We start from the raw sequence: 57671 nt of genomic DNA on the forward strand, positions 1-57671 counted from the left end.
CGGACGGTGGGCCATGTTGCCCCACTCGTATGTCTCGTTGGTGGACCATGCCGCTTCTTCAGCAGTGATCTTATGGCTCACGCCCGACATCTCAACCGACCATTTGACATCATCAAATACAAAAAACTCTGGCTCAGGGCCGAAATAAGCAGTGTCACCGATGCCCGTTGATTTGAGATACTCTTCTGCGCGGCGAGCGATAGAGCGCGGGTCGCGATCGTAGCCTTGCAGAGTTGATGGCTCGATGATATCGCAGGTCACGACGACTGTAACGGCATCAAAAAACGGGTCAATAAAAGCCGTCTCAGGGTCAGGACGTAGGATCATATCTGAGGCTTCAATGCCCTTCCAGCCAGCGATAGATGAACCATCAAACATTTTGCCGTCTTCTAGCACTTCTTCGTCGATGGTAGAGGCAGGAAAGCTGATGTGTTGCTCTTTACCGCGAGTATCGGTAAAGCGAAAGTCAACCCATTTAGCATTAGATGATTTGATAAGATCCAATAATTTATCCGACATAAATAGTCTCCGTTGTGTTGATTAGATATTTGCAATATAAATTGTTTTAACGCTATTTTAACAACATATGACTGACAATGTTGCTTTGTTCAAATGCTGGCTGATTATTATTAATAAACAGTGATAGACAGCAGTAGCTGATAAAGAAGCAGCTCATCACCAAATATCATATTGTCCGCTGACGATAATGATGCAACTGCCGTGCCAAGCTGCGTGGCGCATGATAGTGCAGCAAATCCATCATCAGCCAAATAGTAAATAAATACAGATATTTAGCGTGTTTTTACCAATACATGATAAAGATATCTTCTTGGGCGATCACCACCATATAATGATTTGGTGTATCCGTTAATACCTTTAATGCACCAAATCGGCTCATACGATGGTGCAACCTGTCTCTTCAATGCTCTTTTTTGGGGCAAATTACCTGTTTGGTCAGCACTGTGCCCTGTTTTAGCTCAATCGACTATATCAGAGTGAGTCGATTTTTGATACATTGCCTCATGTCACGTTTGCCTCACTTGCTCGGCACACATGGCATCTATTTATAAGCGGCGGTACGGCGCTGCATATGTTTATATGTAAGTACATCAGATACTTTGCTATCAAGCCGCTCAATAAAAAGTCGTTTTTATATAAAATTAACTATAAGCGGTAATACAGAAAATCTGTGATAAACCTGCTGACTATCGTGCTGCGTTTGATAGCACGCAAAATAGTGGTAAGATAACGACGGACGATAAAGACTGTGACAATCCTATAAGCTGACGCAGGCTCAACCATGCAGCAAACAGGCATGTAGCAAAAAAAGGAAAAAACGACCACAGCTGTTGCCCCATATCTACGAAAACAAGACTTATAAAGCTAAGATTTATAAAAAAGCCAAACCAACTAAGTTGATACCCACATGATTTTGATGATCGATAATTACGACAGCTTTACGTACAATATTGTACAGTACTTCGGTGAACTACAGCAGGATATCACCGTCTGGCGTAACGATGAGATCAGTCTCCAACAGATCCAAGCTCTCGCACCAGATGCGATCGTGATTGGCCCTGGTCCGTGTACCCCTGACCAAGCGGGTATTTCTTTACAAGTTATCGATGCCTTTAAGGGCCTTATACCTATCTTGGGCATCTGTCTTGGCCATCAGGCCATTGGGCAGGCTTTTGGGGCGCAGATCATCAAGGCAGGCGCAGTCATGCATGGCCGCCTATCTGCGGTATATCATAACGACCAAGGCGTGTTTTTTGGCCTGCCAGCGCCCGTGCAAGTCACCCGCTATCACTCACTGGTGATTGACCAAGCCAGCTTGCCTGAGTGTCTAGAGGTGACTGCTTGGACACAACATAGTAATGACAGCATCGAGGAGATCATGGGCGTTCGTCACACCGCCTACGCCATTGAAGGTGTGCAGTTTCATCCAGAGTCCATCCTAAGCCAAGCAGGCTATCAGCTGCTCAATAATTTTTTGCACACTCACGGTTTGGCAGTATTGCCTACAGATGCCTTACCGCAAGTCGGTTAGAGTCCGTTCGGTTCAAGACTGTTTGGCGGCAGTTTATTTACCAATTTACTGACAATGCTGATGATAAATGACCTATAACGCCTGCGCCTTTTAATACTGATTCATAAAAATACTAAGCGAGAGAATAATGAGCACAATAAAAACAGAGGATACCACCACCCCAGATCATATCGCTCAGCTGTCTGATGAGCAGACGCACAAACTCCTGACCACCGCATTGGCGAGAATTTTTCAGCACATTGACCTAACCTTTGATGAGATGTATCAAGTCATGCTGATTATCATGCAGGGTCGATGTAGTGATGCCATGATGGGTGCGATTTTGACGGGTCTGCGCATGAAAGGCGAGTCTATCGACGAGATTACCGCATCGGCCAGCGCCATGCGTGACTTAGCAGCCAACATCACACCGGCAGACTGCCACTATCTGGTCGATATCGTCGGTACGGGCGGTGATGGTGCCAATTTGTTTAACGTCTCTACCGCTTCAGCCTTGGTCGCAGCAGCGGCAGGGGCACAAGTGGCCAAACATGGTAACCGCGGCGTGTCGACCAAATCTGGCAGCTCCGATTTGCTTGAACAGGCAGGAATCAGCTTGACACTCAGCCCAGAGCAGGCCAAGCAATGCATAGAAAATCAAGGTATTGGCTTTTTATTTGCGCCCAATCACCACAGCGCCATGCGCTATGCCAACCCCGTACGCCGTGAGCTAAAAGCGCGAACGATATTTAATATTTTGGGGCCATTGACCAACCCAGCTGGCGTGCCCAATCTGGTCATTGGCGTCTTTACCGCAGCGCTGTGTGAGCCTATCGCTAAGGTGATGAAAAACCTAGGGGCGCGTCACGTCATGGTGGTCGGTGCCAAAGACGGCCTAGATGAAATCAGCTTGGCCACTTCTACGACGGTCGCTGAGCTAAAAGACGGTACGGTCACAGTCTTTGAGATGATGCCAGAAGATGCGGGGGTCGAATCGCAAACCCTCATCGGTCTGGATGTTGACTCCCCTAAAGAGAGTCTGGAGCTGATACGCGCCGCCCTGTCGGGTACAGACACTCATGATCGCGCGGTGCTCAAGGCTCGTGATATGATTGCACTCAATGCAGGCGCGGCCATTTATACGGCAGGGCTGGCCAGCAACTATCCAAATGGTGTTAGCCGCGCTCAAAAGGTCATTCAAAACGGTGATGCCTTGACCAAGCTTGAGTCTTTGGCACAATATACTCAGCAGCTGGCGCAAAACACTTAAGTTTTTCATACAGCTATCGCCCACTGGCTTTTGCCCTTTTACCTTTAGACACATTCGGACACTAGCATGACCCATACAGACATACCTTCAGTATTACAGCGCATCGTTGCGACCAAACACCTTGAGGTAAAAGCGGCTCGTGAGGCGCTATCTTTAGATGACTTAAAAGCCAAGGTGCTGGCCAATCAGCAGCCGCGGCGCGGCTTTGCTCAGGCACTACGAGCGGCCAGCACCAGCGAGAGCGGCATCGGTATCATCGCCGAGATTAAAAAAGCCTCGCCTTCTAAAGGCATCATCAATCATAACTTTGCCCCCGCATTGTTCGCCCAGCAATATGAGCAGGCGGGTGCCAGTTGTCTGTCTGTCCTCACAGATCGCGAGTACTTTCAGGGAGAGGATAGTTACCTTGAGGCAGCGGCCAATGCCGCCACTCTGCCGCTACTGCGTAAAGACTTTATGGTCGATGTGTATCAGATTTATCAATCCTATTTGCTGGGTGCAGACTGTATCTTACTGATTATGGCGTGTCTTGATGATGCGCAAGCACAGCAGCTGCATGCGCTGAGTATCGATCTGGGTATGGACGTGTTGATTGAAGTCCATACCAAAACCGAGCTTGAGCGCGCCCTCCAGCTGCCTCGTAGTGTCCACAACATCTATGGCATCAATAATCGCGATTTAAATACATTCGATGTCGATCTACAGACCACGCTTGAGTTAAAAAACACCCTAATCAAATCATTGGCCGCTGACGCCGACAGCCGCGCACATCAGCCACTTATCGTGACTGAAAGTGGGATTCATAGCAGTGCTGATATTCGCCTGATGCTAAACAACGACATTCAGCACTTTTTGATCGGTGAGCAATTTATGAAAACCGAGCATCCTGGACAAGCGTTACAATCCTTACTTGCAGGCGTCGCAGCAGACGCGTAAAGTAACTAAAAAATGCCACAGCACACCTTACCCAATTACCTTTTCATCAACCAACGATACCTTAACTGTTATGTCAAATTCTCTATTTTCTAAAGAAATGCAAGATCAGCTCAAAGAGCTAAAAGGCCAGCTGAGCAAAGGCCGTGATACCAACTCACCTGAGGGCGAAAACCAAAAGCCGACTGAGCCTGTATCGCTGCCGACACAAAAACAAGTCAAAAAAACGGTCAAACAACTAGACAGTGAGCATATCGACGACGACAAAGTGCTGTTTATGCAAGCAATGCATGGCGTCACTCAGCTCGAAGACAAAAACGTGCGCTCCCCTGTCACCAGCACTAAAGCTGGCAAACCTGATGCCACGACTTTATCAAAACGTGCCGCTGCGCAAGGCAGTGAAAGTGGTGATCTAAGCGCCGGCTTATCAGACATGCAAGCCTTGCTCAACCCTGTGGCAAGCGAAGCGTACTTATCGTACAAACAGCCAACCCTACAAAACAAAATATTTGATCAACTAAAAAAAGGCAAGCTGCGCTGGTATGATGCCGTAGACATCCATGGCTGTACCATCGAAGAAGCCCGCGCTGCGATGACCCAACTACTCAGCCAAGCCAAAGCCAACAACGAAACTGTGGTCAAAATCGTCCATGGCAAAGGCTCTGAGGCCATCCTAAAAACCTGTGTGAATGGCTGGCTCCGTCAACTGCCTGAAGTATTGGCGTTTTGCTCGGCCTCGCCAAAAGATGGCGGTAATGGTGCGGTACTAGTACTGCTAAAAAAACCAAAAGGCGCGGGTGAATAAACCTTACAGCAAAGCAAAAAAAAGACTGCCCAATAAGCAGTCTTTTTTTATAGATGATGTGGTTTTAGAATGTAGGATTATGTGCTTCTTAGAAGATAGTGCGCCTTATAACTTCGATGAGAGTAAATAACGATGAGCATACAGACCCTTGACACCCCTGAGCAGCTAGCAGCACATATCGATGCGTTGATAGCAATCGAGCCGAGATTTGCGCCGGTCTACGAGCAAGTGGGCTTACCGAATCTGCGGCACAATACTGGCGGCTTTATGCAATTGATGCGAGCGATGGTCGGCCAGCAGTTGTCTGTCGCTGCTGCAACCAGTATTTGGCAGCGTTTGCTTGATACCGGCTTGACCACTCCTAGCATGATTCAGCACGCAAGCGATGACGCGCTCAGAGCCCAAGGCTTATCTAAACAAAAAATTCGCTATATTCGCTCTTTGGTTGCGCATGATATAGACTTTGCTAGCCTAAAAACCCTACCAGATGAGGAAGTGATAAACATCCTAACCACCGTCACAGGTATCGGGCGCTGGACGGCTGAGATGTACTTATTGTTTTCTTTACAGCGCGCTGACATCCTCGCTGTTGATGACTTGGCGATCAAAGTTGCCGCCATGACACTGCTGGACTTGCCTGAGCGTCCTACCCCAAAACGACTCCACTCTCTAACGCAGCATTGGTCACCTTACCGTAGCACAGCCAGCCTATTGCTTTGGTCGTATTACGGGCAGCTGCGTGATAAGACCGCTGTGCCTATCTAAGAACCCATGATTTATATAGTGATTTCAGTATAAAAACGATACAGTGGGACTGGGATGAATTTTACGCAGCATCTGTCGGCGTAGGCACAGCACGCAAGAAAAATTTATACCAGTCCCACGTTGACATACAATGTATCTGTTTTATTTAGAATCGATTATAACGATTATAGTTTCTATAGCAATGCCACGCCTTATATGGCTGTCTTTTTAGGGCTGGTTCCATATTGACAAGCCAAACTTGCGTTTGGTGTGCTTAAACTTCCTCTTTTTTAGCGCACGGCCTTTTTCTCTGAGCGCCTTGATGCCATGTTGTTTTTTGATCGCCGTGGCGTCAGGCGACGCGGCAGTCTTTTTATCTTTGCTGGCTCTATGGTCTTTATCCAGATCTATGTTGTGGGCATCATCATGATGTTCATCTTGTTTTTTATCCATGTCGTCGCGAGCAGGATTGACGCTACCATCTGCCCTATTGGCTATGTCGTCATCTTTTGACACGTCACCTGCAGACCCGTCGTTATCAGATTTTTGCTCACTGTTTGCTTTAGACGACGCAACATCGGTTTGATTGACTATCAGCTGCTGCGTAGGCAGTGCGTGCTCGACGTCGTATTTTTTGACCTGAGTTAATATATCAACGAACACGACGTTTTGCTTATCATAAAATTCCGTCACATCGTTGGCGTTGATATAGGCTTGCAGCTGAATCACATAGCAATCTTGGCGCAGCTCTAAGATATTGACCTGATTCCATTCTTGGTTGGTCAAATAATGCTCATTTAAAAACTCATCTAAGTCTTTGACCATCTTAAAGACCACATCGATATCAGCCGTACGCTTAATATACAGCTGATGAAAAAACCGAAACATATCACGCGAGGTAAAGTTTTCGATTTGCATCGAAGAAAAATCACCGTTTGGCACAGTGACGATGGTACGCGTCAAGGTGCGCACGCGTGATGAGCGAATACCGATATCGATGACCGTGCCTTCATACGTGCCAAATTTACAATAGTCCCCTATACGTACGGGAGAATCTGCGACCACCACCACACTACCGACGAGGTTTTCGATGGTCTTTTGCGCACCAAGCGCCAATGCCAGACCACCGACCCCTAGTGCGGCAATCCCTGTGGTCAAGTCAAACCCTAAATTGCCAAAGATGACAATCACCGCAAAGATGAGCAGCAACGCTTTGACAACTTTTCTGAGCAGACCCAAGATGGAGACACGCTCGGTATAGTTTTTCTTATAGCTTAAATTGACTGCGCGGGTAAATATCGCATCAATGACGCGCAGTAATAACCAAGTCAATGCCAACCACGAGGCAATATCAGCAAAACGATTGACCGGCTCTCGCAGCGTCACCGAGACGCCAGCATAGACCATCACCTCAGATAGTATCAGCGCCATAATGACCACAGACAGTGGCAGTATTACTTTGTTTGGCAAAGGTAGCGGGACGCCGCGTACTCGTGGATAGGCGATTCGCAAAAGATGATACAGTAGCCAGACTAAAATATAAGTAAAGACAAAACTACTGACGATCATCGTCAGCGCCGCCACTAAGTCCGCCATCTGATAACCAAACAGCTTTTTGCCTTCCAATGAGTCAAATGTATAGCGAGACACCAACGTCGGCTCGGTGTTTTCTATCACTTCGGGTACCGAGCTGAGCGTCTCACTAGAAAACTGCCAATACTGTTCGCCTTGCTTAGACAGCACTCTTTCAAGCACCAACGGGACGCTTGTTTCTCCGACATTGATGACCCCGACGTTTTCTTGGCTCGGCGGCAGCTGATCGGTTAAATTGCCTTCTGGGGTATTATTTATCTGCAAATCAGGCTGAAAACGGCCGCCAGCATCTAGTGCTTGCTTAAACTGGCGCACGACCGTGGTGGGATTGTCCGACTTAGACAAATTAAGGTAATTGCTCGCCAGCAGGTAGTCGTTTTCGCCCAGCGCCTTAATAAACCCTTGTACCGTATGGCGCGGCGTATCGCGTCCAAACGAATCTGGTATAGGCGTGCTCGCCGACCCTTCACTGCCAGTCGTGCCATTTACGCCAAGCGTTGTCGTTTCTGCAGCAAAGGACGCTGCGGGCAGCAGTACGCTCATCGCCATGATAAGCAAAAACATCATAGTGATAAACGGCGCTTTTAGGCTGGTAGACAATACATCTGGAGCCTGACGAAAAGTCAGATGGTGCTTAATAGACAAAACAAACCTCTTAGCTTGATAAGTGGCACGAAAAGGGCAGATAGAACCCTTACTATCATAACAATTATTTATCACAACAGTGCCTTTGATTGCATGTTTTTGTAGATGGCTGCCGTCAGATTCATTTAGGGGCTTTGCTTTACCGCTCCGACCATGAGCGTCATTCAACCTACCTTGAGGAAAGATTAGGTTAAAGTGGTTTATAAATGGCCAGTTTTTGTAGATAATGAGCGCAGTTTTGCTTATTTATTTCTTTTTGTAATTTTTTGCTTTTTGCAACCTTTGCCTGTATTAACATCAAAACCGTTATCTCCACCTCTTTTATATCATTCTTTTGGAACTGGCTATGTCTTTATCGCGTTCATCTTCACGTACTTATCTTCGTTTGAGTATTTTAAGTGCCTTAGGCTTATTTACCATGCAGGCTGCCACGGCGGCGACGCCCGCTAGCCATGATTCAGCGGCAGTCAATACCTCACCGGCCACTGATGATCATACACTACCACAAGTTGAGCTCGATAAAATCGTCGTCACCGCCACGCGTACGCCTACCAAGACCAGTAACGTCATCGCTCAGACTCGTGTGATCGATAGTGAAGCGCTACAGCGTTATCAGGGTCAGACCGTGGTCGATGTATTAAAGAATCAACCTGGTATTAATATCACACAAAGTGGCGGCATGGGCACAGCCAGTAATTTTTATATGCGCGGCTTTGATAGCAAACAAGTCTTGGTGATTATCGATGGGATACGCTATGGCTCTATTTCTTTAGGTAGCCCATCTCTGAACTTGTTGGCCGCAGACCAAATCGACCGCATTGAAGTTTTGTATGGTGCGTCAGGCTCTAGCATCTACGGCTCTGACGCCATGGGTGGGGTCATCCAGATTTTTACCAAAGGCAATAACGTAGAGCAGTCCAATGTTTCTACAACTGTGGGTTATGGTAGTAACAATCACTACCAAGTCGGCATCACAGGTCAGCTGAAAAATGACACGTCATCCTTGAGCTTGGGTGTCAGTCGTAACGAAACAGATGGCTTTAACGCCATTGCCAATAGCAGCTCGGCTGACTATAACGCGGACGATGATGGCTTTAAGTCCACCAACGCCAGTCTAGCATTACAGCATAAGCTTTCAGACTCTCTAAGCACGGGTCTCAGTGCCTTATACTCTGACTCTACCACTGATATTGATTCGGCAGGAAACGCGTTTCCAAATGCCTATTCAGATCAAAAGAACGGCAGTGCCAATGCTTATCTTCAATACAAAACGCCTTTAACAGTCAGCAAACTTAGCTATGGTCAAAGTATCGACAAATCGACTACTCATGACGCCAATTCTATTGATTATCAAAAAGGCAGTCAGTACGACACCACGCAAGAGCAAGCACGTTTAGAGACCAGTATCAACGCGCAACCTGGTACTGTGATTGTTGGCGCAGAATGGTTGTCACAAAAACTAGACGCCTCAGATGTTTTAGATTTTTCAGGTTATCCTGATCCTGCTGTGCAAACCCCTTATAATCCTGACGACAGAACGGTCAAAAGTGCCTTTGTTGGTTATCAGCTGGCAGACACTTATTATGACGTGCAAGCCAACTATCGCGTAGATGACAACTCACAATATGGTCATGAAAGCACCTACAATTTAGGAGCGGCGATACGCCCGTTGGCTGGCATGCGAATCGGTGCCAACTATGCGACCGGATTTCGCGCGCCAACCTTTAATGATTTATACTGGCCTGGTTTTAGCAACCCCAACCTAAAACCCGAAAGAACAAAGAACACCGAGGTATTTGTTGAATACGTAAATGATGCCCAAACGTCACGATTGACAGGCTATTACACCGATGCAGAAGACCTGATTTCTAGTGCAGCAAATATCAGTGAAGCGAAAATCAAAGGGTTAAGTTTGACCTCAGACTGGAATATGAATGACTTTATCTTTGGTCTCGGTTATGACTACTTGGATGCCAAAGACAAAACGGCAAATAGCGCAAGCTATAATCAACAGCTTGCCTATCGCCCTAAAAACAGCGGTATGGTTTATGTGGGCTATCAGCAACCGATGTTCGATGTTCGCCTCGAAGCCAAACATACTGATGATAGAGTCACGGCCGAAAGCAATAAGCTTGATAGCTATACCTTGCTGAATTTGAGCGGCGCGGTTTATATTACTCCTAATCTTCGTGCTAACTTACGGGTCGACAATATTACTGATGAGGATTATACCCTCGCCAGCCAATTCGGTAATGAGTACGCCACAGAAGGCACCAGCTACTTCGGCTCACTTACCTACGATTGGTACTAATTTGGTACTAATACTGACACGAAACTTAAATTGTAAACAAACCAAGGTCACCCAGCGGTGGCCTTTTTTTATGACGACAGCACTTACGATTTTCCGCAGCCAATAGGTGACAATCACAGACTCATCTATTACAATAACCCTCCCGAGAGGTGTTGCGCCATAATCATCGATCACTGCATCTAGGCTTTATCGCTAGGCATATCAAGCATTATGTTAGGCTCGGTTAACTGTTTATAGCATTTTTTGTTTATTAACAGCGCAAATAACGGCACCTGCGTTTTTATTCTTTTTATCAATCATTGACCACTGATAGGAGCATATTATGGACGCAGTGTCTACCACCCCATCTGCCCATACCATCGACCCTTCCTTTACTGACTATAAAGTCGCTGACATCAGCCTGGCTGACTACGGTCGCCGCGAAATCACCCTTGCCGAAGCTGAAATGCCTGCATTGATGGGTCTACGTCGTCGCTATCAAGACGAGCAGCCACTCAAAGGTGCCAAAATCGCCGGCTGTATCCACATGACCATTCAGACCGCAGTGCTTATCGAAACACTCGTTGCGCTAGGTGCGGAAGTACGCTGGACCTCATGTAATATCTTTTCGACCCAAGACCACGCAGCGGCAGCAATCGCAGCGGCTGGCATTCCTGTGTTTGCTTGGAAAGGCGAAACCGAAGAAGAGTACGAGTGGTGCCTCCGTCAACAAGTACATGTCGGCGGCGAAGCATCAGGCGAGCTTTGGGATGCTAACTTGATCTTAGATGATGGCGGCGACCTTACTGCGTTGATTCACAATGAATACCCACAGATGCTCGATAGCATCCATGGTATCTCAGAAGAGACCACCACAGGTGTGCATCGTTTGATCGAGATGCTAGGCAAAGGTACGCTAAAAGTACCCGCGATCAACGTCAACGACGCGGTGACCAAATCAAAAAACGACAACAAATACGGCTGCCGTCATAGCCTAAATGACGCCATCAAACGCGCAACCGACATGTTCCTTGCAGGTCGCCGTGCGCTAGTCATTGGTTATGGTGATGTGGGCAAAGGCTCAACCCAAAGCCTACGTCAAGAAGGCATGATCGTACGCGTCTCAGAAGTCGATCCTATCTGTGCAATGCAGGCCTGTATGGACGGCTACGAAGTATTGTCTCCGTACATCGATGGCGACAATACTGGCGGCGCAGACAGCATCAACAAGCGTTTGCTAGCAGACACTGATTTGATCGTCACAACGACAGGTAACTATCATGTCTGTGACAGACATATGCTCGCAGCATTGAAACCTGGTGCGGTCGTCTGTAATATCGGTCACTTCGACACCGAAATCGACACGCAATTTATGCGTGACAACTGGCGCTGGGTTGAGATCAAACCACAAGTACATCAAGTGTTCCGCTCGGATGATGAAAACGACTATCTGATTTTGCTTGCCGAAGGTCGCTTAGTGAACCTAGGTAACGCAACCGGTCACCCATCGCGCGTGATGGACGGCTCGTTTGCCAACCAAGTCTTGGCGCAAATGTACTTGTTTGAAGAAAAATTCGCTGATTTGCCAATGGATGCACGCGCGGACAACTTGTACGTCAAAGTACTACCGAAAAAACTCGACGAAGAAGTTGCAGCAGCGATGGTTGCAGGCTTTAACGGTACCTTGACGAAGCTGACCGAAAAGCAAGCCGAGTATCTAGGCGTCCCTGTCGAAGGCCCGTTTAAGCCTGACGCTTATAAATACTAAGGAGCGCGACTGTGAGCAAGCCTGCTTTTTCTTTTGAGTTTTTCCCTGCCAAAACTGAGCAAGGGGGTCAAAAGCTCCTAAACACCTATGACGAGCTAAACAAACTGGCACCAAGCTATTTTTCAGTGACTTACGGTGCGGGTGGCTCGACACGTAGCCGTACGCTAGACATCGTACAGACCTTATGTGCGCGCGGCGATACTGATATTGCGCCGCACATGTCGTGTATCGGTGATGATAAGGTCGAAATCGCAGGCCTGCTCGATCACTATAAAGCACTGGGCATCAAGCGTCTGGTGGCGCTGCGCGGCGATTTGCCCTCAGGTCAGATCGGTATGGGTGAGCTGCCATTTGCATTAGATTTGGTCAAGTTCATTCGTGAGCATTCAGGCGAGCACTTTCGTATCGAGGTCGCCGCCTACCCTGAGATGCATCCGCAAGCGCGTAGCTTTGAGTTTGATGTCGACAACTTAGTCAACAAGTACCAAGCAGGTGCCAACGCGGCGATTACTCAGTTTTTTTATAATGCTGATAGCTACTTGTACTTGCGTGATACGTTAGAAAGGCGTGGTATCGACACGGTCGCACAGCCATTAATCGCTGGTATCATGCCGATCACCAACTCCAGCAATTTAGTACGCTTTGCTGATAGCTGCGGCGCTGATATTCCGCGTTATGTGCGTAAACGCTTGGCGGATTTTGGCGATGACAGCAAATCTATTCGCGAGTTTGGTTTTGATGTGGTGTATCGCTTATGTGAGCGCTTAATGAGCGAAGGCGTGCCAGCCATGCATTTTTATAGCATGAACAAAGTTGAGCCAAATAAACGCTTGGTTGAAGCACTGGGCCTTAGCGCTTAGACTACTTATATAGTAATAAAAACTGGCGTTCTTAGGAGCGCCAGTTTTTTGTTGCAAGCTTTTTTTGTCATCGCGTTTTTATCTCCCCTCCTCACTTCACCAATAGTCTGCTAAGATACTAAGACAGACTATTGTTCAACCAAAGGATGAACCGACTGTGCGACGTTTTTTTTATGCCAGCAGTAATACTAAGGACACACCTTACCCGCCATTGAGCACGGTTGCGATCGGTGCCAGCATCGAATTGACCGACAGTATCGTTCATCACTGGTGCCGTGTACTACGCGCAAATATCGGCGATGAAGGGGTGTTGTTTGATGGTTTTGGCGGTGAGTATCACGTACAGCTCCAAAGCATCAGTAAAAAACACGCCACGGTGGCGGTGTTGGCTCACAGCACAGATGAGCGTACAGCGCCTATCCTCAGCCAGATTGGTCTGGTGATGAGCCGCGGCGAGCGTATGGATTATGCTATTCAAAAGTCCACCGAGCTTGGCGTGACGGCGATTCAATTACTCACCAGCCATCATGGTGAGGTCAATCTAAAACCTGCGCAAGTAGAGAAAAAACTGGCGCACTGGCAGCAAGTGGCAATAGCGGCCTGTGAGCAGTGTGGCCTCAACCGTCCGCCCCTCATCCTTACACCGATGTCTATCACTGATTGGCTGACACAGCCGTCGCGTAGCGCGCCACACCTCGCCGTCAGTCCTTTGGTCGCCGAGCTAAGCCAAGACCATTACTATCAATCCCTACAGCAGCCAGCCGATTTACGCTTGCAGCTCAGCGTGCCAGCAGCAGGACAACCTGCGACGCCAGAGGCGTTATTGCCAGTACTAAGACAAGCGGCGCCTTATATTGAGTTGCTCATTGGCCCTGAAGGCGGTCTTAGCGATGAGGAGTGCAAGCGAGCAGCGGACGCAAGCTTTGCACCTTGGCAAATTGGCGCAAGGGTACTGCGCACCGAAACAGCGCCCGTGGTGGCTTTGGCGACTTTGCACGCGTTGGCTTTATAATACAAGCGCTCGGCTCGCTCATTGTTATGATGACAAACCGACTGATTATTCACCTTTGCCATGATGAGTTCGATGATGACTACTTTTGCCCCCATCCCCATTGCCGACAAGCAGCTACTGCTGACCAAACTGTGTGAGCAATGCGATGATGCTATTTTCATTTTAGATGAAAACCTACGCTATTTGTCGATCAATGCCAGTTATGAGCTTATCATCGGCTATAGCGAGTCTTTTTTACTGGGTCGGCCGCTTGGAGTCTATGCCGCTGATTTTTTGTCAGAGGAAGAAAGAGGTGTTTTGGCGCAAATCACCAACCATCTTGATAATAGCGGCTTTTATGAAAGTGATTTTTCGATGGCCAACCGTTATGGTGAGATACTACAGTGCCATATCACGTATCGCAAGGTGGCCATAGAGGCCAAGACGTATTATATCGGTCTGATTCGCGATATGTCTTCTGCGGCCAAAGACCGAAAACAGCTGACCCATCTGCTCAATTACGATCAGCTGACCGGCCTGCCCAACCGTAAGGTTTTTTTGAGTCAGACCAGTGATTTGCTGCTCGACAGCTATCAAGAAGTAATCATCGTTCGTCTCAATATCGATCGGTATCGTAGTCTTGCAAGCCTATTGGGTCCTGATGGTATCAATCATTTAATCAAAAGCTTTGTGGCGCGCCTCAAGGCGCTAGAGCTGGGCTGTTTGCGCTGCTTTTCGCACTTTGGCGGCGATGATTTTGCGTTGTTATTTGAATGTCATGATGCCAATATGGTGCGCCATCAGTTAGATAAGCTCATGCAGATGTGTGAGCGGCCTTTTTCGATCGATAAGGACACCAAAACCGACGCCAATATCTATTGTCATATCTCCGTCGGTGTCAGCTATTTTCCGCAAAACGACACCGAGCTGACAGGGCTTTTGACCAAAGCTGAAAAAGCCTTGCATTATGTCAAGCAGCAAGGCGGCGACGATATCTGCTGGTACAATGCGGCGATCGAAGAAGCCACCGCTGGCAGCTTACAGTTAGAGGCTGAGTTAAGAGAGGCCACCACCGCTGGCCAGTTTATTCCCTATTATCAGCCAAAATTCGACTTGACGACGGGTCGTATTACCGGCTTTGAAGCGTTGGTACGCTGGCAACACCCCACCCGCGGCCTTCTCAAACCTGCGCATTTTATCAACGCCATCCTCACTCACAAACTCTCGTTTGAGCTTTTTTCTCAAATGGCGATAAAAATCGCGGCGCAACTGGCCATTTGGCAGCAGCAAGGGTTTTATCAGCATATCTGTATCAACGCGGATGCCGCCGAATTTAGCCACCCTGATTTTTTTGAGATGGTCAGTAGCCTGTTGGTAGAGCACGGTATATCGGCCCATCAGCTACATATCGAAGTCACCGAGTCGTCTTTGATACAGCGCCATGACAATGTCAAAAAACAACTAGCTCTGCTAAAAGATCTGGGTATTTGTATTGCCTTAGACGACTTTGGCACCGGCTATGCATCCTTGAGTTATTTACAAGAATACCCGTTTGATTTTATCAAAGTCGATAAAAGCTTTATCTCAAACATTGAGTCGGATCGCACCCAGTATGCCATTGTCAAAGCCATCTTAGACTTGGCCGCGGCGTTAGATATGCAAGTGGTCGCCGAAGGAATCGAGACTGAGGCGCAGCGCGATCGGTTACTGGCGATGGGCTGCCAGTATGGTCAAGGCTATTGGTTTGGAAAACCCGTGCCCGCCGAGGTCGCCACCGACATGCTCATCAAACAGTCAACCACCAAATAATATTAGCAAATACCGGCGGCTATGGTTGATTTTATCGTATCGGTAACATCAGTCTTTTCATACGGTTATTGCTCTGTGTCTTTTGCGTCTAACGTTGATTGCATAACCGATGCAAGGCAGGTTCATGACTTATCAGTGCTGTCACCAAACTTGTATAATCGCCGATGAACGCCTATCTTTTATAGTGAATTTGTTGGAATATATTAAGTCTCAAACCGACTCTGACAATCACCATTCTTTTCAATACCATTTTATGTCATCGCGCACGTAGTCTATCTGTATGGCAGCCTATTATTTATTTGTGCTTGTCAACTTACTGTAGCGAGCCTACCGACTACCGTAGTCTATAGACTGTGCCTGCTGACATGTTAAAAAGGACAGGAAGTTATGCAATACAAAGCGCCCTTACGTGACATTCAATTCGTGATGCATGAGCTACTCGATAGTGAAAGCCACTACAAAACGTTGCCTGCATTTCAAGAGGCTGATCGTGAGTTGATGGACAGCCTATTTGAAATGGCGGCAAGCTTTGCCGAAAACGAGCTATCACCTTTGAATCAAAGCGGCGATGCAGAAGGCTGCCAGTTTGACAACGGTACTGTGACCACACCCACAGGCTTTAAAGAAGCTTATAAGCAGTACTGTGAGCTTGGCTTCCCAGCGCTATCAGCTGAAGAAGAATTTGGTGGTCAAAACATGCCGTTCTCACTATCAACGGTCATCAATGAGATGATCGGTACGGCTAACTGGTCATTTTCTATGTATCCTGGCCTATCGCATGGCGCAATTCAAACCATCGAGCACCATGGCACTGATGAGCAAAAACAAACTTACCTAGAAAAAATGGTCACCGGCGAATGGTCAGGCACCATGTGCTTGACAGAAGCCCACGCGGGCTCTGACTTGGGTATTATCCGTACCAAAGCTGAGCCAAATGATGACGGTACTTATAGCATCACCGGTCAAAAAATCTTCATCTCAGCAGGCGAGCACGACCTCACCGACAACATCATTCATATCGTTCTAGCCCGTCTACCAGGCGCACCTGCTGGCACCAAAGGCATCTCACTGTTTATCGTACCTAAAGTGTTGGTCAATGAAGACAACAGCCTTGGCGAAAACAACAACGTCGTCTGTGGCTCTATCGAGCACAAAATGGGTATCAAAGCTTCAGCGACTTGCGTGATGAACTTTGATGGTGCAAAAGGCTACTTGATTGGCCCAGAAAACCGCGGTTTACAGTGCATGTTTACCTTTATGAACGTCGCTCGTATCGGTACAGCAGTTCAAGGCTTGACCGCAGCAGAATATGCGTTCCAAGGCTCATTAACCTATGCCAAAGACCGCCTAGCGATGCGCTCACTATCAGGTGCCAAAGCACCAGAAAAAGTCGCTGACCCAATCATCGTTCATCCAGCGGTGCGCAACATGCTGTTGACTGAAAAAGCCTTTGCTGAAGGCGGTCGTGCCCTCGTTTATTACCTCTCACACTTTGCGGATACTGTGGCAAAAGGCGAAGGCGATGATCTAAAATTCGCCGACCAAATGCTGTCACTCTTAACGCCGATTGCTAAAGCATTCTTGACCGAAACAGGCCTAGAAGCGGCTAACCATGGCGTACAGGTCTATGGCGGTCACGGCTTTATCAGTGAATGGGGCATGGAGCAAAACGTCCGTGACACGCGTATCGCTTGCTTATACGAAGGCACCACCGAAATCCAAGCACTCGATCTACTCGGCCGTAAAGTATTGGGCTCACAAGGTAAAATGCTGGCCAACTTTGTCAACATCATCCAGACGTTCTGCCAAGAGCACAAAGACAATGACGAGATGGGTCAGTTCATCCGCCCACTTGCCAAACACGTCAAAGAATGGGGCGACTTGACTGCACGCATCGGTATGCAAGCAACTGAAAACCCAGATGCAGTTGGCGGTGCGGCTGTTGACTACTTATACTTTAGCGGTTATGTGACCCTAGCTTACTTATGGGCGCGTATGGCCTTGGTCGCGCAGACGGCACTGGCAGACGGTACGGGCGAAAAAGCCTTCTATGATGCCAAAGTCAAAACCGCGCAATTCTACTTTGCAAAATTATTGCCGCGTACCACCACGCATGTACAGCGTATCAGCACAGGTGTTGAGCCGTATATGACCATGGATGTGGATCAATTTGCGTTTTAATAGTGTTTTTGCACTAGTATTTTGACGACAGCACACTATACTTATATCGGCAACATACCAAGGTGTGTTGCCGATTTTGTTGGTCAATTATATTTTGGTGTACGCATAATTCACGAAGAAAAACACCTGCTCATAGGCTTATTTGTTAAACTTTGCTTAGCCGTTGCTTTGATTATGAGTCGCGCAGATGACCTCAAAAAGCAATCCACACGTTTGGCACTTCTTATTTTCATCGCTCTAACTTTTATTTATTTGAACCAAAGGAATGTTTATGGCTGTTTATAATGCCCCTCTTAATGACATGCGCTTTATCTTAAACGATGTATTTAATGCGCCTGAGTTTTGGCAAAATAACGAAAACCTAGCTCATGTCGATATGGAAACCGTCGATATGATTTTAGAAGAAATGGCAAAGCTGTCAAAAAACGTTTTGTTGCCTATCAACCGTAGCGGTGATGAAGAAGGCGCAACCTTTGAGGGTGATGGCGTTGTCACCACGCCTACTGGTTTTAAAGAAGCTTATAAGCAGTATGCTGAATCAGGCTGGGTGGGCTTGAGTGGTAATGCTGAGTACGGCGGTCAAGGTTTCCCAAAGATGGTTACCATGCTGACCGAAGAGATGGTATTTACCGCCAACCAATCCTTCGCCCTCTACCCTAACCTAACTGTTGGCGCGACGCTTTGCCTCAACGCGGCGGCGTCTGAAGAGCAAAAACAAACTTACTTAGAAAAAATGTATAACGGCGAATGGTCAGGCACTATGTGCTTGACTGAGCCACATGCTGGTACTGACCTCGGCATCATCAAAACCAAAGCCGTGCCAAACGATGACGGTAGCTACAATATCTCTGGTACCAAAATCTTTATCACTGGCGGCGAGCATGACCTCACTGACAATATCATTCATTTGGTATTGGCAAAAACTCCAAATGCGCCAAAAGGCTCAAAAGGCATTTCACTGTTTGTCGTACCAAAATTCTTGGTCAATGAAGATGGTAGCTTGGGTGAGCGCAACACCTTGGCGGTTGGCTCTATCGAGCACAAGATGGGTATCAAAGCCTCAGCGACTTGCGTGATGAACTTTGATAACGCCAAAGGTTGGATGGTGGGCGCAGAAAACACCGGCTTATCTTCTATGTTTATCATGATGAACTATGAGCGTGTGACCATGGGTCTACAAGGCCTTGGTGGCTCTGAGCTGGCTTATCAAAACGCAGCATTATACGCCAATGATCGTGGTCAGGGTCGTAGTGACACCCAAATCCAAAGCCCAGAAAAGCCTGCCGATGCCATCATCCATCATGCTGATGTGCGCCGCATGCTGCTAAATGCCAAAGCCAACACCGAAGCGTCACGCTGCTTTGCCATGTATGTCGCCAAAAATCTTGACGAAGAAAAATTTAGTACTGACCCAGAAGCTGCTCAAGCCGCTGCTGCACGTGTTGCCCTACTGACGCCAGTTGCCAAAGCCTTCTTAACCGACAAAGCACTAGAAGCCACGGTGGATTGCCAGCAAGTATTTGGCGGTCATGGCTATATTCGCGAATGGGGCATGGAGCAAATCGTCCGTGATACTCGTATCGCGCAGATCTATGAAGGCACCAACGGTATTCAAGCGCTTGACCTACTCGGTCGTAAAGTTGCGCGTAATAACGGCAAATATGTCACCCATTTCTTAGGTGAGATTCGTGATTTTGTCAACAACATGCAGGCCGATCATGGCATCAAGCAGGCCACACTAGATGCAGCTGATACCATTGAAGAGCTGACCACCACAGTGCTGAGCAATATCGGCGAGCGTAAGAGCGAAATCAACGGCTGCGCGGTTGACTACATGCATGCCTTTGGTTACCTTGCTTACTCGTATATGTTTGCCTTGATGGTCGAGGCTGCCAATGGCAAAGAGGGTGAGTTCTACACCAACAAAGCCAAGCTTGCCGATTATTTCGTTGGCCGTATCTTGCCACGTATCAATGCGCATGCACAGATGGTCAAAGCTGGTAGTGACCCAATGATGAACTTTGATCTTGATTATTTCGATGTACCTGCCAACTAATCGGTCGCGATTGGTACATTAAAATATATAAAAAAAGGGACAGTTCGGTGACTGTCCCTTTTTTTGCCCAAATCATTTGGTCAGTGTTATAGGTCTATGCTATGAATATCTATGGGTATCAATGTATTCGTGAGTGATTTGACGCCGTTTGACAATATTTAGCCATTTTAGTCCATTTAGGTGACTGTCGATTGTATTTAGGATACGCCCTAGTAAAAATAACTGCTAACAAAATAATTCACCACCGAACTATCGTTATGATTAAAATAACGCAGGATACTTGTCTGATGGTGTGCCGCTCGTTGGTCGCCCAGCAACTGTGATGACTCTTAAATAATAAAAACCGCTTATAATAAATCCTCTCATAATAAAGGACGCAACGTGTCAGAACTAAAACGCATTTTGCAACAGATTACTGCGCTCAGTGATGTGCCCGATCCGGTGGTGCTCAAGCGCTTGATAAATGAGCTGCGCGTCAGTGATAGAGAGCCTGCCCTAGCCAATCAAAACATTCAATCACTAATCAACATCTTACGTCAGCATCCAGAGTATGCAGATGGGCTGGCCAGCTTTGTGTTAAAGCTCATTATCGAGTATCGACAAATTGCGCTATACACCGACACAGGCATCATGTCGGATCAAGGGTTTTTTAACAGTCTGCGCCGGCTGATTGGGCATCGGTTTTTGCCTTTATTGCCGCAAGAAGACTCCGTCGTTGAACTGGTGGGTTATTTATTTAATAAGCGCTCTGATGAACGCTGGCTGGCCAACATCGAGCGCGACAAGTGGGATGCGCTGGTCGAGCTATTAAAAGTCAATGAGCAGCATCTGGACCTAGTCGCTACCGCCAAAAACAATATATTAAACGCCATTATTATCTTATCGTACCGCATTAGCGGCATTGGCTTGCACCCCGATCTGATGGCGTCGTATCCTCAGATACTCAACTACTCTGCGTCTTTTGTCGCCCAAAACCAAGAAGCCGTGCTGTTTGTCAATCAGTATCGCCAAGCCCACGAGCTAGATACGCTGACAGACATCACACCCGAAAAAGCCGTAGACCCAGCGCCCTTGCTGGTCATGCTTGAGCAGTGCGAAGGCATCGTCGCCACCGTACGTAAGCGCATTTATAAAACAGGTATCTCTATTCGTCTGACCAACATGATGCTGCGCCTTGATCAAAGCCTGCAGCGCATGCGCATCTTGACCGAGCTTTTGACCGATGATCATCAAAAGCGAGATCATGCGGTGATTGAGCTGGTGCAGACGCTGATTACCACGGCCAATCGCCGCTATAGTATTGGCTATTTGATTGACAATAATACCAAACTGCTATCGCGCAAAGTCACAGAAAACGCCAGCCGCGTCGGTGAGCACTATATCAGTACCGACAAAGCTGGCTATCAAAAAATGTTTAAAAAGGCCTCTATCGGCGGTTTTGTCATTGCCTTTATGGCTACCATCAAGATACTGGCCTATCAATTGGCCTTAGCGCCGATGGGACGCGCGTTTGTTAATAGTATGATTTATGGCTTGGGTTTTGTATTCATTCATGTCATTCGCGGTACAGTCGCCACCAAGCAGCCGGCCATGACTGCTGCGGCCATCGCCTCAACGATATCGGACGGCTCGGGCAAAAAATCACGGCAATTGACCAAGCTCTCAGAGCTGGTGGTCGACATTTTGCGCACGCAGTTTATCGCTATCATGGGTAACGTCATGCTGGCTATCCCAGTTGCTTTGATTATCTCGTTTGCATGGCTACAGTACACAGGCGCACCGATGATCGACACCACCAAGGCTGAGCACCTCCTGCACGACCTTGATCCTTTTCGCTCATTGGCTCTGCCTCATGCTGCCATCGCTGGGGTTTATTTATTCTTATCAGGTCTGATTGCAGGCTATTATGATAATTTGGCAGTTTATAACCATGTCGGGGCACGTATCCAGCGTCATCGACTCTTGCAATACGTACTGCCCAAATCTTGGCTCCAGCGGCTGGGCGGTTTTGTCGAAGCCAACCTCGGCGCTATCATGGGCAACTTTTTGTTCGGTGTGTTTTTGGGCAGTACAGCTACCATCGGCTTTATCTTTGGGCTACCGATTGATATCCGCCATATCGCCTTTGCCTCAGCCAACCTAGCGCATGGATTGTTTAATATCTCCGCCGACCAAATCAGCTGGAGCGTGATTTTATTATCGATACTAGGAGTGGCGCTAATCGGCATCGTCAACCTGATGGTCAGTTTTTCTCTGGCGCTGTTTGTCGCGCTACGCTCCAAAGAAGTACGTTTCTTTGAATGGGGCCGTTTGACCAAATTGGTGTTTGGTCACATTATCAGTCATCCTTCTGACTTTTTTTGGCCGCGTGACAAGCCCATGAAATATGCGCGTATCGATAGTCAAGGACACATGATATTTGATGACACCTCGGCACAAAAAAGCGGTAAACCTCTCCCAAGTAACTATGTGGTACGCCGCCTATCCGATGTCAGAATACTGCCTGAGTCCAAACAAGCAGGGGCACAAAATGCGCAGACCAGCACCGACATATACTACGCCAATCAGCCAAAAGGCGATCATGTACAACCGCATGCACCGCCAAAAAAAGTCATCGACTTAGATGACGGCCTCGTCGATGAAGAGCTAAACAGTGTACCGTACGCCAATGATATTCAATACGGCGGCAAAACCAACAATCTGTCAGCTGATAGTAGCGCGCAAAACCAGCGCCATCGTACTGACCAAACTGGTGCTGACCAAAGCATGAGCGCCCCTGATAGCAAGCCTGCAGGCGATGCCAAAACGCCACTGCCAAAACCGAAAAAACCACCAAAACTGCCCAGTTAATACGGGCACTTTGCTTATGTCGAACTGGGGTTTATATAGGGCGTGCCCTTATTTTAAAAATGGTGATAAAAATGAGATGAATGGCAGCCAAACATTGTGATTAGACATTTTGATCAAACATTGTCATCAAACAACGAACACAGCACAGAGAATATCGAGCTATTAGTCAGCTAATTGACAGCATTTGGCCAGAGTTAGCCATCTTTAGATGATTATCTATTGAAGTAAGGGCGTTTGCTAATGGACGTTTTTAAAACGCATTAAACGCAAAGCATTAAGTGTAACCAGCACGGTTGCGCCAGTATCAGCCAATACCGCGATCCATAAACCCGTGATACCGAGTACCGTGGTGATTAGAAACACTGCTTTGAGGCCCAGCGCAAAAATCACGTTTTGATGAATATTGGATAAGGTTGCCCGCGACAATGCAATCAGATGAGCGACGTCGGTCACGCGACTTTTTAATAAGGCGACGTCAGCCGTTTCAATCGCGACGTCAGTACCACCGCCCATCGCGATACCGACATCGGCAGTCGCTAACGCTGGCGCATCATTGATACCATCACCAATCATCGCTATTTGGGTTTTAGTCTTCATCTCGTCTATCAAACGCAGCTTATCTTCGGGCAACAGCTCAGCTTGCCACTCTATATCTAGATGACTAGCAAGCGCTTGAGCAGTAAGGCGGTTGTCGCCCGTCAGCATCATGGAGCGAACCCCCATTGCATGAAGCTGTGCTACGCCTTCTTTGGCATCGTCCCGCAGCTCATCTCGTAGCGCGATTAGCCCGAGCACCTCACGGCTTTGCTCATCGAACAGCACCGACACCGTTTTTCCTTCATTTTGTAATGCTTCGATTTGGGCATTTTGTTTGGCGGTTATTGAGGTTTGGTCGGCGGCATATACAGGAGAGCCGATGGTTAAAGAGCGCCCAGCTACCGTTGCATGTACAGCTTTACCTGCAGTCGCGTGAGCCTTAGACGCTACTGGTATGGCAATATTGGCCGCTTTGGCGTGATCGATGATGGCTTTTGCAAGCGGATGGTTAGAGGTGGACTCAACACTGGCAAACAGCGCTAATATCGCATTTTTATCTTGAGCATCCATATACTGCTGGGTAAAAGTGACAACATCGGTCACGCGGGGTTTGCCTTCCGTTAACGTACCTGTCTTGTCAAAAGCAACCGTATTGACGCGACCAATGGTTTCTAACGCGCTCCCACCTTTGATCAGAAGGCCACGGCGCGTACCAACAGCCAGACCCGAGGCGATAGCGGCCGGTGTGGATAGGACGAGGGCGCATGGACAGGCGATGAGCAATAGTGCCAAACCGCGATATAGCCAAGTTGCCCACTCCCCGCCCATCACTAACGGCGGAATAATAATAACTAAAGCGGCAATCGCCATCACTGCTGGCGTGTAGTAGCGGCTAAACTTTTCGATAAAACGTGCAGTGGGCGCTTTGGAGACTTGCGCCTGCTCCACTAGCTCAATGATTCGTGCAATGGTATTGTCAGCGGCTGTTTTTTCTACGCGTATGTGCAGCGCGCCCTCCATATTGATGGCGCCTGCAAACACCTTGTCGCCTACTGTTTTGGCAACGGGGATAGACTCGCCGGTGATGGGCGATTCATCAAGGCTAGATGCGCCCTGAGTAATAATGCCGTCAGCAGACACCTTATCGCCCGGGCGTACCAGCACCAAATCATCGACTTGTAATGAAGACGCCGGTACATCGCGCTGCCCGCCTTGTGCGTCAAGTAAAATTGCAGTCTTTGGCACCAGTGCCGCCAAAGCCCTAATGCCAGCACGCGCGCGATCAGCAGCCACGCTCTCTAGTAGCTCGCCGACTGAGAATAAGAATACCACTGCTGCTGCCTCTTCAGGCTCACCAATAATAAGCGCACCAATTGCCGCAACCGACATCAGCATCTCAATCGAAAAAGGCGTGCCGGTCGACGCTAAGGCAAAGGCTTTACGAGCAAAAGGAGACACACCCACAATGACGGCAACAGCAAATGCCCACATGCCATAATCAGGAAAAACCACTGATAGCGCGTAAGCGGCGCTCATCAACACGCCAAGACCAATGACTTGCTTGCCTTTGCGGCTTTGCCACCAACGTGGCTGCTCTGTAGCGGATGGACTCTCGCTACTTAGATCGGTTGATTGATCCGTTATGGCAAATATACCAAACCCGAGGCGCGTAATGGTTTTTTCGATGTCACTAAATTGCGTCTCTCCATCAGGCGCTAATGTTAGCGTTAACTTTTCGGTGGCAAAGTTAAGCCGTACGTCAGAGATGTCAGGCATACGGGCGAGCGCCGTTTCGATTTTACCGACGCAGCTGGCACAGTCCATACCTTCGATATGATATTGCATAATTATTTTTCCTAATGCGTTGTCCTCATAACTTGTACTGCTATAAGCATTTTTTAATAAATCTATTATGAACCCTATAGTGGCTTTAGAGTCAAGGCGCTTTATATCTGACGTCATAACATTGATTTATTAGCCATTAAACTTTATAGTAACTTTAATGTTTAATGCTCAAGAGGCAGTCATGCTGATTAAAATCGGAGAACTCGCTAAACGCACAGGCGCGACAGTAGAAACCATTCGTTACTATGAAAAGGAAGGATTGCTGCCTGAGCCTTCACGCAGTGCAGGCAATTATCGTTTATATAATGACACGCACATCGAGCGTCTACAGTTTATCCTGCACTGTCGTACGCTTGATATGACGTTGGATGAAGTACGGGTGTTATTGCAGTACTGGGATGAGCCTGACAGAGACTGCGGTAATGTAGATGCCTTATTAGATGAGCATATTGAGGCGGTAGAAGTTCGTATTGAAGAGTTGATGCAATTAAAACAGCATCTAATGGATTTGCGAAAAAAATGCCTATCTAGCGCACCCGCGGTATCCTGTGGAATATTAAATGCTCTTGCTGATAATTCTTGTCATCAGTAGAAGCATCAGCCGCATTGTTTAGACGCTACATTATAAATAATCAAAGGAATAATTTTGTCTGAATTAAAAACTGTCGGGCTTTTTGCGATTACTGCACTAGCAGAGATTGTAGGTTGCTACTTGCCATATTTATGGCTAAGAGAAGGTAAGTCAATATGGCTGCTTGTTCCTAGCGCCTTTAGTTTGACCGCCTTTGTTTGGCTGCTAACTTTACATCCAACCGCCGTTGGTAGGGTTTATGCGGCTTACGGTGGTATGTATGTAACGATTGCAATTCTATGGTTATGGGCTGTCGATGGTGTTCAACCAACGACGTGGGACATCTTAGGCACATCAGTGGCACTGCTAGGCATGGCTATTATCATGTTTGCACCGCGCACTACATAGTGCAATACCCCATTGAAAACAGCCATTACTCTCTTCAAGCCTATTAACAGACGACCTAAAACGAAATTAGCTAGCTATCGTCCTCGTCACAAGCTTGGACAGTGTGCGCTTGAGGTAACAACCTTACCATCGCTCAAGCGATAAGCCAGTAGGTGATTGCCCCATACACAGCCACCGTCTAGCGCACGTGCATGTGGCAGATCAACTTCGGCTTTGAGCGCCGCCCAATGACCAAAGAGTATCTTACGCGTACGCGGTACTTGCCAGTCAAACCACGGTGCGAAGTCATCAGGCATCGGCTCTTGCAGCCCTGCACTAAAGTCAAACTCTAGGGTGCCATCTTGTTTGCACAGGCGCATACGTGTGAAGTAATTGGCAATCGCACGCAGCTTAGTATAGCCGCTTATCTGTGCATGCCACTTATCAGCTGTCTTGCTATATAGGTTGGGCAATAGCGCATCAAGCTGCGGCAAACTGCTTTGCAGCGCCGCCTCTAACTGCCACGCATAATCAGCCGCAGCCTCGATGCTCCAATGCGGCGGCACACCCGCATGCACCAATACCGTGTGCTCATCAGGATAAGCCAATACTGGCTGATGACGCAGCCACTCTAGCAACTCATCACAATCTTCAGCAGCAAAAATCGGCGCGGTTTTGTCTTTATTTTTGAGTTTTGCCGCGCCGCGCCATACCGCAATTAGATTGATATCATGATTACCCAGCACGGTCGCCGCTGCGCCCTGCTCACACAGCGACTTGACATGGCGCAGCGTGCTTAGTGAATCCTCACCGCGCGCGACCAAATCACCTGCAAACCACAGTTTGTCTTGAGTCGGGTCAAATGCTAACGTGTTTAGTAATTGACGATAAGCGGCATAACAACCTTGCAAATCGCCGATGACATACTGATGACGAAACCCCATAAACCCTCAATAAATCAATCTATAAAATCATAACCAACAAACAGTAGGCTTGCTATACAAGCAAATGCCGCGAATGATTGCTTAGCGCGACAAAGTCTTGGACACTCAGCGTCTCAGGTCTGGCTTGCGGGTCGATGGCACAGGCAGCAAAGTCCGCTTCGCTTAGCGTCGGCAACAAAGTCGAATTTTTAAAGATAGCACGCAATGTCTTACGGCGATGATTGAAAGTCTCACGAACGACGATAGCAAAATACTCTTCATCTTCTGCCACCACTGGCTTGTCGATATGCGGGGTCAAGCGAAACACGGCGCTGGTGACTTTAGGTGGTGGATTAAACGCACCGCGTGGCACTGTCAGTAGATAGTCGGTATCACAGTGATACTGCATGATGACCGATAGACGGCCATAGGTCTTGCTACCGACATCCGCGGTGATACGCTCAACCACTTCTTTTTGTAGCATAAAGTGCATGTCTTGAATAACATCTGCAAAGCTAAGCAGATGAAAAAGTATCGGTGTGGAGATGTTATAAGGAAGGTTGCCCACCACCCGCAGCTTACCACGCTCAGCGCTATACAGCTCGCGATAATCGACGTGCATGGCATTGTCTTTAATGATAGTAAAGTTCGGATGGCTGTTGGCACCGATACGGATACGCAAGCTATCTGCCAAATCACGATCCAACTCCACCACCGTCATCGCATCCACTTCTGCCAATAGCGGCTCAGTCAGCGCGCCCATTCCCGGTCCAATCTCAATCAAATTATCGTCGCGCTCTAAACGAATGCTATCGACGATTTGGCGAATAACGCTGGTATCATGCAAGAAGTTTTGGCCAAAGCGCTTACGCGGCTGGTGCTTGGCAGTACGTAAACTGTTAGAAATAGTTTGAGCATCAAATGAAGTTTTGGACATAAAAGAGTCTTAATGGATAAAAGATAAAGGGGCTATAGCGCTATGGCAGCAATGTGCTGACTATATATCAATGAATTATAACACAGCTCATACTGGCACTGTCTTTTTGCGATGTTTTATTAGCAAACTACCCCTACCTTAGCAAAACCGACACATTGCTTTTTTTGTTCTTAAACTATTTGGTGTATTCTTGGTTATATATGTTGCTTGGTGAGGATTTGAACTTTTGGCTGTGGGCTAATGGTATCAACGTTTTGACACGCTGAAATAGCCGCAGTGTACTTTATAATGTACATGCAATGGGTTTTTGGACCAATATTTTTATTCATTGTAAACGCTTATCTCCAAGACGAGATTTAATTTACTTAAACATAGGTTAGGGCGTGTTGAACATTCGCAAATAGGCACTGCTGATCGCTAAAATTGTTCCAGACAAGGCACAAAGCGACGATAATGCAGATGCCTTAGCGAGATTTGTAACGCAGTATGGGGCAATTTTAGCATCAGCCCGCAGGGACAGGACTCTTTTTTGCCGCTTCATCGTTAAAAATAAGCGCTTAGAATGACTAAACTTATTATTTTTAACATCGAATCGCCTAAAAAATAGTCGCTGTCAGTGCCATGGTCGAATGTTCAACACGCCCTAGTCATGCTATCGAAAACATTAGAAACGGATCGCCTTTATTTAAGGCACTGGCGAAAAAAAGACTTAAAACCCTTTGCTAAAATAAACTCTAGTAAAGACGTAATGGAGTATTTCCCTAAGCTACTGACAGAAAAAGAAAGTAATGCTATGGCTTCAAAGTGCCAACTGCTTATAGATGAAAAAGGCTGGGGTTTTTGGGCGGTAAGTCTCAAAGGTAGTGATACTTTTATCGGCTTCGTTGGTCTACATCAACCACAACAAGACCTTCCGTTCAATCCTTGTGTCGAAATAGGCTGGAGATTGGGCAAAGATTTTTGGGGCTATGGTTATGCTACAGAAGCAGCCAATGCTTGTTTAAAATTTGCTTTTGAAGAACTAAAATTCGATGAAATCGTATCGTTTACTGCAAAGATAAATAAGCGTTCACAGCGCGTCATGGAACGTCTTGATATGAAGGATACAAGAAAAAACTTTCTTCATCCTGCTATAGAAGCTACAGACCCACTTGCCGAACACGTACTATACAAAGTGTCGCGAGAAGAATGGATGAAAATAAAAAAGCACTAATTAAGGATACTCTTAGCTCTCTCTATTGATGAATGCATACCCCAAGGGAACCAGCTATTTATCCCTGTAACCTCACTTATAGGCCACTTAAAACAGACCGGTATAATGGAACCAATTATATCAGGTCATGCTTGATAATTTATAAATAGACATAGCTGACATTAGACTTATCCTATAATGCCTAACAAATCTAGATAAGACAGCAACTTATACAATAGTTCCACTAACAATGGATCTGTCTGCCATCTCATTAGCCATATTTAATGCTTGATACAGACTGGTAGCACTGGCACCGCCACTCCCTGCTAGGTCTAACGCCGTGCCATGATCCACTGACGTGCGTATATAAGGGAGTCCCAAGGTTAAATTGACTGTATCGCCAAAGCCATGCGACTTAAGTACTGGCAAACCTTGATCATGATACATAGCGATAACCGCATCACACTCTTTTAGATGTCTAGTGGTAAACAGCGTATCCGCTGGCATCGCCTCAGAGATATCGACACCTGCATTGATAAACTCCTGCAATACGGGATTGATAATCTCCATCTCCTCAAGCCCCAAATGTCCGCCCTCACCTGCATGTGGGTTTAGACCGCAGACTAAGAGACGCGGATTATTCATACCGAATTTTGTGTGCATATCATCGAGGACGATTTGTACCGTTTGCCGTACATTATTAGCGGTGATGGCAGCAGGGATGTCCTTTAAGGCCAAATGCGTGGTGACAAGCGCCACTTTCATGGTTTGGTTGGCGAGCATCATCACCACTTTATCGCAGCCGCTTTGCTGCATAAAAAACTCAGTATGACCGCTGAACATGGTGCCATCTGGCAATCTGATATCGGCATCGATCAGTGCTGACTTTTGTAATGGTCCTGTGATAATGGCCGCGATGGCTTTGTAGGTGGCCAACTGATGGGCAATCTCTAACTGCTGGGCGACCATGGCCGAATTGCGCGTATTAATTTGTCCACAAATGACGGATTGAGCACAAGGCGTATTTAACAAAATAAACGCATGGCCATCATGAGTATTCATATGCGTTTGCTGTGGCATCTGCTCTAAGAAATTATCAGCTGCTATGTCTAAATCGACAGTTTGCCAGCGCGGACAGCTTCGTAGTACGCCCGCTGCCAGCAACATATCAGCACGCTTTTGCAGCGCGGTATGATCGGCAGTGACCCATATAGGACGCGCAAAGTCTTGTAGCTTACCTGTATCGGCCAGTAGCAAGACAATATCCATACCGATACCAGCAGGTTCACCGGTGGTGATTAATAGCGGCAATTTTTTTTGCATAGTTAAAACCATCCTATATTTACATTAACACTTTGATTTAATTTTATTTTTTATTAGAAAAATCAGATTTCCTCGTTAAGTCTAATCTTAAAAATTCTCGCTCATCAAAGACGGTGTTTTTACAGATAATTATTTATAACGTCCGAAAAAAGGGCAGAATGTGTTAAACTTTCGCCTTTCATTGTAGCATTTACTAGCAAGCATTGAGACCACGTTTGGTACCTCTAGCATAACCGTGCGTCGCCTTTGTTTTGTTGCGTCATTTTGCTGCACTATTACTAAAATAAAAACCTTACCACATACCCATCCATACCTTTTTTATAGCATATTTATACCGACTCTTGACACATTAGGCACTCATGGCAGACAACGATAAATCCGACGACTTACTCAATCAGACACCGCCGCATAATATCGATATCGAAAAGGCGCTACTGGCCTCTTTGATGAGTATTGAAGAGGCGTACGACAAGATTGCCGATATCGTCACCAAAGACGACTTTTATGCGGGTCGACATCAATACATTTTTGATGCGATTGCCCATTTAGCTGCCGTTGGCGAGCCTTATGACACTGTGATGGTCCATGACTGGCTAGAGGCACAAAAACTCCTAAAAAGTGCAGGCGGCGACAGCTATTTGGCAGATATCTTGAGTCAAAGCCCAGCGACCCTATTTAACCTCACTGCCTATGCGCAGCGCGTACGTGAGCTCTCTACCTTACGCCAGCTGATTACCACTGGTAACGATATGCTGGCACTGGCATATAATCCAAAAGACCAAACGGTCAGTGATATTTTAGACAATGTCGAGAGTAAGATATTTAGCATCAATGAGCAGCATAATAAACGCGCCGAGCAGCGTGGGCCTGTCGGTATTACCTCGGTGCTGACCAATGTCATCGACCAAATTCAAGAGCTAAAATCCAACCCCGATGGCATGATTGGCTTACAAACACCCTTTGCAGAGTTGAACAATAAAACGCAAGGCTTGCAATCTGGCGACTTAATCATCGTCGCCGCCCGTCCATCTATGGGTAAAACCACCTTTGCCATGAACTTAGCAGAAGGTGTATTGTTTAATGAAGACCTGCCAGTGGTGGTGTTTTCTATGGAGATGCCCGCTGAGTCTATCGTCATGCGTCTGCTATCCTCTTGGGGTGCGATCAACCAAACGCACCTGCGCTCAGGCCAGATGAATGAAGACGAATGGGCGAAGATGATGAACGCCATTCAGCATCTACAATCAAAGCATCTGTACATCGATGACAGTACGGCGCTACCGCCTTCTGAGATGCGCTCACGCTGCCGGCGCATCGCCAAAAACCATGATGGCAAGCTAGGCGCTATCGTGGTCGATTATCTACAGCTGATGAAAGTCCCTAGCCTCGATGGCAACCGTGTGGGCGAAATCTCTGAGATCTCTCGTAGTCTAAAGGCGCTCGCACGTGAGCTTGAGTGTCCGGTCATCGCTTTATCTCAGCTTAACCGTAGTTTGGAGAACCGCCCAAACAAACGCCCTATTATGTCGGATTTGCGTGAATCAGGGGCAATTGAGCAGGATGCCGATTTGATTATGTTCATCTATCGTGATGAGGTTTATAATGAAAACTCAGACCTCAAAGGCGTGGCCGAAATCATCATTGGTAAACAGCGTAACGGGCCCATTGGTACCGTACGTTTGGGCTTTGAAGGCCAGTTTACCCGCTTTATCAACCTAACGCCTGAGTACTATCAAGGTGTCAGTTTTGAAAATGACGAATAACCCCAAACGCTCACGATTGAACATTGAATAAAACCCAAACAAATCATCACGAACCCTAGCCAGTGCGGTATCAGCGCCATTGATATCGCATTGGCTTTATTGCTTCACCCTCTTTTTATTCCATGTATTTGCTCATAAAACAAGTTGATTTATCAAATCACGTTGCCAATAAAGAAGCCCACTATGCGTACCATTACTATCAAACCAAAAGCCCTCACTCATAACTTATACCAAGTAAAAAAACTGGCCCCAAGTGCTAAAGTACTCGCCATGGTCAAGTCCAATGCCTATGGTCATGGCGTGGCTGCCGTACTGCCCGCCCTGCAGCAGGCTGATGGCATCGGCGTGGCTACTTTGGCAGAGGCTCTAGAGGCACGGCAATTGGGCTGGCATAAAACCATTGGACTCATTGAAGGCGCCTTTACTGCTGATGAATGGCAGACCGCCATTGCCCAAGATATCAGCTGCGTGATTCATCATGAGCCGCAGCTGATGTGGGCGCTAGACAACATCCCGCCTGCCAGCAGTGCCACGCGCGTGGTTTGGCTAAAATACAATACCGGTATGAATCGCTTAGGATTTGATGCCAAAGGCGTTATCGATGCGGCGGCGCAGCTACATGCAGCCGGTTATCAGCTGATTTTGACCACTCATTTTGCCAACGCCGATGACAGCAGCCACCCGCTAAATGCGCTACAAATTCAGCGCTTTAACGACATGCTGCAAACCTTAAAAGAAACCGTCAGCGATGAAGTAAAAGGCTCGCTGTGCAACTCAGCAGGTATCGTCAATTTTGCAGAGCATCATCATGACTGGGTACGCCCTGGTATTATTTTATATGGCAGCTCGCCGGTCGTCGATCAAAGTGCAGCTACGTTAGACTTGCAACCGGCAATGGAGCTTTGCGCCCAAATCATCGCTTTTCAGACAGTCAGCGCCAATGATGCCATCGGCTATGGCAGCTTATGGTCAGCAAAGCACAATACCAAAACCGCCCTCGTCAGTATCGGCTACGGTGACGGCTACCCTCGCGTCATCAGCAGTGACGCCTATGTGACCGTCATCAATGCTGCAGATCAGCAGCGTTATCGCTGTGCCGTACTTGGACGCGTGGCCATGGATATGATCGTTATCGATGCCAGCACGATGCCAGCAGACACTGCCTTAAACAGCAAAGTCATCTTATGGGGTGAGGCGCCGCACGTCGATGAAGTCGCAAGTCACGCTGGGACGATCAGCTATGAGCTATTATGTCGCCTGAGCACGCGCCCAGCCCGTATAGCCGCTCACTAAATACCTAAACTTAAATCACTGACAAGTTTGGCATCCTGACTGGTAAAGGGTTTTATGTCATTAGCCAGTCTACGCGCACAGATAGTATTGGGCGTCTATAGCGAGTAATACCATAGCCATATAGAAGGGTGCTGACTTGAGAAAATTGGCCGTTTACATTGGGCCTAATTGCGCTATACTAAAAGTTTGTTGTCACCCCAGTGTGCGCGTTGAGCGCTGCTGCACAAGACTGATAACGTTTCACTGACTGCGATTGACTGCTAGGACTACTATGAGTTTGCGCCATTTTTTAACTTTATCTGATTTAACCCAACAAGAACTAGAAACCCTTATCAAACGCGCAAGCGAATTACGTAAGATGCAACATGCAGGCGAGGTCTATCAGCCTTTTGTTGGCCGGACGCTGGGCATGATTTTTGAAAAATCTTCTACCCGTACGCGTATCTCGTTTGAGACCGGTATGGGACAATTTGGCGGTAGCGCCATATTTTTATCACCCAATGATACCCAGCTTGGCCGCGGTGAGCCGCTAGAGGACTCAGCCCGCGTCATCTCAAGCATGGTCGATATCATCATGATTCGTACCTTTGGTCACGAAAAAGTCGAGACTTTTGCTGAGTACTCTAGTGTGCCGATTATCAATGCGCTGACCGATGAATTCCACCCTTGCCAGTTGCTCGCCGACATGCAAACCTTCTATGAGCATCGCGGTAGTATCAAAAATAAAATCGTCACTTGGGTTGGCGATGGCAACAATATGTGCGCCTCCTACATGCAAGCAGCCAATCAATTTGGCTTTGAGCTACGCGTGGCCGCGCCTTATGGCTTTGAGCCTGATACCGAGCTAATGAAGCGCTTCTCGCATTGCGTGAGTTTGGTCGAGGATGTACAAGACGCAGCAAAAGACTCGCACCTTATCGTCACCGACGTGTGGGCCAGTATGGGGCAAGAGTCTGAGCAAAACACTCGCGCGCGCCGCTTTGCACCCTATCAAGTGACGCCCTCATTGCTTGATAAAGCCGACCCTGACGTGGTGTTTATGCACTGCTTGCCTGCGCACCGCGGCGAAGAAATCTCTCACGACATGCTCGATGATCCACGCTCAGTGGTCTGGGACGAAGCAGAAAACCGCTTACATGCGCAAAAGGCCCTGATGGAGTTCTTGCTCAAAGATAAGATTAAGCTATCGGTTTAGCTGATCGATAATCGAGTCGTTTAAAAGCAAATATTTTTTTTAAAACAGATAGCAAAAAGGCAGATTACTTATAGTAGTCTGCCTTTTCTTAGTTTTAAGTTCTTAGTTTCAAGCGTTAAAAGCTAAACGATAAATAATGACGCTTATTAACGCGTTATCGTTTCAACCCCATTACTACTCGCCTTTAGCAAAACATCGGCTTGATTGGCGGCAAAGATACCATTACAGACCACACCGACGATATTGTTCAGCTCTTTTTCAAGCGCAATAGGATTGCTGACATCTAAGTCATAAGTGTCGAGAATGACATTACCATAATCGGTGACAAAGTCCTCACGGTAGACTGGCTCACCGCCCATTTGTGCTAGCTGACGCGCCACATAGGAGCGCGCTTGCGGCAAGACTTCGATCGGTACAGGAAACGACCGGCCTAGTATATCGACGCGTTTGCTCTCATCGACCATACAAACGAACTTATTAGACGCTGCAGCGACGATTTTTTCACGCGTCAGCGCCCCGCCGCCACCTTTAATCAGTTGCAGATGCGCATTAACTTCATCAGCACCATCAATATAGACATCAAGCTGTCCTGCAAAGTTTAGATCGACAATCTCGATACCCAAAGCACGCAATTTGTCTTCTGTCACCTGTGAGCTGGCCACCGCGCCAGCAAGCTTGACCTGCGGCAATAGCTCAATCAGGCAGTTCACCGTACTGCCCGTCCCTACGCCAAGTATCATGTCATCTTCGATATAACTTAGAGCAGCTTTGGCTGCGGCTTGCTTTTGTGCTTGCTGATCACTCATCATAAATCCTTGGCAGAACAAACGTACCGTCTTGAAAAAATTAAAGGCTAAAAAAGGTAAAATGCGCGGCTATTATAACCGATGACTTCGATATATGTCAGCGTAAAACCAATTCTAATAATGAGGTACTCCACCCGGAATTGATAACTAATATAAATGCCTTTTAAAACCCAGAGACATGAGGTAACCAAAACACTAAGGCTAGCAGCGTCGCTAATAATACTGGCGGCGTAATAAGCAGCCCGATTTTCATATATTGCCCCCAGCTGATTTTATAATCTTTTTCTGCTAAGACATGTAGCCATAACAAGGTCGCAAGACTACCGATGGGCGTAAACTTCGGCCCCAAATCATTTCCAATGACATTGGCATAAACCATCAGCTCGCGAGTGGCAGCCGGTACTTGCGCGCTATCGATAGCCAACGCACCTACCAAGGTCGATGGCATATTATTCATAATAGAGGCCACGATTGCTGAAAGAAATCCCGTGCCTACTGTGGCGATGATATTGCCTTGCTGCCCTAACCAATTGAGTATTTGGGCACCATAAGCCGTTAACCCTGCGTTACCCAAGCCATATACCACCAAATACATACCCACAGAAAACAAGACGATTTGCCAAGGCGCGTTACGTATGACATCAGACACCGAAACAACCGCCTCTCGCCCGCCTTGCCACCAGCGGCCTGCAATAGCCATTAATACCAAGGCCGCCGCTCCAGTGACGAGGGAAATAGGCACACCTAATGACTCGGTGGCAAAATAAGCAACCAATAATAATGCAAGTAGCGGAAAAGCGGCTTTAAACACCAACGGATCTTCGATAGCAGACTCTGGTGTGCTCAGATTGGAAATAGAATAGTGTGTTGGGATTTGGCGGGCATAGACCACCCACAGCACTGCTAATGTCGCGATAACAGAGACAATATTTACCGGCATCATGACCGCCGCATAACGTCCAAAGCCAATATCAAAATAATTGGCGCTGACGATATTGACCAGATTAGAAGTCACTAACGGCAAACTTGCGGTATCAGCAATAAAGCCCGTGGCGATGATAAAAGCCAATGCCGACGGCGGTGAAAACTTAAGCCGTAGTAAGATAGCGATGACAATCGGTGTCAGGAGTAATGCAGCGCCATCATTGGCAAAAAACGCGGAGATAAACGCGCCCAGTATCACAATCATGGGAAACAACAAGCGCCCTTGTCCATTGCCAAGTCTCGCCACATGTAGCGCCGCCCAACCAAAAAATCCCGCTCTATCTAAGATAAGCGAGATGATAATTAGCGCCACGAAGGTAAAAGTCGCATCCCAAACGATGTCCCATACAATACCGATATCGGATAACTGCACCACGCCAAAAGCCAAGGCAACTAAAGCCCCGCCCAGCGCGCTCCAACCAATGCCCAAGCCTTTAGGCTGCCATATCACCAACACCAACGTCACGATAAAGATAATGAATGCAAGCATGGAGCAACCTTATTTACACCGTGTTGATTATAACTAGGAGATATTACAGCGACTTTTGATTGACGCGCTGTGATACTGCTTCGGCACTTTCTACCCGTTCTGAATAGCGATCAGTCAGATAGGCTGAGCGTCCACGAGTCAGCCATGTAAACTTTACCAACTCTTCACAGACATCGACAAGGCGCAGATATAAGGGCGACATATTCATGCGATTGTCATCATTAAATTCTAAAAAGGCCTTAGGGATAGACGATTGATTGGGGATAGTAATCATGCGCATCCAGCGCCCCAAAATGCGCAGCTGATTGACGGTATTAAAGCTTTGACTGCCACCGCTCACTTGCATCACTGCCAAGGTTTTGCCTTGGGTTGGACGTACGCCGCCCAGTGCGAGTGGTATCCAATCGATTTGTGCTTTCATAATGCTGGTGATACTGCCATGACGCTCTGGACTCACCCACAGCATACCCTCTGACCACTGCGCCAGCTCGCGCAGCTCTTGCACCTTTGGATGATCGCTATCAGCGTCATCAGGCAGCGGCAACCCCGATGGATTAAACATCCGCACCTCACAGCTATACCAACGCAGCAGCCGACTTGCTTCCTCTGCCGCTAGCCTAGAAAATGAGCGCTCACGTAACGACCCATATAGCACCAGTATCTTTGGCGGATGACGTGGGTCATTTGGCGCAATCAGCGACTCAACATCTATCGGTTGTAATTGACTAGCATCAATATTGGGCAAGTCATCTAGCTTCAATGAATCCTCTGCGTGAGGCTGATTTTTATTGGCTGTTATCATGATAAATCGTCTCGCCGTCTTCTTTAGTAAAGCTGCTCACTGGATTTTCTAACAATTCAAACACCCGCTCTGATGGTCGGCATAACGCTGCGCCCTTATCCGTGACCACGATAGGACGATTGATTAAGATAGGATGGGCAATCATTGCATCGATAATATGGTCATCAGACAGCTCAGGATTGTCTAAGCCCAGCTCATCATTGACGGCTTCTTTGCTACGTAACAGCTCTCTTGGCGAGATATCCATCTTTGCCAATAGCGCAACCAACTCGTCACGGCTCGGCGGGTTTTTTAGATACTCCACCACTTCTGGCTGCTCACCTGATGCCTTTATGATGGCAAGCGTATTGCGAGAGGTACCGCAGTTTGGATTATGAAAAATTAATGGCTTCATAGCGATTTCACCTATTTTTTGAATCTAGTTATTAGGGTGTGTTTTACAGACTGTCCTCTTAATCAGATTTGGCAGCCTCACAGCCACTTAAGCTGTCCATCAGCGAAGCACACAGCTCTGGATGTCCTGCGCAGCAGTCTTGCAACAAAAACTGCACGACCGCCTCCATATGTGACAGCGACGCGCGATAGATTATCTGCCGACTTTGGCGTTTTGACACCACCCACCCTGCTCGTGCCAGCACGGCTAAATGCGCGGACATGGTGTTATGCGGCACACATAGCTGACGGGCTATTTCACCTGCAGGCAGGCCGTCAGGCTCTTGACTGACCAGTAGTTTAAAGGCTTTTAGACGCGTGTCTTGAGACAGTGCGGCAAAGCTTTCGATAGCGTTAGTTATTTCCATATGTCCAATAATACAGACATATCAGAATAATGCAATAAGTTTCGTTTATACCCAGTCAGATTACCGCCCTGTTCTATCAGATACCCAAACAAGCTTACTACCTTTTAACCGCCAAACACTCACTCCTGCCCAGCTCAGTATGAAATCACCACAAAACTGCAATTGTGTCTTGCAAGATAGGTAAAATCAGCATAGGCTAATCTATTTCGTTTTTATTGTTATCTATACTTTTTATCGACAATTTTTAGGGGTCATTATGCTATCACACTGGGTACGAGCCATCTTGCAAGCCACCGTCTATGACGTTGCTATTCAAACGCCACTAGAAGCAGCTCCCAAGCTGACCCAACGTTTTGCTAATGATATTCGCTTTAAGCGTGAAGACCTACAGCCTGTCAAATCCTTTAAATTGCGCGGCGCTTATAATCGCATTAGCCAGCTATCTGATGAGCAAAAAGCGCGCGGCGTCATTTGTGCCTCAGCAGGCAACCACGCGCAAGGCGTGGCTTACTCTGCGAGAACCCTTAATCTTAACAACATTATCGTCATGCCCACCACTACGCCAGACATTAAAGTCGATGCGGTGAGAGCACTTGGGGGCAATGTCGACTTACATGGCGACAGCTTCGACGAGGCCAACCGCTACGCGATCAATCGCGCTGAGACTGAAGGCCTGACCTTTATCCCGCCTTATGATGACGAATTGGTCATTGCTGGACAAGGCACTATCGGACTTGAGCTGACTCAGCAGTGGCGCAACATGGATTATGTGTTTGTCGCCGTTGGCGGTGGTGGCCTCATCTCAGGAGTCGCCGCGTTTTTGGGCGAAGTCGCGCCGCACGTCAAAGTCATCGCTGTAGAAGCGGAACAATCGGCATCACTCAAAGCTGCTTTAGAAGCCAATGAGCGCGTTAAGCTTGAGCAAGTCGGTCTGTTTGTCGATGGCGTGGCGGTGGCGCAAATTGGCGAGCTGCCCTTTGATGTGGTACGTACGCAAAAAAGCGATGGCTCAGGGCCTATCGTCGAGCCAGAAGTGGTGACTTGTAGCAACGATGAAGTGTGTGCAGCGGTCAAAGATATCTTTGAAGAAAATCGCAGTATCGTTGAGCCAGCCGGTGCTCTGTCGGTCGCTGGTATGAAAAAATACATCAAAGCGCACGATTTGCAAGGCAAAAACTGCGTCGGTATCATCTGCGGTGCCAACATGAACTTTGACCGTCTGCGTTATATCGCTGAGCGCACCGAAATCGGCGAGAAAAAAGAAGCCATCTTTGGCGTGACCATTCCTGAGCAGACTGGCGCTTTCTTAAACTTCTGCCGTAGTTTGCACGGGCGTAACATTACCGAGTTTAACTACCGCGCCGATAGTCAAAAATCGCCAGACTCGATGGAGCCTGCCTCAATTTTCGTCGGTATCGCCCTAAAAGAAGGCGAAAAAGAGCGACACACCATCAGCAAACAGCTGGCAGACGATGGCTATACCGCTCACGATTTGACCGACGATGATATCGCTAAATCGCACATCCGCCATCTCATTGGTGGCCATGCCCATGTCGAAAACGAGCAGCTACTAAAAGTGGTCTTTCCAGAGCGTCCTGGCGCGCTGCTGACTTTCTTAGAAAAGCTTGGCGATGATTTTAATATCACCTTGTTCCATTATCGCAATCATGGCGCGGCTGAGGGGCGTGTGTTGGTCGGTCTGCAAGCCTCGATGAGCAACTCGCGTCAACTGCAAGACGCCCTGCTAGATATCGGCTACGAGTGCACCATGATTAATGATAATATCGCCTATCAGTTGTTTTTAAAATAAGCAGGATGTGTCAATCACCATTGCCCACCTAGCTTAGTTTACACAGCTTAAACGATCGATAGTTTTTGGCACAGTATAACTCTTAACGGCTTGTCTTTATTAAGACGAGCCGTTTTTTATCCTGTACTGTGCTATGATCTGCTGATGGTATCCTTTATTAGCGTGACCAATTAGGGCGTTATCAATAGCACCCTCAGGCTAAGTTGCTCTTTTAATTTATAAAAAAAGCACCATTTATGATCATAGTTTATTGATATCTATGAGGTTTTGATGAGTAAACACAATAAAAACCATAATCAACCAAGTCATAGCCAGTCAGATATAGCACGCATGCGTATCGATAAATGGCTGTGGGCGGCACGGTTTTATCGTACACGCACGCTCGCCAAAGAAGCGATTGAGAGCGGGCGTGTGCACTATGCTGGCAGCCGCGTAAAGACCAGTAAAGAGATTGCCGTTGGTGACGAGTTGCAGGTTCGTCAAGGCTCCGCTACTGCCATGACCGAAAAAACCGTCATTGTTGAAGCCCTAAGCGCCCAGCGCGGCAACGCCTCAATGGCACAGATGCTATATTCAGAGACCGAGGAGAGCGAAAAACGCCGAGCATACTATGCCGAGCAGCGTAAGCTTGCCAACCTTGCCCGTCCTGATAATAAACCCAACAAAAAAGAGCGTCGTGACTTGCAGCGCTTTAAAAACAAACAACACTCATGACCGAAACATCAGGGACCGCCTACTTTAGGTATTCTTGCTACTTTAGGTATTCTTGGTAAACGTGCTGTGAATGTCACAGATGCCACCGTGCTCTTCGCCCTTGCCATTTCATGTATTAACCGTTAGGCTAGGGACTATTTTAATCACTGACATGCTAATAAGCCGCATCCCCTATGCTGGTCTTAATGGCATGTTTTTTTTGTTAAAAAAGGTCATAGTATGCTGATAAAAGCCTGTACCCCATCCTCTGTGTTATTGGTTTGCTTGGGAAATATCTGTCGATCGCCCACGGCCGAAGAGATTTTTCGGCAGCAAGCAGCGATTGCTGGCCTGTCCCTAAAGGTAGACTCAGCAGGCACAGGCGACTGGCATATCGGTCATGCGCCAGATGAACGCTCGCAGCGCCATGCCAAATCTCACGGCTATAACATCAGCAAACTGGTGGCTCGCCAAGTCAGCGCTGACGACTTTCGTCGGTTTGACTTGATACTAGCCATGGATAGCCAAAACCTGGCGGATTTGCAAGCCATCAAAGATAGCCTGACAGACCCTGTCGACACTCTAGCCAAGCTGGCTTTATTTAGTGAAGAAGACCCCACTTACGGCGGCGATGATGTACCAGATCCTTATCATGGCGATGCTGAGGACTTTGAGGAAGTCATAAAACGCATTGAATCAAGTGCACAAGCTTGGATTGAAAGCTGGAAAACATGCTAGCGATAAGGTCCATATTTTTGCTACTTTTATGAGTGGTATCCTTTATAATAACTCCCGTATTATTTGTTCTTTATCTGCCATATAGGCTACGTTATGACCTTAGTTTCACGTCTTGAGCGAAATGCTCACTTAGCGACTCAGACTCACTCGCCAGCAGATGCCCTACTGCGTCATGCCGTCGATTTGTCCCATCATAACACCATGGCCTTAGCCTGTAGCGCTGACACAGTCATCACCTTGCATGACGAAGCGCAGATTGACGCATTGATGGTAGATAAAACGGCGGCCATTAAAGAGCGCCCTCTCTTAATCCTCTCAGGTGGCAGTAATGTATTACTGCCTGCCAAGCTAGATGCCGTTGTCTTGCAGCCCATGATGCGCGGTATCAACGTGGTCGCGCAAACAGACAGTTATATCGATATCGAGGTCATGGCAGGCGAGAACTGGCATGACCTGGTGACTTATACCGTTCATCAAGGCTGGTACGGTCTTGAAAACCTAGCCTTGATTCCTGGTCTAACAGGGGCGGCTCCTGTACAAAACATCGGTGCTTACGGCGTACAGCTCGAAGACCATTTGTTATATGTCCGCGCCTATCATCTGCCTACTCAAACATGGCAGCAGCTGTCAGCGGCACAGTGTCAATTTGGCTATCGCGACAGCATCTTTAAGCGCATGCCCAATACTTGGCTCATCAGCCGGGTGGCCTTTCGCTTGCATCTTCATGAAACCCAAGTAAAGGCCAGCTATGGCGATGTACAGACAGTAGCGCAGTGTTATGCCGATGTGCAAGGGTATCAGCACCTCACCCCAGCGCATGTGATGCAAGCGATCATAGATATTCGCCAACAAAAACTGCCCGACCCAAAACAGCTACCCAACTGTGGCAGTTTTTTCCAAAACCCTATTATTCCTCAAGCGCAGTTTACAGCGCTGCAAACCACCTATCCTGACATTGTCGGCTACCCCATGCCAGATGCGATGATAAAAGTTGCGGCTGGCTGGTTAATCGATCAAGCAGGACTCAAAGGCGGCGGCATTGCACCCATCATGACGCATCAGCAGCAAGCCCTTGTATTGACCAACCACCATCCTTATCAGGCGACGCAAAATGATGTGGCCACCGCGCAGCACCATATTGCCCAAGTGGTATACGAAAAATTTGCCATACGTTTATCACGTGAGCCAGTATGGATAAACGCTGATGGCTCGATTGGGTACGATGAGCATGCGGCCTAAACCATCATGGTCGATACGCTTATGGCGGCATTATCTGCGCATGGCTGAGCGTTTGCTAAAGCTGCTTCGTATTATTAATATCACTTTTTTATTGGGCACCACGTCCATCATTTTGATACTGATTAGCTTATTTACCCCTTTATTTTCTCAAGCCGTCATCTATATCCTCTCCTTATTACCGCTACCAAACATGCCATCAGCTGCCATGAGCTCACCGCCGACCGCTTATGTGGTATTGGGAGGCGGCTTGACCAATGATCATAACAATCAAATCATTCTCAACAGCTACAGCCTCAATCGCGCCCGCACGGCTGCAACGGCTTATCATGACTTACCTTTACCTATTGTGTTAAGCGGAGCAGAAGCGCCTTGGCTTGGTCAATGGCTCATCGAGCATGGTATTGACGGCCTGATCAGTGAAAATGCCAGCATGAACACCTGCGAAAACGCGCGCTTTACCGCCAAGCGTATCCCGCTGCATCACGTGTATCTGATTACCGATAGCTATCATATGGCGCGTGCGCGCAGACAATTTGCCCTAAATGGTATCAACAGCACCCCACTGATCGCCCCTTTGCCGGTAAGACGCGACTGGCACAAACCTGCGCAGAATTTAACGCACTCACGCCGTGCAGTGTATGAAGTAGCCGCCTACTTGCGCGATGTGATACGGCCTCAGATGGATTGTCGCCACGCCAATGATGTAAGCGAGCAGCAACTACTGACGCCTAGAGGCAATGTGACCAAGACAACGCCCAAAGCAGAACAAACCATAGAAGAAGAATAGTATTCATATGGTCGCGGCCATGCCATTTACAGTATAAAAACGATACCACTTTTCATTGGATGACTTGATAGCGATGTATCCAAGCTCTAAGCAACCAATCTCCGAGTATTTGATTTATTTGGATTCGACCATACTTGCTTATTAGTTGGCAGCTGTCCAGCCATTAGTAGGGTCAATGAGTGTATAATAAGAGCAGAAACTGCTAGAAAAGAGATCTACCATGCTCAGTATATTTTTATTAATTCCATTAAGTCTGATGCTGTTTGTGGTTGCCATTTGGGCGGTGCGTTATGCGGTCAAATCCAATCAATTTGAGGATTTAGACAATGCCTCTCAGCGCATCATTTTAGATGATCGGCAAGAGCGCCGCCAAACCATGCAGACTCATGAGCGCGCCACTACCCATCAGCAGACTGATGATTCAGATAGCGTATCGGTGCAACCACAAGACCGCGATAAACTTTGAACAATTAAGGCGTTAGTCATACATGGCTGGTAGTTCTTTGATATGGTGTTATTTGACGATCAGCCGTGTCATATCATTAGACCAACTTTTTACTATTTTTAGGAGTTACCCTATGACCACAGCGTTACTTGTTGCGGCATTACTAATGGGATTTTTTGGCTCACCGCATTGCTTGGGTATGTGCGGCGGACTGGTGACTGCTTTTGGACTGTCGATGAAAGATATTAGCCCAGCCAAGCGCCGCGCTCTTGTCTTTACTTATCATTTTGGCCGTCTTAGTAGTTATGCACTGTTAGGTCTGCTGGCAGGATTTATCGGTACGACGGTGTTAGAGCCACTTATGAAAGGCAATAGCTTGCCACGTATTTTATTGGGCGCAGTGTTGGTCTTTGTGGGTGTGACCATGCTTGGCGCGCCTTTTTTAAATAAGCTTGAGCGCTTTGGTATGCGCTTTTGGCAATATCTCAGCCCGCTACGCCAAAAGGTCTTTCCCCTAAATACCTTTCCACGTGCATTGACAGCTGGTCTACTTTGGGGCTTTTTGCCTTGCGGTTTGGTATATGGCGCCCTACTCATCGCGGTGGTCGCTCACAATCCTTTGGGCGGTGCAGCGTTGATGTTTGTCTTTGGTCTTGGTACGGTGCCGATGCTGGTCGCCACCCATGAGACAGTTGGCTGGTTACGTGAAAAAATTGGCCGCTTTCATCTAAGACAGCTCAATGGCGCAATCATGGTGCTGTCTGGCTTGGCTGTCGTTGCTATCCCTATGGTCATGGCAAATATGCACGGTGGACACGGCGGTGGCCATGGGCAAATGGATCATGGTAGTCACTCGGCGATGATGTCTGATGTAGACAGCCCAGCCCATCATGATATGAGCCAAATGGATCATGACATGACGCCAGCGAGGGATAGCACAGTCGATCATAGTATGCATGATATGAGTGATGACGCCATGAGTCATCATGCACACCATGAGCCGTCTTCGTAGACATCATACATTTAAAAGTATCAACAGCTAAGGCTGGTCTTGATTTCGACATCATCGTATTTTACTAAGACACTTTAGCCAAAAGCCCTTAACATCACCACTGAGATTAAGGGCTTTTTGTATGAAGGCGTGTCCTTAATTTAATTGCTAGTCACCTAAATGGGTTAAAAATAAGGGCACGCCCGAGTCTAGACAACAAATACCGCCCTACTCCTGCCACTGCTCTAACGCAAATTTTGTATCCAGATGCTTTTCTAATGCTGGGATATTGAACGCATCATCTTCGCTGACAAAGCTAATACTAATGCCTGTCTGCCCAGCACGGCCAGTACGGCCAATACGGTGTACATAATCATCTGGTTGATCAGGCAAGGTATAGTTGACCACGTGGCTGATATCATCGACATGAATCCCGCGACCTGCGACGTCTGTGGCGACCAAAATAGCAGCATGACCGTCTTTAAAACGCTGCAAATACTTCTCGCGTTTTTGCTGAATCACATCGCCCGATAGCATGACGACTTTATGAGATTGGCGCAGCTTATGATAGAGGCGTTTGACTTGGTCTTTGCGATTGGCAAATACGATAACTTTTTCGACATCGCTATCACTAATAATGCGCTGCAAGGCCGTCAGCTTTTGATCTTCTGTCAATAGATAAAAGTGCTGATCGACCAGCTCACTGGTTTTGTGCTCAGGCTCGATCTCAACAAACTGCGGCTCATGCAGCCAGCGATACGCCAAGTTCATCACATCTTGGTTGAAGGTGGCAGAAAAAAGAAGACTCTGACGATCAGTATTGGCAGGCATGCGCCCGACCAACCGCTTGATGTCGGGGATAAATCCCATATCCAGCATACGGTCTGCTTCATCGAGCACCAATACCTCAACGCGATCCAAAAACACCATGCCTTTATTGGCAAGATCAATCAGACGCCCTGGCGTCGCTACCAAAATATCCACGTACTGACGCTCAAGCTCATGCTGCTGGGTTTCGTAATTGGTGCCGCCCATGATACAGACGCTATGCAGTGAAGTATATTTGGTCAAGGCAATACAGTCATCAAATATCTGCTGAGCAAGCTCGCGCGTCGGTGCCATCACTACCGCACGTGGCTCTCCCAAATAACGCTCTTCGTCACTAGTAAAAGGCCGCTTTAACAGCGCCTCCATAATGGTCAATAAAAACGTGGCTGTCTTCCCTGTCCCTGTTTGGGCTTGGCCGATCGCGTCTTGATTGGCCAAAGTATGCGGCAATATCTTTGATTGAATGGGTGTCAGCTCGGTAAAACCCAAATCACTGACGGCACGTAGGGTCGGATTTGATAACGGTAAATCCGTAAATTTCTTAAAATTACTCAAAAAAATATCCTTTTAGATAAATAACTTATTATAAATAATCAGATGCTAATCGCTGATGAATGACTCACTCGCTCTCTTCATAAGACCGTATATTTAACAGCCCATACACAGCGCATCGCGTAAGCACAAAAAAAGCCAAGCCCGATATCGTATCTTACCCATGCCGATTTTTTAGCATAGGTAAGACCAGACGGGCTTGACTCAGTAGTATATCAGTAGTTTGTACAGACATTATAGCGAAACCGCCGTAATGACTGGATAGATTACTCTTCCATTTTTCTGACTTCTTCAGCCTGAAGGCCTTTTTCACCTTCTACCACACTGAACTCAACCTTTTCGCCATCTTTTAAAGAACGATAGCCATCACCTTGAATCGCACGGAAATGGACAAAAATATCTTCTCCGCTGTCACGTTGAATGAAACCAAAGCCTTTTGAGTCATTAAACCACTTAACGATACCTTGCTCACGAGCTGACATAATATTACTTCCTAAAAAAGTCCGCTTAGCCCCAACTTCCTTTGCAACATTGCATATAAACGGGGTCTAAGATTGTGAAATCAAAAACTTAAGAGTACTGTTCTAACCACTATCTTTAAGCTCAGCCTTTGAGTAGGCTTGTCCCATCGATAGTAACAAACGGTAATAGCAACAAACTTGCAAGAATTGTTGCATAAAAAATATCATAGCACGGGTTTTTAGCAACATAAAGACTTTTAACTTGCTTTTTGCTAATAAGAGAGATTTTTGCCGTAATTTTTTTATCGTCCGCGACCTAAGCTGGTATGATTAACCGATTTAATAACCAAAGAGACCACTATGTCCACCACCTCTTCTGTAGCCGCCATCCCCTCTTTTGAGGCCAATCGCCCAGGCGCGCTTTCTTATAAATTATTGCTGGTCAACGGCGTCAATCTAAACTTACTCGGCAAACGTGAGCCTGAAATATACGGGCACACCACACTGGCAGAGATTGAAAAGCGTTTGATCGCTCGTGCCGCCGAGCATGGCGTTGAACTGATATGCATCCAATCCAACCACGAAGGCCAACTCGTGGACGATATCCAGCACTACGGACTGCTTGCCGATCCAGCGGCGCAAGTTGATGCAATCATCATCAACCCTGCCGCCTTTACCCATACCTCCGTCGCCCTACGTGATGCACTATTGGCCACCCAAAAGCCCTTTATCGAGGTACATTTATCCAATATCCATGCGCGTGAGCCTTTTCGCCAGCACTCTTACTTAAGCGATATCGCGGTGGGTGTGATCTGCGGTTTGGGACAGCAAGGGTATCAGATGGCCCTTGACTACTGGTTGACCCATACCTATTTGGTCAACCAATGACTAAAAGACGCCTGCGTTTTACGCGCTCGCTAAAAAAGTCGTCATACAAGGTTACTTTTGGCACACTAGTCAAACAGCAATCACTTGATTAAAATAATAAAATAACAGATGAGCACACAATCCACTACAAGGTGATATGAATGGCAAAAACCTCCGGAAAACGCTTTATGAAACTTGCTGGCATGACAGCAAGCATCGCCGGTAAAGCCGCTAAAAACTCATTTAAACACCTATCAAGCGATGAAGAAAAGCGCCTGCAAGCCCGCTCAGAGCTGATGCAAGATGTGGGTATCCAAATCGCTGAGACCTTGGGTGAGATGAAAGGTGCGGTGATGAAAGTGGGACAAATCGCCTCGCAATATAAAGACGTGTTTCCACCTGAGGTGGCAACGGCGCTAGAAAAACTCCAAAAAGACGCGCCGCCGATGCCATATACTCAGATACGCGCCCAGATTGAGCGCGAGCTAAAAGCACCAGTAGCAGAATTATTTAGTGAATTCGAAGAGACGCCGTTTGCTGCCGCCTCCATCGGGCAAGTCCATAAAGCAACCTTGAAATCAGGCCAGAGAGTCGTCGTCAAGGTTCAATACCCCAATGTCGATGAAAACTGCGACAGTGACCTCAAACAAGTGCGTATGGCGCTTAAAATCGCCGGCGTCCTCAATATGAGCAAACAATTGCAAGAGCAGCTGTTTCATGAAATACGCCAAAGCCTGCACGATGAGCTAGACTATATTAAAGAAGCGCACAATCTGCGCGTGTTTGGGGCGTTTCATGCAGAGGATACGGGTATTATTATTCCCAAGGTCATCAGCAGCCACTCAACCAAGCGAATCTTGACACTGACAGAAGAGATGGGCGAGACGCTCAGTGTCGCGGCAACATGGGATAATGATATCAAGCAAAAAATCGCCAAGCGTTTGTTTCATTTTACCGCAGGTCAGCTGTTTGAATTATACCGTATGCACTGCGACCCACACCCTGGCAACTTTGCCTTTCGGGAAGATGGCAGCGTCATCGCCTATGATTTTGGCGGCATTCGTAGCTATAGTGACAGTGAGGTGCAGCTGTTTAAGCGCTTTGCCCAGCATGCCATCAAAGGTGATGTCACAGCCCTTGAACAAGACTTAATCGCTCTAGATATCCGCCGCGATGATGACAAACACATCCCGGGTGAATTTTATGCAAAGTGGCTATCTATCGGGCTAAAACCTTTATCCATTTCGCCTTATCATGAAGGCGCTTTTGATTTTGGCAACAGTCAAGTACATCATGAAGTCATCACACAGATGCGCACTTCCTTAAAGTATTTTGGTCAGTTTCAGCCGTCTGCGATGACCATGATGCTGGACCGAACGGTATCTGGCCAATATTGGAACTTGGTCAACCTAGGCGTGATTATCGACTTATCACCGCTCGTCGATGACTATATAAAGCTTTGATTTATATAGCTTTGACTTCCTCCCCCGCCCTAAATGTGTAGCGCATGCCCGCAGCGATCACAAAAGTCGGCACCGACTGCATGTCCAAACTTACCACAGTTTGGACAGGTCACAGGGTTGAGCTGCGGGCGCATATTACGCGCCAGCTCCGAGGTAAAAATCCCTGTCGGCACAGCAATAATAGAGTAACCTGTAATCATGACCATGGTCGCAATGGCTTGACCCAGCGGCGTTTTAGGCGACATATCACCATAGCCGACCGTGGTCATGGTGACAACCGCCCAATAGATGGACAGCGGAATGCTGGTAAAACCATTCTCCGGCCCCTCGACCACATAAATGATCGAGCCGAAAATCGTCACCAACAGCACCAAAGATAAGAAAAACACCGTGATTTTTTGTTGGCTGGTGCGCAGCGCTGAGGCCAAAAATCCCGCTTGCTGCATATAGGCTTTGAGCTTGAGGACACGAAACACACGTAAGATACGCAACACACGTATCACCAGCAGATACTGGACGCCGACAAACATCAAGCTTAGATAGCTTGGCAACACCGACAATAAATCGACAATACCAAAAAAACTAAAAGCATAGCGCAAACGATTGGGCGCTGAAAACAATCTCAGCGCATACTCAATGGTGAACAAAATGGTAAAAAACCACTCTGCGTACAAAAACAATATGCCATACTGCAAGCGCATATAGAGCACACTGTCGAGCATAACCACCGCCACACTCGCCAAAATCGCAATCAACAACACAATATCAAACAGCTTACCCAAACGGGTATCAGTCCCTTCGATAATAATATGAATGCGGTTACGCAAATGGGTAATGGCTTCAGCGGTTGGTTGCTTCATAGAGTCAGTAACATCATAGAGTCAGTAGCGCTATCAACCCAAAGGCGACAGGCTGCCAATGAATTAAAATACGCAGGATAAGGGCAAGTTGGTCAAAAGACACAAAACTGGTTTATAATATTGCTCACTTATAGCAATCAATACAATCTATAAGTTGCCACAGTGTAACAAAAAAGCACTATCAACGACATACAAATCGTTCATGTGCCAGTAGTTCTACTACCTTGAATACACAGACCAATCATATAATAAAAACAGATGATGTAGTAATAAATGGTTGTTATTCACCGTTTTTTCGCTCAACCAATAACACGCAAAACTTAAGGATGTCATATGGCAGGCCATTCAAAATGGGCAAACATCAAACACCGTAAAGCTCGTCAAGATGCGGTAAGAGGCAAGGTATTCACCAAAGTGATTCGTGAGATCGTCTCAGCGGCCAAACAAGGTGACCCTGATCCTGATAAAAACCCTCGCTTACGTGCCGCTATCGAAAAAGGTCTATCGGTGAACATGACCCGCGATACCATCAATCGCGCTGTCGATCGCGGCACAGGCGGCGGCGATAACGAAAACATGGAAGAAGTCAGCTACGAAGGCTATGGCGTCGGCGGCGTGGCGGTATTAGTCGAGACCATGACCGACAACCTCAATCGAACCGTCAGCGAAGTCCGTCATGCTTTTACCAAATACGATGGTAATCTTGGCACCTCAGGCTCAGTGGCTTATCTGTTTACCAAGCGCGGCGAGATTACCTTTAATGATACGAGTTTAGAGGATGAGGTCATGATGGCGGCGCTGGATGCTGGTGCCTTAGATATCGAAAATGATGGCGAGAGCTTGATGGTCATTACCGAGTGGGAAAGCTTTGGTCAAGTCAAAGACGCGCTCAATGCTGCAGGTTTGGTCTCTGACAATGCAGAAGTGACCATGTCGCCCTCTACCACCGCTGAGATAGACAACGTAGAAGATGCCGAAAAGGTCATGAAAATGATCGACATGCTCGAAGACATCGACGACGTCCAAGAAGTCTATAGTAATGTGAGCTTCTCCGCTGACGTCATGGCACAGCTCGAGCAATAGCTTTCACTATACAAAATAGCCTTCACTATACAAATACTAAAAAAGAGGCCAAACGTATTTAGCGTTTGGCCTCTTTTTATCATCCAGCGCCGTAAAACCACGTCCTTCTAGGGCGTGGATATCAGGCGTCAGTCATTGTCGTACAATATTGCGAATACCTTGATAACCAACTGCATTGAGATCATAATTACTCCATGAAAACGCTCAAACTACGCATCAAAGACAAACACGCCACTCAGCTCAATATCCTGGCTGGGGCAGTTAATTTTGTCTGGAATTACGTTAATGAGCTAAGTTTTAAACACCTTAAGCGCACAGGCAAATTCTTTTCAGCTTATGATTTGGCCGCTTATACCAAAGGCAGTGGCGAGTATTTAAACTTGCACAGTCAAACCTTGCAAGCGATTAGTGAGGTTTACGCTAAATCCCGTAAACAGTTAAAAAAAGTCAAACTGAACTGGCGCACCAATAATCCAAAGAGCTAATAATAAAAAACGGGTCAAGGCCATTCACGCCAAAATCAAAAATACCCGCCAAGACTTAATCCATAAATTCACATCAAAGCTTATCAAAGCCAACAGCCTAATCGTTGTTGGTAAGATTAAATCAACATCATTCACTTCATTTAAACTGGCCAAATCCGTCTATGATGCTGGTTGGTTTGAAATAAAGCGGCAACTGGATTACAAATGCGCGAACGCAGGTTGCCACTATATCGAAGTCAATGAAGCGTACAGCACCCAAACCTGCTCGTGTTGCGGCTCTCGCCAAGACAGTCCGAAAGGTAGATCAGGGCTTGGTATAAGAGGCGCGACATGAAGTCGTATTAAAGATGGTAATTGAGATTATTACCTGTTTTTCTATGAACAGTATCCTAGGTGCATGTGCATAACTGGTAACAGTTTTGTGCAAAGCTGCACTAACAATGTGCCAAGCAGAAATGCCGAGACGAAACCGTGAGGAAGTAGTCAAGCACTGATAGTATTAATCGGTCATGGTGCTAGGATTTTCGACAGGATGAACCGCCCCGAGATTGTCGGAGACTCAACTTTCTGAGAGAATACGACAATGAAAACACGAAACTATACCCCTGAAATGAAAGAGCGCGCCGTCCGTATGCTAATTGAAGCTAAAGACGATTACCCATCCACCTGGTCAGCCATCAAAGCCATAGCGCCAAAGATAGGTTGCACGCCTGAGACCCTACGATCATGGCATAAAAAGCACATTGATAAAACCATTCCTGCAAACATTCAAGCTCAAAGCCAAGCCGAGCGTATCAAAGAGCTTGAACGTGAGAACAGAGAGTTAAAGCAAGCCAATGAAATTATAAAGAAAGCTGCTGCTTTTTTCGCCCAGGCGGAGCTCGACCGCAAACCCAAGTAATGGTTGATTTTATAGATGACCACAAACAACAATATGGAGTCGAGCCAATCTGTAGAGTATTACCGATTGCTCCATCCACATACTATCGAGCTAAAGAACTAGAAGAAGCCCCTGAAAAGCGTTCACAGCGTAGTAAGCATGACGATTTCTACCTCAGTGAAATTATACGCATCTGGCAGGACAGTAAATGCCGTTATGGTGTGCGTAAAGTCTGGAAATAGCTGAAGTCCGAAGGTGTACATCCTGCACGTTGCACTGTAGAGCGTTTAATGCGTCAGCATGGCATGCAGGGTATTTGGCGAGGTAAAGGCAAGATAACCACTAAGTCTCGTGACGATCAAAAGCGTGCTGATGATTTAGTTAACCGTGACTTCACCGCCCATCGCCCTAACCAGCTATGGGTAGCTGATTTTACCTATATAAAGACACTGAGTGGTTGGGTCTATACCGCCTTTATTATAGATGTGTTTGCTCGCGCTATCGTTGGCTGGAAAGTATCAGATCGTATGAACACTGATATGGTGATGGCAGCACTAAACCAAGCCATTGCAGACAGAAACCATCCTAAAGATGTCATTCATCATAGTGATCGCGGCGTTCAGTACTTATCAATTCGCTATACTGATAAGATGGCTGATTCTGGCGTCATTGCATCTGTTGGCACGACAGGTGATTCATACGATAATGCGTTGGCTGAAACGGTTAACGGACTTTATAAAACGGAGGTGATTGAATATTTAAAACAGCAGTGGCAAGGTGTGAGTGATGTTGAATTAGCAACCCTTGAATGGGTCGATTGGTTTAACAAAACTCGCATTCATAGTACGATTGGCTATGTGTCGCCTTTTGAGTTTGAGAGACGATACTATGATAGTCTTACTGAGTCAGACAAAGCTGCCTGACTCAAGTAATCCACTCTCCGATATAGTCGGGGCGGTTCAGGACTAACGTAAGTGAACATTTGATAAAGGTCATAACCAAGAACAAGCCAAAAATACTGATAGGCTTGAACCAAAAGGTACGCAGACAGGCTCAAGGAATCTCTTAATCCTTGACATAGACGTTGCTCTGCTGGCTGAAAGAATGAGTCTAAATCGGAATAAGTCTTTAATATGGAACATGGTAAGCCCTATATTCTCCCTGAACCATTAAGGGAAACCCAACCGCAAGGAAGGGCTATAGAATAGAGGGTATGAGAATGTGGAAAAAGCGAATGCCTATTTGTAATGAATGGGATAGAGGTTTGAAACATGACCTTATTGCGAAAGCAAGCAGACTTCCATGCGGTCTTTAATTACGAGATAGTTTGAAAAACCTTCTAAGATAGGAATAGCTGATGAATGGAACGAGAGTTTCAGGAGCACCAATCGACCAACATTTGCACTGGCACGATATTAATTGGGCTAAATGTACTTGTGCGGTTAAAAGGCATCAAGCGCGTATCGTAAAAGCAACTCAAGAAGGTAAATGGGGTAAAGTTAAATCATTACAACATTTACTGACTCGCTCTTTTTCTGCAAAAGCATTGGCAGTCAAAAGAGTGACTGAAAATCGTGGTAAAAATACGGCAGGAGTTGATGGTACAACATGATCAACCCCTGCTGCGAAAATGAAAGCCGTTAATTCGTTAAAACACAATGGATATAAACCTTTGCCATTAAAAAGGGTAGCAATACCCAAATCAAATGGTAAAGAGCGTCTATTGGGCATACCGACCATGAAAGATAGAGCTATGCAAGCGTTACACTTACTTGCACTCGAACCTGTCTCAGAAACACTTGCGGACACTCATTCATACGGTTTTCGCCCTGCTCGTAGCACTGCTGACGCTATGGAGCAATGCTTTAAGATACTATCCCAAAAAGGCTCTGCACGTTGGGTCTTGGAAGGAGATATCTCTGCATGTTTTGATGATATCAAGCACGAATGGCTAATAGACAATATTCCCACGAATAAGACTATTCTAGGGAAATGGCTAAAGTCAGGTGTGATTGATAAAGGCAACTTGTTCGCAACTGAAAAAGGTACTCCGCAGGGCGGTATAATATCACCTACTTTGGCAAACATGACGTTAGATGGACTTCAAAAAGTAGTTGAGGGAGTAATTCCTCGTACCACTCGTAGGGGTCAGAATGTCGCTAAGGTAAACTTTGTAAGGTATGCCGATGATTTCATTATAACTGGTGGCTCGAAAGAAATATTGGAAAATAAAATCAAACCTGCGGTTGTTGAGTTCTTTCAAATCTCGTGGTCTAACTTTGTCAAAAGAAAAGACAAAAATAACCCATGTAACAGAGGGATTCGATTTCTTAGGTCAAAATGTAAGGCGTTATGGGGAAAAGGTGCTTATTAAACCTTCAACCAAAAGCGTCAAAAGCATTAAGATAAAAATACGAGAAATCTTAAATGGTAACAAACAAGCAACAGCGGAAAATTTGATTAAAATGCTTAATCCTATTTTACGAGGTTGGGCTAATTACCATAGACATATCGTATCTTCTAAGGTTTTCAGTAGCATAGACAATTTCATTTGGGAACAACTATGGCAATGGTCAAAAAGACGACATCCAAAGAAAAGTAGTACATGGGTGAAAAATAAATACTTTCATACTTATGGCTCTCGAAACTGGGTGTTTTCAGCCGAAAATTTAAGGACTGGTCTTAATGCGCCTAACAAGTGGTTGAGGTTGGTTAACCTGACTTCGATATCCATTCAAAGGCATATAAAGATTAAAGGTGACGCAAATCCATTCGACCCAACATGGGAAGATTATTTTGATAAGCGTTTAATGAGCCTTATGAAAAAGTCTTTAAAAGGTAAGGCTAAGTTGACTTCAATATGGAAAAACCAAGAGGGAAATTGTCCTATCTGCAACTTAAAGATAGCCCAAGATGAAAAATGGGATATTCACCATAAAATACGCAAAGTTGATGGTGGTAGTGACAATGTAACGAATCTAGTTATGCTCCATTTGAATTGTCACAGACAAACCCATAGCCAAGATTACAGAATGAGTAGCTGACTCTCATTTGAGGGTTTATAAAGGCTTGAGCCGTATGAAGGGAAACTTTCACGTACGGTTCTTAGGGGAGAGGATTGTGGCAACACACCCTTTTTACCCGATTATAGTTTTGTCGTTCTTGTAAAACGACCCATAACAGAGATGTTAATGGAGCAAAAAACATTCTCGCGGTCGGGCTTGGCCGTCTTTAGTAGGAGTCCCCTCACTTTAGGGAGGGGAGGAAGTCAAACGGCTTACCTTTTATAATTTATCCTTTCTAGCGCCAGTAAATGCGCTTTTTTGTCCAGACCACCAGTATAACCGCCAATTTTACCATCGCTTGCGATCACGCGATGACACGGCACGATAATACTAAAAGGGTTTTTGCCATTGGCATTGGCAACCGCGCGAAAGCCTTTTGGGCTGCCCACTCGCTTTGCTAGCTCAGAATAGCTGATGGCCTCACCATAATCGATGCCTTGCAAAGCCTGCCACACCCGCTGCTGAAACTCGGTGCCCAAACTCATGTCTAGCGGCAAATCAAAGGTCTGCCGCGCGCCGCTAAAATACGCGGTGAGCTGCGAGATAGTGTCAATAAGTAATGCTTGAGCTGGTTTGTTTTTGCTTAGGCTATTTTTTGCGATAAAGCTAAAGTCTTTATCACAAAGACCATGATGTTTTTTTAGCTTAGCAATGGACTTTGAAGAGTGCCAACTGTCCCCTGCTTGCAGCCAGTTGACCTCCACCAACCTAGGCCTATCCTGCGCGTGCCCATTCGCAATCAATGCGACTCGGTGCGATGCGAATACCGCTTCAGTGACTATCATGGTGCCTCCTTGCTCCTACTGATACACTCACTCGTTTTGAGTCATCACTATTTTGCTTGTTCACCCAAATCATGCTAGCAGTGCTACGCTTTGTCATCGGTTTCAAACAAAGCGGCGACAAACTGCTTAGGGCTAAAGGCACGCAAGTCATCAATCGACTCTCCCACGCCGATATAGCGAATCGGCACGTCCGTTGTTTCAGCGATATTAAAGACCACTCCGCCTTTAGCTGTACCGTCTAGTTTGGTGACGGTGATCCCAGTCAATGGTACAACTTTATTAAACAGCTCGACTTGATTGATGGCGTTTTGTCCGGTGCCTGCATCGAGAACGATCATGCCTTCGTGCGGCGCGCTAGGATCAGCTTTTCGCATGACACGCACTACCTTTTCAAGCTCCGCCATCAAATGAGTCTTGTTTTGCAAGCGCCCAGCCGTATCAGCGATTAACACATCGATGTTTTTGGCTTTGGCCGATTGCATGGCATCAAAAATCACCGACGCACTGTCAGAGCCATGACCCTGTGCCACGACTGGTATGTCGTTTCGCTCACCCCAGATTTGCAGCTGCTCGGTGGCTGCCGCGCGGAAGGTATCACCTGCCGCGAGCATGACAGATTTACCCTCGCCTTGTAGACGCTTGGCAAGCTTACCGATGGTGGTGGTTTTTCCGACACCGTTGACGCCGACCACCAAAATAACAAAGGGTTTTTTGCTGGTGTCAATAAGCAGCGGTGCAACCTTTGGTGTTAAGATATCAACCAGCTCATTTTGTAGCGCTTTATAAAGGGAGTGGGCATAAATCAAGTCACCACGGTCGGTCTGCTCGGTGAGACTTTTGATGATACGATTGGTGGCATTGACCCCTATATCGGCGACCAGTAGTTGGTCTTCGACCTCTTCTAACAGCTCGTCATCGATCTCCTTGCCGCCGATCAAAATACTAACCATGCCTTCGGCTAGGTTTT

The 57671-nt window shown here is 46.9% G+C and carries 48 protein-coding genes, 3 pseudogenes and 1 other annotated feature (2 of these 52 running past the window's edge); of the genes and pseudogenes, 35 read left to right on the forward strand and 16 right to left on the reverse strand.

Features of this window, described 5'->3' with window-relative positions; all coding sequences use genetic code 11:
* Positions 1 to 519 carry the 5' end (the start) of a type I glutamate--ammonia ligase gene (gene glnA, locus CAP50_RS08110; protein WP_075100899.1) on the reverse strand. Its footprint begins 891 nt before the window's first position, so only the first 519 of its 1410 coding nucleotides appear in the window; its start codon is at positions 517 to 519; its stop codon lies off the left edge, out of view.
* 907 nt (positions 520 to 1426) lie between these two features.
* Between glnA and CAP50_RS08115 the strand changes: the two genes are divergently transcribed.
* The 5 genes from CAP50_RS08115 (at position 1427) to CAP50_RS08135 (ending at position 5802) form a co-directional block, all read left to right on the forward strand.
* A complete protein-coding gene (locus CAP50_RS08115) occupies positions 1427 to 2050 on the forward strand; it encodes an anthranilate synthase component II (RefSeq protein WP_100749668.1) in 624 nt (207 codons plus the stop codon).
* Positions 2051 to 2177: 127 nt separating this feature from the next.
* Entirely contained in the window at positions 2178 to 3299 is a 1122-nt protein-coding gene (trpD, locus tag CAP50_RS08120) for an anthranilate phosphoribosyltransferase (protein WP_075100902.1), read from the forward strand.
* Between the two features lie 66 nt (positions 3300 to 3365).
* Complete coding sequence (gene trpC / locus CAP50_RS08125) at positions 3366 to 4235, forward strand: indole-3-glycerol phosphate synthase TrpC (RefSeq protein ID WP_100749669.1); 870 nt, start codon at positions 3366 to 3368, stop codon at positions 4233 to 4235.
* 70 nt (positions 4236 to 4305) lie between these two features.
* On the forward strand, positions 4306 to 5037 hold the full coding sequence (locus CAP50_RS08130) for a Smr/MutS family protein (RefSeq protein WP_100749670.1): 732 nt from the start codon (positions 4306 to 4308) through the stop codon (positions 5035 to 5037).
* 132 nt (positions 5038 to 5169) lie between these two features.
* Complete coding sequence (locus CAP50_RS08135; RefSeq protein WP_100749671.1) at positions 5170 to 5802, forward strand: DNA-3-methyladenine glycosylase family protein; 633 nt, start codon at positions 5170 to 5172, stop codon at positions 5800 to 5802.
* Between the two features lie 207 nt (positions 5803 to 6009).
* On the opposite strand, the gene CAP50_RS08140 is transcribed toward CAP50_RS08135, so the two are convergent.
* Complete coding sequence (locus tag CAP50_RS08140; RefSeq protein WP_100749756.1) at positions 6010 to 7941, reverse strand: mechanosensitive ion channel family protein; 1932 nt, start codon at positions 7939 to 7941, stop codon at positions 6010 to 6012.
* Between the two features lie 424 nt (positions 7942 to 8365).
* On the opposite strand from CAP50_RS08140, the gene CAP50_RS08145 reads away from it, so the two are divergent.
* From CAP50_RS08145 to CAP50_RS08180, 8 genes are all read left to right on the forward strand, one after another.
* Positions 8366 to 10330: a TonB-dependent receptor gene (locus tag CAP50_RS08145; protein WP_100749672.1), complete on the forward strand. Its 1965-nt coding sequence runs from the start codon at positions 8366 to 8368 to the stop codon at positions 10328 to 10330.
* Positions 10331 to 10652: 322 nt separating this feature from the next.
* Positions 10653 to 12077 (forward strand): adenosylhomocysteinase, encoded by a 1425-nt coding sequence (ahcY, locus tag CAP50_RS08150; RefSeq protein ID WP_075100907.1) that lies wholly within the window; start codon positions 10653 to 10655, stop codon positions 12075 to 12077.
* A gap of 11 nt (positions 12078 to 12088) precedes the next feature.
* The gene (locus CAP50_RS08155; RefSeq protein WP_100749673.1) at positions 12089 to 12937 is read left to right on the forward strand and encodes a methylenetetrahydrofolate reductase; all 849 of its coding nucleotides are present in this window, start codon (positions 12089 to 12091) and stop codon (positions 12935 to 12937) included.
* Positions 12938 to 13094: 157 nt separating this feature from the next.
* Entirely contained in the window at positions 13095 to 13949 is an 855-nt protein-coding gene (locus CAP50_RS08160) for a 16S rRNA (uracil(1498)-N(3))-methyltransferase (protein WP_100749674.1), read from the forward strand.
* A 72-nt stretch (positions 13950 to 14021) separates the two neighbouring features.
* Positions 14022 to 15737, forward strand: coding sequence for a putative bifunctional diguanylate cyclase/phosphodiesterase (locus CAP50_RS08165; protein WP_241900711.1), 1716 nt, complete (start codon positions 14022 to 14024; stop codon positions 15735 to 15737).
* Between the two features lie 387 nt (positions 15738 to 16124).
* A complete protein-coding gene (locus tag CAP50_RS08170) occupies positions 16125 to 17918 on the forward strand; it encodes an acyl-CoA dehydrogenase C-terminal domain-containing protein (protein ID WP_100749676.1) in 1794 nt (597 codons plus the stop codon).
* A gap of 271 nt (positions 17919 to 18189) precedes the next feature.
* Entirely contained in the window at positions 18190 to 19974 is a 1785-nt protein-coding gene (locus CAP50_RS08175) for an acyl-CoA dehydrogenase C-terminal domain-containing protein (protein WP_100749677.1), read from the forward strand.
* A 381-nt stretch (positions 19975 to 20355) separates the two neighbouring features.
* The gene (locus CAP50_RS08180) at positions 20356 to 22824 is read left to right on the forward strand and encodes a site-specific recombinase (protein ID WP_100749678.1); all 2469 of its coding nucleotides are present in this window, start codon (positions 20356 to 20358) and stop codon (positions 22822 to 22824) included.
* A gap of 237 nt (positions 22825 to 23061) precedes the next feature.
* On the opposite strand, the gene CAP50_RS08185 is transcribed toward CAP50_RS08180, so the two are convergent.
* Complete coding sequence (locus CAP50_RS08185) at positions 23062 to 25206, reverse strand: heavy metal translocating P-type ATPase (RefSeq protein WP_100749679.1); 2145 nt, start codon at positions 25204 to 25206, stop codon at positions 23062 to 23064.
* 181 nt (positions 25207 to 25387) lie between these two features.
* On the opposite strand from CAP50_RS08185, the gene cadR reads away from it, so the two are divergent.
* Positions 25388 to 25798: a Cd(II)/Pb(II)-responsive transcriptional regulator gene (gene cadR / locus CAP50_RS08190; protein WP_075101032.1), complete on the forward strand. Its 411-nt coding sequence runs from the start codon at positions 25388 to 25390 to the stop codon at positions 25796 to 25798.
* A 54-nt stretch (positions 25799 to 25852) separates the two neighbouring features.
* Entirely contained in the window at positions 25853 to 26185 is a 333-nt protein-coding gene (locus CAP50_RS08195) for a YnfA family protein (RefSeq protein WP_100749680.1), read from the forward strand.
* A gap of 86 nt (positions 26186 to 26271) precedes the next feature.
* Here CAP50_RS08195 and CAP50_RS08200 read toward each other — a convergent pair whose 3' ends face one another.
* Positions 26272 to 27108, reverse strand: a complete 837-nt coding sequence (locus CAP50_RS08200) for a symmetrical bis(5'-nucleosyl)-tetraphosphatase (protein WP_100749681.1) — start codon at positions 27106 to 27108, stop codon at positions 26272 to 26274.
* Between the two features lie 52 nt (positions 27109 to 27160).
* On the reverse strand, positions 27161 to 28024 hold the full coding sequence (gene rsmA, locus CAP50_RS08205) for a 16S rRNA (adenine(1518)-N(6)/adenine(1519)-N(6))-dimethyltransferase RsmA (protein ID WP_100749682.1): 864 nt from the start codon (positions 28022 to 28024) through the stop codon (positions 27161 to 27163).
* Between the two features lie 649 nt (positions 28025 to 28673).
* On the opposite strand from rsmA, the gene CAP50_RS08210 reads away from it, so the two are divergent.
* Complete coding sequence (locus CAP50_RS08210) at positions 28674 to 29237, forward strand: GNAT family N-acetyltransferase (protein WP_100749683.1); 564 nt, start codon at positions 28674 to 28676, stop codon at positions 29235 to 29237.
* Between the two features lie 207 nt (positions 29238 to 29444).
* Here CAP50_RS08210 and pdxA read toward each other — a convergent pair whose 3' ends face one another.
* Positions 29445 to 30539: a 4-hydroxythreonine-4-phosphate dehydrogenase PdxA gene (pdxA, locus tag CAP50_RS08215; protein ID WP_100749684.1), complete on the reverse strand. Its 1095-nt coding sequence runs from the start codon at positions 30537 to 30539 to the stop codon at positions 29445 to 29447.
* Positions 30540 to 30898: 359 nt separating this feature from the next.
* Between pdxA and dnaB the strand changes: the two genes are divergently transcribed.
* From dnaB to argF, 3 genes are all read left to right on the forward strand, one after another.
* Entirely contained in the window at positions 30899 to 32302 is a 1404-nt protein-coding gene (gene dnaB / locus CAP50_RS08220; protein ID WP_075100921.1) for a replicative DNA helicase, read from the forward strand.
* A gap of 183 nt (positions 32303 to 32485) precedes the next feature.
* Positions 32486 to 33595, forward strand: coding sequence for an alanine racemase (alr, locus tag CAP50_RS08225; RefSeq protein WP_100749685.1), 1110 nt, complete (start codon positions 32486 to 32488; stop codon positions 33593 to 33595).
* Between the two features lie 271 nt (positions 33596 to 33866).
* Positions 33867 to 34790, forward strand: a complete 924-nt coding sequence (gene argF / locus CAP50_RS08230; RefSeq protein ID WP_100749686.1) for an ornithine carbamoyltransferase — start codon at positions 33867 to 33869, stop codon at positions 34788 to 34790.
* 146 nt (positions 34791 to 34936) lie between these two features.
* Here argF and rpiA read toward each other — a convergent pair whose 3' ends face one another.
* The 5 genes from rpiA to CAP50_RS08255 all read right to left on the reverse strand — a co-directional run bounded on the left by rpiA (position 34937) and on the right by CAP50_RS08255 (position 38672).
* Positions 34937 to 35596, reverse strand: coding sequence for a ribose-5-phosphate isomerase RpiA (gene rpiA, locus CAP50_RS08235; RefSeq protein ID WP_075100924.1), 660 nt, complete (start codon positions 35594 to 35596; stop codon positions 34937 to 34939).
* A 163-nt stretch (positions 35597 to 35759) separates the two neighbouring features.
* Positions 35760 to 37070 carry an arsenic transporter gene (locus CAP50_RS08240; protein ID WP_100749687.1) on the reverse strand — a complete coding sequence of 437 codons (1311 nt, stop codon included), beginning with the start codon at positions 37068 to 37070 and terminating at the stop codon, positions 35760 to 35762.
* Positions 37071 to 37113: 43 nt separating this feature from the next.
* Positions 37114 to 37872 (reverse strand): arsenical resistance protein ArsH, encoded by a 759-nt coding sequence (gene arsH, locus CAP50_RS08245; protein WP_100749688.1) that lies wholly within the window; start codon positions 37870 to 37872, stop codon positions 37114 to 37116.
* Positions 37856 to 38266 (reverse strand): arsenate reductase (glutaredoxin), encoded by a 411-nt coding sequence (gene arsC, locus CAP50_RS08250; RefSeq protein ID WP_100749689.1) that lies wholly within the window; start codon positions 38264 to 38266, stop codon positions 37856 to 37858. The genes arsH and arsC overlap by 17 nt, the downstream gene beginning before the upstream one ends.
* Positions 38267 to 38324: 58 nt before the next feature.
* The gene (locus tag CAP50_RS08255; RefSeq protein WP_100749690.1) at positions 38325 to 38672 is read right to left on the reverse strand and encodes an ArsR/SmtB family transcription factor; all 348 of its coding nucleotides are present in this window, start codon (positions 38670 to 38672) and stop codon (positions 38325 to 38327) included.
* Between the two features lie 256 nt (positions 38673 to 38928).
* On the opposite strand from CAP50_RS08255, the gene ilvA reads away from it, so the two are divergent.
* The 7 genes from ilvA (at position 38929) to CAP50_RS08290 (ending at position 45396) form a co-directional block, all read left to right on the forward strand.
* Positions 38929 to 40482, forward strand: a complete 1554-nt coding sequence (ilvA, locus tag CAP50_RS08260) for a threonine ammonia-lyase, biosynthetic (protein WP_100749691.1) — start codon at positions 38929 to 38931, stop codon at positions 40480 to 40482.
* Positions 40483 to 40752: 270 nt separating this feature from the next.
* A complete protein-coding gene (locus tag CAP50_RS08265) occupies positions 40753 to 41196 on the forward strand; it encodes an RNA-binding S4 domain-containing protein (protein WP_100749692.1) in 444 nt (147 codons plus the stop codon).
* 219 nt (positions 41197 to 41415) lie between these two features.
* Positions 41416 to 41913, forward strand: a complete 498-nt coding sequence (locus CAP50_RS08270; RefSeq protein ID WP_075100931.1) for a low molecular weight protein-tyrosine-phosphatase — start codon at positions 41416 to 41418, stop codon at positions 41911 to 41913.
* A gap of 93 nt (positions 41914 to 42006) precedes the next feature.
* Entirely contained in the window at positions 42007 to 43152 is a 1146-nt protein-coding gene (murB, locus tag CAP50_RS08275; RefSeq protein WP_100749693.1) for a UDP-N-acetylmuramate dehydrogenase, read from the forward strand.
* Positions 43142 to 43939, forward strand: a complete 798-nt coding sequence (locus CAP50_RS08280; protein ID WP_100749757.1) for a YdcF family protein — start codon at positions 43142 to 43144, stop codon at positions 43937 to 43939. Before murB ends, CAP50_RS08280 begins: the two co-directional genes overlap by 11 nt.
* 220 nt (positions 43940 to 44159) lie before the next feature.
* Positions 44160 to 44405 (forward strand): cbb3-type cytochrome oxidase assembly protein CcoS, encoded by a 246-nt coding sequence (ccoS, locus tag CAP50_RS08285; RefSeq protein ID WP_100749694.1) that lies wholly within the window; start codon positions 44160 to 44162, stop codon positions 44403 to 44405.
* A gap of 112 nt (positions 44406 to 44517) precedes the next feature.
* A complete protein-coding gene (locus CAP50_RS08290) occupies positions 44518 to 45396 on the forward strand; it encodes a sulfite exporter TauE/SafE family protein (protein WP_100749695.1) in 879 nt (292 codons plus the stop codon).
* Between the two features lie 207 nt (positions 45397 to 45603).
* Here the strand turns inward: CAP50_RS08290 and CAP50_RS08295 are convergent, their stop codons facing one another.
* The gene (locus tag CAP50_RS08295) at positions 45604 to 46758 is read right to left on the reverse strand and encodes a DEAD/DEAH box helicase (protein ID WP_100749696.1); all 1155 of its coding nucleotides are present in this window, start codon (positions 46756 to 46758) and stop codon (positions 45604 to 45606) included.
* A 263-nt stretch (positions 46759 to 47021) separates the two neighbouring features.
* A complete protein-coding gene (locus tag CAP50_RS08300; RefSeq protein WP_075100936.1) occupies positions 47022 to 47237 on the reverse strand; it encodes a cold-shock protein in 216 nt (71 codons plus the stop codon).
* 339 nt (positions 47238 to 47576) lie between these two features.
* Here CAP50_RS08300 and aroQ point away from each other — a divergent pair, with 339 nt between their 5' ends.
* Positions 47577 to 48104: a type II 3-dehydroquinate dehydratase gene (gene aroQ / locus CAP50_RS08305; RefSeq protein WP_100749697.1), complete on the forward strand. Its 528-nt coding sequence runs from the start codon at positions 47577 to 47579 to the stop codon at positions 48102 to 48104.
* Positions 48105 to 48244: 140 nt separating this feature from the next.
* Entirely contained in the window at positions 48245 to 49546 is a 1302-nt protein-coding gene (locus tag CAP50_RS08310) for an ABC1 kinase family protein (RefSeq protein ID WP_100749698.1), read from the forward strand.
* 29 nt (positions 49547 to 49575) lie between these two features.
* Here the strand turns inward: CAP50_RS08310 and CAP50_RS08315 are convergent, their stop codons facing one another.
* Positions 49576 to 50406 (reverse strand): ion transporter, encoded by an 831-nt coding sequence (locus CAP50_RS08315; protein WP_075100939.1) that lies wholly within the window; start codon positions 50404 to 50406, stop codon positions 49576 to 49578.
* Positions 50407 to 50739: 333 nt separating this feature from the next.
* Here CAP50_RS08315 and CAP50_RS08320 point away from each other — a divergent pair, with 333 nt between their 5' ends.
* The 7 genes and pseudogenes from CAP50_RS08320 to CAP50_RS12900 form a co-directional block, all read left to right on the forward strand.
* Positions 50740 to 51489, forward strand: a complete 750-nt coding sequence (locus CAP50_RS08320; protein WP_075100940.1) for a YebC/PmpR family DNA-binding transcriptional regulator — start codon at positions 50740 to 50742, stop codon at positions 51487 to 51489.
* Between the two features lie 194 nt (positions 51490 to 51683).
* Positions 51684 to 52308 (forward strand): annotated as a pseudogene (locus CAP50_RS08325) (zinc ribbon domain-containing protein).
* Between the two features lie 249 nt (positions 52309 to 52557).
* Positions 52558 to 53777, forward strand: a pseudogene (locus CAP50_RS08330) (IS3 family transposase).
* Positions 52833 to 52949 (forward strand) — a sequence feature (AL1L pseudoknot). (Overlaps the previous pseudogene by 117 nt.)
* A gap of 434 nt (positions 53778 to 54211) precedes the next feature.
* On the forward strand, positions 54212 to 54466 hold the full coding sequence (locus CAP50_RS12820; RefSeq protein WP_241900712.1) for a reverse transcriptase N-terminal domain-containing protein: 255 nt from the start codon (positions 54212 to 54214) through the stop codon (positions 54464 to 54466).
* A 141-nt stretch (positions 54467 to 54607) separates the two neighbouring features.
* Positions 54608 to 55228 (forward strand): reverse transcriptase domain-containing protein, encoded by a 621-nt coding sequence (locus tag CAP50_RS12825; protein ID WP_241900713.1) that lies wholly within the window; start codon positions 54608 to 54610, stop codon positions 55226 to 55228.
* Complete coding sequence (locus CAP50_RS12830) at positions 55134 to 55898, forward strand: group II intron maturase-specific domain-containing protein (RefSeq protein WP_241900714.1); 765 nt, start codon at positions 55134 to 55136, stop codon at positions 55896 to 55898. Before CAP50_RS12825 ends, CAP50_RS12830 begins: the two co-directional genes overlap by 95 nt.
* A gap of 134 nt (positions 55899 to 56032) precedes the next feature.
* Positions 56033 to 56089, forward strand: a pseudogene (locus CAP50_RS12900) (hypothetical protein); the annotation flags it as partial.
* A 42-nt stretch (positions 56090 to 56131) separates the two neighbouring features.
* Here the strand turns inward: CAP50_RS12900 and CAP50_RS08340 are convergent.
* Positions 56132 to 56704: a methylated-DNA--[protein]-cysteine S-methyltransferase gene (locus tag CAP50_RS08340; RefSeq protein ID WP_100749699.1), complete on the reverse strand. Its 573-nt coding sequence runs from the start codon at positions 56702 to 56704 to the stop codon at positions 56132 to 56134.
* 83 nt (positions 56705 to 56787) lie between these two features.
* A protein-coding gene (gene ftsY, locus CAP50_RS08345; protein WP_241900723.1) for a signal recognition particle-docking protein FtsY crosses the window boundary here: on the reverse strand, positions 56788 to 57671 show its 3' portion. The gene runs 172 nt beyond the window's last position; only the last 884 of its 1056 coding nucleotides appear in the window; its start codon lies beyond the right edge, outside the window; it ends in the stop codon at positions 56788 to 56790.

The sequence above is a fragment of the Psychrobacter sp. L7 genome (genome assembly GCF_002810365.1).
Classification (GTDB): domain Bacteria; phylum Pseudomonadota; class Gammaproteobacteria; order Pseudomonadales; family Moraxellaceae; genus Psychrobacter; species Psychrobacter celer.

Coding starts and splice junctions, on each gene's coding strand:
- CAP50_RS08115 (WP_100749668.1), top strand. CDS start 1,427: ATGATTTTGATGATCGATAATTACGACAGCTTTACGTACAATATTGTA.
- trpD (WP_075100902.1), top strand. CDS start 2,178: ATGAGCACAATAAAAACAGAGGATACCACCACCCCAGATCATATCGCT.
- trpC (WP_100749669.1), top strand. CDS start 3,366: ATGACCCATACAGACATACCTTCAGTATTACAGCGCATCGTTGCGACC.
- CAP50_RS08130 (WP_100749670.1), top strand. CDS start 4,306: ATGTCAAATTCTCTATTTTCTAAAGAAATGCAAGATCAGCTCAAAGAG.
- CAP50_RS08135 (WP_100749671.1), top strand. CDS start 5,170: ATGAGCATACAGACCCTTGACACCCCTGAGCAGCTAGCAGCACATATC.
- CAP50_RS08140 (WP_100749756.1), bottom strand. CDS start 7,941: ATGATGTTTTTGCTTATCATGGCGATGAGCGTACTGCTGCCCGCAGCG.
- CAP50_RS08145 (WP_100749672.1), top strand. CDS start 8,366: ATGTCTTTATCGCGTTCATCTTCACGTACTTATCTTCGTTTGAGTATT.
- ahcY (WP_075100907.1), top strand. CDS start 10,653: ATGGACGCAGTGTCTACCACCCCATCTGCCCATACCATCGACCCTTCC.
- CAP50_RS08165 (WP_241900711.1), top strand. CDS start 14,022: ATGATGACTACTTTTGCCCCCATCCCCATTGCCGACAAGCAGCTACTG.
- CAP50_RS08170 (WP_100749676.1), top strand. CDS start 16,125: ATGCAATACAAAGCGCCCTTACGTGACATTCAATTCGTGATGCATGAG.
- CAP50_RS08175 (WP_100749677.1), top strand. CDS start 18,190: ATGGCTGTTTATAATGCCCCTCTTAATGACATGCGCTTTATCTTAAAC.
- CAP50_RS08185 (WP_100749679.1), bottom strand. CDS start 25,206: ATGCAATATCATATCGAAGGTATGGACTGTGCCAGCTGCGTCGGTAAA.
- cadR (WP_075101032.1), top strand. CDS start 25,388: ATGCTGATTAAAATCGGAGAACTCGCTAAACGCACAGGCGCGACAGTA.
- CAP50_RS08200 (WP_100749681.1), bottom strand. CDS start 27,108: ATGGGGTTTCGTCATCAGTATGTCATCGGCGATTTGCAAGGTTGTTAT.
- rsmA (WP_100749682.1), bottom strand. CDS start 28,024: ATGTCCAAAACTTCATTTGATGCTCAAACTATTTCTAACAGTTTACGT.
- CAP50_RS08210 (WP_100749683.1), top strand. CDS start 28,674: ATGCTATCGAAAACATTAGAAACGGATCGCCTTTATTTAAGGCACTGG.
- pdxA (WP_100749684.1), bottom strand. CDS start 30,539: ATGCAAAAAAAATTGCCGCTATTAATCACCACCGGTGAACCTGCTGGT.
- dnaB (WP_075100921.1), top strand. CDS start 30,899: ATGGCAGACAACGATAAATCCGACGACTTACTCAATCAGACACCGCCG.
- alr (WP_100749685.1), top strand. CDS start 32,486: ATGCGTACCATTACTATCAAACCAAAAGCCCTCACTCATAACTTATAC.
- argF (WP_100749686.1), top strand. CDS start 33,867: ATGAGTTTGCGCCATTTTTTAACTTTATCTGATTTAACCCAACAAGAA.
- rpiA (WP_075100924.1), bottom strand. CDS start 35,596: ATGAGTGATCAGCAAGCACAAAAGCAAGCCGCAGCCAAAGCTGCTCTA.
- CAP50_RS08240 (WP_100749687.1), bottom strand. CDS start 37,070: ATGCTTGCATTCATTATCTTTATCGTGACGTTGGTGTTGGTGATATGG.
- arsH (WP_100749688.1), bottom strand. CDS start 37,872: ATGATAACAGCCAATAAAAATCAGCCTCACGCAGAGGATTCATTGAAG.
- arsC (WP_100749689.1), bottom strand. CDS start 38,266: ATGAAGCCATTAATTTTTCATAATCCAAACTGCGGTACCTCTCGCAAT.
- CAP50_RS08255 (WP_100749690.1), bottom strand. CDS start 38,672: ATGGAAATAACTAACGCTATCGAAAGCTTTGCCGCACTGTCTCAAGAC.
- ilvA (WP_100749691.1), top strand. CDS start 38,929: ATGCTATCACACTGGGTACGAGCCATCTTGCAAGCCACCGTCTATGAC.
- CAP50_RS08265 (WP_100749692.1), top strand. CDS start 40,753: ATGAGTAAACACAATAAAAACCATAATCAACCAAGTCATAGCCAGTCA.
- CAP50_RS08270 (WP_075100931.1), top strand. CDS start 41,416: ATGCTGATAAAAGCCTGTACCCCATCCTCTGTGTTATTGGTTTGCTTG.
- murB (WP_100749693.1), top strand. CDS start 42,007: ATGACCTTAGTTTCACGTCTTGAGCGAAATGCTCACTTAGCGACTCAG.
- CAP50_RS08280 (WP_100749757.1), top strand. CDS start 43,142: ATGCGGCCTAAACCATCATGGTCGATACGCTTATGGCGGCATTATCTG.
- ccoS (WP_100749694.1), top strand. CDS start 44,160: ATGCTCAGTATATTTTTATTAATTCCATTAAGTCTGATGCTGTTTGTG.
- CAP50_RS08290 (WP_100749695.1), top strand. CDS start 44,518: ATGACCACAGCGTTACTTGTTGCGGCATTACTAATGGGATTTTTTGGC.
- CAP50_RS08300 (WP_075100936.1), bottom strand. CDS start 47,237: ATGTCAGCTCGTGAGCAAGGTATCGTTAAGTGGTTTAATGACTCAAAA.
- aroQ (WP_100749697.1), top strand. CDS start 47,577: ATGTCCACCACCTCTTCTGTAGCCGCCATCCCCTCTTTTGAGGCCAAT.
- CAP50_RS08310 (WP_100749698.1), top strand. CDS start 48,245: ATGGCAAAAACCTCCGGAAAACGCTTTATGAAACTTGCTGGCATGACA.
- CAP50_RS08315 (WP_075100939.1), bottom strand. CDS start 50,406: ATGAAGCAACCAACCGCTGAAGCCATTACCCATTTGCGTAACCGCATT.
- CAP50_RS08320 (WP_075100940.1), top strand. CDS start 50,740: ATGGCAGGCCATTCAAAATGGGCAAACATCAAACACCGTAAAGCTCGT.
- CAP50_RS12820 (WP_241900712.1), top strand. CDS start 54,212: ATGAATGGAACGAGAGTTTCAGGAGCACCAATCGACCAACATTTGCAC.
- CAP50_RS12825 (WP_241900713.1), top strand. CDS start 54,608: ATGCAAGCGTTACACTTACTTGCACTCGAACCTGTCTCAGAAACACTT.
- CAP50_RS08340 (WP_100749699.1), bottom strand. CDS start 56,704: ATGATAGTCACTGAAGCGGTATTCGCATCGCACCGAGTCGCATTGATT.